This is a genomic window from Streptomyces sp. NPDC048197 (genome assembly GCF_043202395.1).
Lineage (GTDB): Bacteria > Actinomycetota > Actinomycetes > Streptomycetales > Streptomycetaceae > Streptomyces > Streptomyces siderophoricus.
In genome coordinates, this window is the sequence record NZ_JBIDAJ010000013.1 from 56,677 (window position 1) to 113,648 (window position 56,972).

Genomic DNA, 56,972 nt, shown 5'->3' on the forward strand with positions numbered 1-56,972 from the left:
GGACCTCGGTGACGGCCGCTACCGCGTCACGGCCCGCCTCGACATCGGCGACCTCGGCGAGCTCTACGGCCTGGTGGAGCTGGACGACGAGGACGTCGAGACGGTCGGCGGGCTGCTGGCCAAGCTGCTCGGCCGGGTCCCGATCGCCGGCGCCACGGCCGAGGTCGACCTCTCCGAGACGGCCGCCGACCCCGAACTGAAGGGGCTGCGGCTGACCGCCGAATCACCGGCCGGCCGCCGCAACAAGATCGTCACGGTGCTCTGCGAGCCGGTGCGGGCCACGGATGCCGGAGAGCTCTCCGCATAATTCCGGCACATCCGGGAAATGACCCGACGGTAGCCGATGAGATCCGACGGGATAACGCCTCGCTGCGCCCCGCTCCCCATGTGCGGCGTTACTTATCTCCGGTGCAGCAGAAATGTTCTGGAAGCCATTTCCGGTGGGGCTGGATTCTTCGCGGCGGGCCGTGGAAGGATCTTCGGGCGGTCGCCGAAAGGCGGCCGTCCTGCGGGAGAGAAATCGTCCGAGAGATCTTGCCGCGCAGGTTGCCCCGGCACGGGGGACCGGGGCAGCCACCTTCTTCCTCACGTCGCGGGGCCGGCGCATATGCTCGCCGGTATGACCGAAGCCGCACCGCTGGACCCCGAAGACCGCAAGATCATCACGCTCGCGCGCTCGGCGCGGGCCCGTAACGGCGTGCCCGAGGGCGCCGCCGTACGCGACGAGACCGGCCGCACGTACGTCGCCGGCACCGTCGCGCTGGACTCGTTGCAGCTCAGCGCCCTGCAGACGGCCGTGGCGATGGCGGTCGCCAGCGGCGCCACGTCACTTGAGGCGGCAGCCGTGGTCACCGACGCCGAGCGCGCCACGGACGCGGACCGCGCGGCCGTCCGGGACCTCGGCGGCCCCGGGACGCCGGTCCTCGTCGCGGGCCTCGACGGCACCCTGCGCACCACGGTCCCGGCGGGCGAGGCGTAACCCGGGCGCACCGGACCGTGGAGCGTGGGGGAGGGCTCCCGCCATGGCCCCTCCCGGGCGGCCAGGCGATAACGATCGGCAGGGCACAACCATCCGCGGTCCGCGGTCCGTAACCGTCGACGGTCCATCATCATGGGCGGTCCATAACCGTCGGCTATCACCGTACGTCTTGGACGTGTCCGGGCCGGGGCGGCAAGGATCAGGGGTGTCAGCAGCCGTCGCCGGCCCCGTCGCCGGCCCGCGCCCACCAGGAGCCCGCCGTGACCGCCGCAACCGCCCTCCCCGCCCGCACCCTGGGCGGCCTCACCAGCTCCGCCATCGGCTTCGGCGCGATGGTCCTCTCGCCCGGCGTCTACGGCGAGACCGACGAGCAGCGCGGCACCACCGCCCTGCTCTCCGCCCTCGACGAGGGCGCCACCCTGATCGACACCGCGGACGGCTACGGCCCCGACGGCCACAACGAGCAGCTGATCGGCCGGGCGTTGCGCGGCCGCCGCGACGAGGTCGTGCTCGCGACCAAGTTCGGCTTCCGGCTCCCCGAGGGCGTCGCACCGCACCCCTTCCCGGTCAACTACGGCTTCGGCGAACTGGCCGTGAATGCCGACCCCCGGCACGTACGCGGCTACGCCGAGGCATCGCTGCGCAATCTGCGGACCGAGGTCATCGACCTCTACTACCCGCACTACCCGGACCCGCAGGTTCCGTTCGAGGACACCGTCGGTGCCGTCGCCGAGCTGATCGACGCCGGTCTGGTCCGTCACCTGGGCCTGTCCAATGTGACCGCCGACCAGCTGCGGCGCGCGCACGCGGTCCGCCCGGTGGCCGCCGTCCAGGTCCAGTGGTCGATGTGGCAGCCCATCGACGCCGAGCTGCTCGCCACCGCCCGCGAACTGGGCGTGGGCATCGTCGCCTGGAGTCCGTTGGGCAGCGGGTTCCTCACCGGCACCGTCCAGCAGGTCGCCGGGGACGACTTCCGCCGCCATCTGCCGCGCTTCGACGCCGCCAACCTCAAGGCCAACCAGGACCGCTTCGCGCCTATCCGGGGCCTCGCCGAGGACCTCGGCATCTCCTCCGGCCAGCTGGCGCTGTCCTGGCTGCTGCACCAGGACGAGCACGTCGTGCCGATCCCCGGCAGCCGCACCCCGGCGCACATCGCGGAGAACCTCGCCGCCGCCCGGATCGCCCTGTCCGCCGACGCCCTCGCCCGGATCGATGCCGCGCTGAAGGACACCACGTTCGAGGGCACGGCGGCGGTCGTCGACTGAGCGTCCGGCCCGGATGGTCGGAGTGGCGTCCGGGATCGGGGAGAATGGGCGCCATGAGCGTTCGTACAGACTCCTCCGCCGCCCACCGGGCCGGCTTCGCCTGCTTCGTCGGCCGCCCCAATGCGGGCAAGTCGACCCTTACGAACGCTCTCGTGGGTACGAAGGTGGCGATCACCTCCAACCGCCCGCAGACCACCCGGCACACGGTCCGCGGCATCGTGCACCGCCCCGAGGCCCAGCTGGTCCTCGTCGACACCCCGGGCCTGCACAAGCCGCGCACCCTGCTCGGCGAGCGGCTCAACGACGTCGTCCGCACCACCTGGTCCGAGGTCGACGTGATCGGCTTCTGCCTGCCCGCGGACCAGAAGATCGGCCCCGGCGACCGGTACATCGCCGGTGAGCTGGCCGAGATCAAGAAGACCCCCAAGGTCGCCATCGTCACCAAGACCGACCTGGTCGACTCCAAGACGCTGGCCGCCCAGCTGATCGCCATCGACCAGCTCGGCAAGGAACTGGGCATCGAGTGGGCCGAGATCATCCCGGTCTCGGCGGTGGGCGACACCCAGGTCTCCCTGCTCGCCGATCTGCTGGTGCCGCTGCTGCCCGAGGGCCCGGCGCTCTACCCCGAGGGCGACCTCACCGACGAGCCCGAGCAGGTCATGGTGGCCGAGCTGATCCGCGAGGCCGCGCTGGAGGGCGTCCGCGACGAGCTGCCGCACTCCATCGCCGTCGTCGTCGAGGAGATGCTCCCGCGCGCGGACCGCCCCGCCGACAAGCCGCTCCTGGACGTGCACGCCAACGTCTACATCGAGCGCCCCAGCCAGAAGGGCATCATCATCGGCCCCAAGGGCAAGCGCCTGAAGGAGGTCGGCACCAAGTCGCGCAAGCACATCGAGGCACTTCTCGGCACACCGGTCTTCCTCGACCTGCACGTCAAGGTCGCCAAGGACTGGCAGCGCGACCCGAAGCAACTGCGGAAGCTGGGCTTCTAGTTCGCCGCGCGACGCGAGCCGGACCGCCGGCGGGCGCAGGGAATATCCCCCGCCCCGCCCCCTCACCCCACCCCCCGAATCCGCCGTACCAGCAGCGCTCCCAGCAGGCCGATCGCTGCTGCCACGGCGTACAGCGTCCGGTAGCCGCCGAGGTGTACGAGGGGTGCGGCCAGGGCCGGGGCGGCCACCTGGGGCAGGGAGTTGGCGATGTTGATGACGCCGAGGTCCTTGCCGCGATGGGCCGCGGCCGGCAGGACGTCCATCATCAGTGCGAGGTCGACGGACGTGAAGACCCCGAATCCGATGCCGAGCAGCGCCGCGGCGCACAGGGCGCCCGGCCAGGTCTGCCAGACGGCGAGCAGCGCGGTGGCCACCGTCATGATCACCCCGGCGCCCAGGACGAACGGCTGCCGCCGCCCGATCCGGTCGGACCAGATCCCGCCGACGACGACCGTGGTCAGCAGCGTCACGCCGTTCACGGCGGTGAGCACCAGCACCCCGCCGTCCGGGTCGGCCCGCCGCAGCACATCGCGCAGGTAGTACAGCAGGTAGAGCAGCGCCAGCGCGTTGCCCAGGTTGATCAGGAACCGGGTCAGCCAGGCCCAGCCCAGGTCCGGATGGCGCCGCGGGCTGATCCAGAAGCCGGTGACCAGGGCGCGCCAGGACATCTCCGGCCGTCGCTCGGCCGGCAGCACCGCGTCCCGGTGCCCCAGCACGTACGGCAGGGTGCCCAGCACCACGAACCCGGCGCAGGCCAGATAGCCGGCCCCGAGCCCGCCCGCGACGGTCGCCAGGCCGGTACCCGCCACCACCCCCAGGATCTGCGCGGCGCCCAGCCAGCCGCCCACCGCTCCCCGCTGCCGGTGCGGCACCCGGTCGGGCACGGCGGCGGTGATCGCCGCGAACGCCGCGTTGAGCGCGAGCTGTACGGCACCCCAGGCCAGCGCCATCGCCAGGACCGTACGGGCTGCCGCCAGTGCCGCCAGCGCGGCGGCGCCCGCGACAACTCCCGCCACGATCCAGGGAGTTCGCCGCCCGTAACGGGAGGTCGTACGGTCCGACAGCGCGCCGAAGAGGGTATTGGCCACCAGGGAGACGGCGGCCCCCACGCCGGTCACCCAGGCCAGCACGGATTCCTTGGGCATACCGGCGGCCGGTGCCGCCACCTCCGCCGCCTGCCAGGCGAGCAGTATTTGCAGCGGCCCGTACCAGCCCGCCCAGATCGCCCCGTTGGCCAGCGCCAGGGACGCGGTCCACCCGGACCCGACCGGCGCGGACGGCTCGGCCAGCGGATCCGGCGCCGCGACCCGGCTCCGCCACCGGGCCGCTCCGGCACGCCGGCCCACCGGACCGCGCCCGCTCGCCTCCGTCGCCCGGCCCGTCCGGCCCACCCGGCCTCCGCCGTCCGCCCCCGTGGCCCGGCTCACCCGCCCGCCTGCTCCCGGAGCACCTCGCGGAACCAGTGGTACGAGGACTTCGGGGTCCGCGTCAGCGTCGCGTAGTCGACGTGCACGAGCCCGAAGCGCCGCGCGTACCCCTCCGCCCATTCGAAGTTGTCCAGCAAGGACCAGACGAAATATCCCCGGACGTCCACCCCCGCCGCCATGGCGGTGTGCAGGGCCCGCAGATGGCCGTCCAGATAGGCGATCCGCTCCCCGTCCTCGATGCCCTCGTACGAGCAGCCGTTCTCGGTGATCATGATCGGCGGTAGCCGTTTTCCGTACCGTTCGCGGAATCCGACCAGCAATTCGGTCAGTCCCTCCGGAACCACCGCCCACCCGAAATCGGTCCGGGGATATCCCTCGATGTCACGGGGTGCGAAAGGCAGCCCCTCGGGTATGCGGGTTCCGCCGACTTCTGTCGCCTCGCCCTTCGGCCGTCCCACCAGTGACGGCTGGTAGTAATTGATCCCGTACCAGTCCAGCGGCGCGGAGATCACCTTCAGGTCGTCGTCGATATTTCCCGGCAGCAGCTCCGCCACGTCGTCGTCCGGATAGCGGCCCAGCAGGATCGGGTCCGCGAACATCCGGTTCAGCAGCAGGTCGTAGAAATCCGCCGCCGTACGGTCTTCTTCCGCGTCGGAGGCCGCCCAGGTCGGCCCGTGGGAATTCGCGATCCCGATGGACCGGGCGCCCCGGGCCCGCAATGCCTGCACCGCCAGGCCGTGCCCCAGCAGCTGGTGGTGTGCTGCCGGCAACGCGCCGAACAGTAATTCCCGCCCCGGCGCGTGCTGCCCCAGCCCGTAGCCCAGCAGCGTCAGTTCCGCCGGCTCATTGAGCGTGATCCACCGCTCCACCCGGTCCCCGAGCCGCGCCGCCACGGCATCGGCGTACGCGGCGAACCACTGTGCCGTTTCCCGTACGAGCCAGCCCCCGCCGTCCTCCACGACCTGCGGGGTGTCCCAGTGGAAAAGCGTCGGCACCGGCGCGATTCCGGCCGCCAGCAAGGCATCGACCAGCCGGTCGTAGAAATCCAGCCCGGCCGCATTCACCGCCCCTCGCCCGTCCGGCACCACCCGCGGCCAGGCCACCGAAAACCGGTATGCGCCGACCCCGAGTTCCTTGAGCAGCCGCACGTCCTCGGGATAGCGGTGGTAATGATCGGTCGCCACCCGGGCATTCGAGCCGTCCTTGATCCGCCCGCTCTGCGCGGTGAAAACGTCCCATGTCGAGGTGGCGCGCCCCCCTTCGTCCACCGCGCCTTCGATCTGTGCGGCGGACGTCGACACCCCCCACAGAAAATCCTCCGGGAAGCGCGGCAGGGGCCTGGGGAACTCCGGCACGGCAGTCATGCCGGGATCTTCGTAACCGGCGGTAACAGTGTCAAGGGGCAGGGCACGTAAGGGAGTTGGCGGGCAGCCGGCGATGCCTCGCCGGCACCGCAGCGCTGCGTCCCTTGTCGGCGGCCCTGCGCGACCGCCTACGCCCCTTCCTTCATCACCCTCGTGATCAAGGTCCGCTGGTCGTCCGTGAGGCGGGGGTCGGAGAGGTACACCGTGCGGCCGTCGACGGTGATCTGGTAGCTGAAGCCGTCGGGGACGCCGACGGGGGGTTCGGTGCGGGCGGTGGCGAGGGCGCGTTCGGCGAGCGACTGCCACTCGCCGGAGTCGTCGCGCCCCGCGGTGTCGATCTCGGCCCGGCGGTCGATGGCCGCGAAGCCGCCGGTGCGGTGAACGTGAATGCGCATAACGGGCTCCTCCGACGTCCTGCGACGGACTTCTTCCCCGTTTGGGGGGCCATATGGCCACGGTAGTCGGGGGCGGGGGGTGGGCGCCTGCTGGTCGCCGGCGCCCGTACACCGCTCCCGTTCTTTCGGGTAACCGGCACACCCCCGAGGTACGCCGGTCACTTCCCGCCGCGCCGAGATGCGGCCCTCTCGAGTCGTTATGTCGTCACTTCGGCGAGAGGCCGACCTGCGACCAGGCCTTGACCACGGCCTCGTGTTCGTCGCCGGTGCCGAAGCGGGCCTGGGCGGCCTTGATCGTGAGCTTGGCGAAGTCGGCGAACGTGGCGGCCTTGGGCAGTTCGCCGCCGGTCAGGACGTCGTACCAGACCTGGCCGGCCCGCTCCCACGCCTTGCCGCCGAGCTTGCTGGCGAAGAGGTAGAAGGCGTGGTTGGGGATGCCGGAGTTGATGTGGACGCCGCCGTTGTCGTCGGTGGTCTTGACGTAGCCCTCCATGGTGGCCGGCTGCGGGTCCTTGCCCAGGACGTCGTCGTCATAGGCCGTACCGGGCGCCTTCATGGAGCGCAGGGCCTTGCCGGTGACGTTGGGGCCGAGCAGGTCGGCGCCGATCAGCCAGTCGGCCTGGTCGGCGGTCTGGCCGAGGGCGTACTGCTTGATCAGGGAGCCGAAGACGTCGGAGACGGACTCGTTGAGGGCGCCGGACTGGCCGTGGTAGTCGAGGTTGGCGGTGTACTGGGTGACGCCGTGGGTCAGCTCGTGGCCGATGACGTCGACGGGGATGGTGAAGTCCTTGAAGAGGTCGCCGTCGCCGTCGCCGAAGACCATCCGCTCGCCGTCCCAGAAGGCGTTGTCGTACTTCTGGCCGTAGTGGACGGTCGCGTCGAGTGCCAGGCCGGCGCCGTCGATGGACTTGCGGTGGTACGTCTTCAGGTAGAAGTCGAAGGTCGCGCCCAGTCCGGCGTGGGCGCGGTTGACCGAGGCGTCGCGGGAGGGTCCGTCGGACTCGGAGTGGACCTTGGTGCCGGGGAGGTTCTCCCGGTGGCCGGCGTTGTAGATGGTGCGGGTCGGCTTGTCGGCGGAGGCCCGGGCCTCCTGCGGGGCGACGGCCTGAGCGGCCCGGGTCCTGCGGAGGATGCGGTGGGCGCCGTCGTGCTCCAGGGTGCGGCGGGCCGGCTCGAAGTGGGCCGGGTCGTCCGACTGCGCGAGGTTGTCGAGGATGTGCGGCGGGATGATCGTGCAGAAGACGGGGTCGCCGGGGACGGTCGGGCCGGTGGCCTTCGAGGTCCGGTCGTTGCTGGGGTCCGTGTTGAGGTCCATGGACAAACGGTGGCACTGTGTAGTGCGGGTGTCACTGCTTGCGCTGGAGATTCCTGCATATGTGTGGTTCGTCGCATTTATGGCGTAACGTCCGGCCCGGTCCCGCATACTGATACGCGACCGCCACTCAGGGCGTACCTCGGTTAGGGTGCTGAGCATCATGCGTTACGGGCTGCTTCTCCTTAGCTGCCGCGGCGAGGGCCTGTAGTCGAGGCCGACCCCCTCCCCGCGGAGTCCGGTGTTGCCCACCGTCGGCCGTCGAAAGTCTTCGACAGGAGCCCCGCGCAATGACCTCCGAAATCTCCGTCGGTCGCCCCACGCCCATCACCGCCGCGACCGTCACCCAGCGGCCCTCCGGGATGCCGATCCACAAGTACGGCCCGTACGAGGCCGTGGACCTGCCGGACCGGACCTGGCCGGACAACCGGATCACCAAGGCGCCGCGCTGGCTCTCCACCGACCTGCGGGACGGCAACCAGGCGCTGATCGACCCGATGTCGCCGGCCCGCAAGCGCGAGATGTTCGACCTGCTGGTGCGCATGGGCTACAAGGAGATCGAGGTCGGGTTCCCGTCGTCCGGCGAGACCGACTTCAACTTCGTACGGTCGATCATCGAAGAGGGCGCGATCCCCGACGACGTCACGATCTCGGTGCTGACGCAGGCCCGCGAGGACCTGATCGAGCGGACCGTCGAGTCGCTGCGCGGCGCCAAGCGCGCCACCGTCCACCTGTACAACGCGACCGCGCCGACCTTCCGCCGGGTGGTCTTCCGCGGCTCCAAGGACGACATCAAGCAGATCGCCGTGGACGGCACCCGGCTGGTGATGGAGTACGCGGAGAAGATCCTCGGCGACGAGACGGTCTTCGGCTACCAGTACAGCCCGGAGATCTTCACCGACACCGAGCTGGACTTCGCCCTGGAGGTCTGCGAGGCGGTCTGCGACGTCTGGCGTCCCGAGGAGGGCCGCGAGATCATCCTCAACCTGCCCGCCACGGTGGAGCGTTCGACGCCGTCCACGCACGCGGACCGGTTCGAGTGGATGGCCCGCCACCTGACCCGGCGCGAGTACGTCTGCCTGAGCGTCCACCCGCACAACGACCGGGGGACGGCCGTGGCCGCCGCCGAGCTGGCGATCATGGCGGGCGCCGACCGCATCGAGGGCTGCCTGTTCGGGCAGGGCGAGCGGACCGGCAACGTCGACCTGGTGACCCTGGGCATGAACCTCTTCAGCCAGGGCGTCGACCCGCAGATCGACTTCTCGCAGATCGACGAGATCCGCCGGACCAGCGAGTACTGCAACCAGATGGAGGTCCACCCGCGCCACCCCTACGCGGGCGACCTGGTCTACACCGCCTTCTCCGGCTCCCACCAGGACGCCATCAAGAAGGGCTTCGACGCCATGGAGGCCGAGGCGGCCGCCGCCGGCAAGACCGTGGACGACATCGAGTGGGCGGTGCCGTACCTGCCCATCGACCCGAAGGACGTCGGCCGCTCCTACGAGGCCGTCATCCGCGTCAACTCGCAGTCCGGCAAGGGCGGTATCGCCTACGTCCTGAAGAACGACCACAAGCTGGACCTGCCGCGCCGGATGCAGATCGAGTTCTCCCGGATCATCCAGGAGAAGACCGACGCCGAGGGCGGCGAGGTCACGCCGGCCGCCATCTGGTCCGCCTTCCAGGACGAGTACCTGCCCAACCCCGCGAACCCGTGGGGCCGCATCCAGGTCAAGAACGGCCAGACCACGACGGACCGGGACGGCATCGACGCGCTCACCGTCGAGGCGGTCGTGGACGGCCGGGACACCGTGCTGACCGGGTCCGGCAACGGCCCGATCTCCGCGTTCTTCGACGCCCTGCAGGGCATCGGCGTGGACGTACGGCTGCTGGACTACCAGGAGCACACGATGAGCGAGGGCGCCTCCGCGCAGGCCGCCTCGTACATCGAGTGCGCGATCGGTGACAAGGTCCTGTGGGGCATCGGCATCGACGCGAACACCACCCGCGCCTCGCTGAAGGCCGTGGTCTCCGCCGTGAATCGCGCCGGCCGCTGAGCCTCCGCGGCCCTGCGCCCGGCCCCGCGATTTCGGCCATTTCGGCGGCGCGCCAGTGCTTCTGGCGTGCCGCCGAGCCGTAGTTGTCCGATACGAGGTGCTGACGGCGCATCAATGATGTGGCTAACATCACGTCCAACACGGCGACGGTGGCGTGGGGGTCTCTCCTGTGCCGGGACGGCAACGGGGAGTTACGGAGGCTGACGGAATGCACAAGGTGTGTGTGATGGGAGTGCGCACGTCCTGGCGTACCGTCGCCGACGGCGAGTTCTTCTGTCCGGCCTGCGGCGGCGACCGCAACTACCTCCGACGCACCGGCCACCGCCGCCTCACCCTCCTCGGCGTCCCGCTCCTCTCCCGCGGCCACACCGGCCCGGTCCTGGAGTGCTCCGCCTGCCACGGCCGCTTCGGCCTGGACGCCCTCGACCACCCCACCACCGTCCGCTTCTCCGCGATGCTGCGGGACGCCGTCCACACCGTCACGCTCGCGCTGCTGGCCGCCGGCGGGACCTCGTCCCGCGCGGTCCGGGAGACCGCCGTGGACGCCGTCCGGACGGCCGGCTTCCCGGACTGTTCCGAGGACCAGCTGCTGACCCTCCTCGCGGCCCTCGCCGCCGACACCGGGCGGCTCACCGGCACCTACGACGCGGTGACCGGCGGCCACTGCGGCCATGCCGGCCTCGACCCGTGCGGCACCGCGCTGGCGATAGAGCTGCACGAGGCCCTGGAGCCGCTCGCCCCGCATCTCGCGCCCGCCGGGCGGGAGTCGCTGCTCCTCCAGGGCGCCCGGATCGCCCTCGCGGACGGCGCCTACACGCCCGCGGAGCGCGAGGTGCTCACCACGGTCGGCGGGGCGCTGACCCTGGGCCCGGCGGACACCGAGCGGCTGCTCGCCGCGGCGGCCCGCACGCCCTCCTAGGGCCGGGGACCTCCGGCCGTTCCTAACGGGTGCCCTTCGCGGTGATCTTGATCGCGTAGGACTTCGGTGCCGAGACACCGCATCTGCCGTGGTCGTCGCAGAAGGTGGCGAGGGCGGTGAGGGTGGCACGACTGCCCGGACGGGCGCCCGCCTTGAGCTTCAGGCGCATGGGCTTGCTCAGGTACTCGCCCGGCATGAGGTCGGCGTAGCGGAGGAACCGTCCCTTGCGCAGGTCGACGGTGTGCCAGGTGCCGCCCGCCGCGTTGTCGAAGAACTGGACGGTGACCGGCGCGGTGCCGGTGAGCGAGAGGGTGACGGCCGGCAGCGTGCCGTTCGTGGTGTTGCGGACGAGATCGGCGAAGCCGTGCCAGCCGGAGCCGACGGCCACGGTGCGGGGGAGGTCCAGGAGTTCGGTGCTCACCCCCGGTGTTCCGGTCGCGGCGGCGGCCGGGGTGGTCAGCAGGGCGGCGGGGGTCAGCAGGGCCGTGGCGAGGACGGCCGTCAGGGCGCGGCGGAGCTTCATCGGGAAGGTCCCTCTCGATCCGGAGGCGGTTGCCGTTACCGACCGGTGAGGGGACGAGAAGGTTGCGGCCCCCGTCGCCGCCGGGGCGGTGACGGGGGCCGGACGCGCCGGGTGCCAGGGGCGGTTACGCGCCCGCCGCAGCCGGAGCCGACGTCGCGGCCTCGGCCGGCGTCAGACGCACCGGAAGCCCCCGCAGGCCGCCCGAGATGAAGCCGCCCGCGGGCTGCAACTCCTCGGCGGTTACGGCGAGTTGGAGGTCGGGGAAGCGGGCGAAGAGCGCCGGGAGGGCGATCCGGGCCTCCATACGGGCCAGCGGGGCACCGAGGCAGTGGTGCACGCCGTGGCCGAAGGCCAGGTGCTCCTGGACGCCGCGCCGGACGTCGAACGTGTCCGCCCCGGGGCCGTGGAACTCCGGGTCGCGGCCGGCACCGGCGTACCCGGGGAGGATCGCGTCGCCCTTGCGGATGGTGATCCCGTCCGGCAGCTCGATGTCCTCCACCGCGAAGCGCAGCGGCAGGCTCGCGATGCTGGGGGCCCAGCGCAGCGTCTCCTCGATCACGTCGCTCCACGGCACCTGGCCCGACAGCACCAGCTCCCGCTGTTCGGGGTGGGTGAGCAGGGCCGTCACCGCGTTGCCGATGAGGTCGACGGTGGTCTCGTGCCCGGCGCCGATGACCAGCAGCAGGGTGTCCAGGAGCTCCTGCTCGGTCATCCGCTCGCCGTCGTCGTCCCGGGCGGAGACCAGCAGGCTGGTGAGGTCGTCCGCCGGTGCCTCGCGCTTGGCGGTGACCAGGCCGGTCAGCAGGGTGTGCACGGCCGCGGCGGTGGCACCGGCCTGTTCCGGCGTGGCGGTGGTGTCCATGATCGCCTCGACCAGCCGGGCGAGTTCGGCGCGCGGCTCGCCCTCCGGGAAGCCGAAGAGCTCGCAGATGACCTGCATGGGCAGCGGGTGGGTGAACACCTCGCGCAGGTCCACGACCGAGCCGGCCGGGCGGCCGGCGAGATCGTCCAGTAAGGCCTGGGTGATCCGCTCGACGCGCGGCAGCATGGCGTCCGTACGGCGGGCCGTGAACGCCGGCGCGATCAGCTTGCGCAGCCGCCGGTGGTCCGGGCCGTACGCGGTGAACATGTTGGTGACGCCGATCCACGACTGCAGCCAGCTGCTGCGGATCTCCTCGCGCTGCCAGGCCGGCCAGTGCTCGCGGGGGTTCTTGGAGACCCGGTCGTCGGTCAGCAGCGACTTGAGCAGGGCGTGGCCGGTGACCGCCCAGGCCTCGATGCCGCCGGGCAGTTCGATCCGGGCCGCCGGGCCTATCGCGCGGAGGCGGGCTGCCTCCCCGTGGATGTCGCTTCCGACCGGGTCGATGACGTAGGGCTGCTGTCCCTGTTGTGCCATGGAGTGGCTCCTGCCTGGTCGGGGGTGATGGGGGAGAAGCGGGCCGGCAGCGCGACCAGGGCCCGGTGGAAGGCGCCGTGCCGCCACTCCAACTCGCCGGCGGGAACGGCGAGTTCGATGTCGGAGAGCCATGCGGTGAGCCGCTCGATCGCGGTGGTGGCGATCAGCAGTGCGTGCCGCTTCACCGGGCAGGCGTGCGGTCCGGCCGCCCAGGACAGGTGCGAACCGCCGCCCGAGCCCGGCACGTCCAGCGAGGTGGTGTCGAACTGGCTGTTGGCGGCCGCGTACGACACCATCACCAGCTGCCCCCGGCGCACCCAGGTGCCGTGGAAGAAGACGTCGCGGACCGGGAAGTGGGCGGAGTAGTTGGTCAGCGGCGGGTCGTTCCACAGCACCTCGTTGATGGCGTCCTGCGGGGTCAGGGCGCCACCGGTGAGGGTGTTGTAGTAGCGGTCGTCGGAGAGCATCCGCGACAGCGCGTTGCCGATGAGGTTGGCGAGCGGTTCGTTGCCCGCGCCCATCACCAGGATGATGTTGTGGATGAGCTCCTCGTCGGTCAGCCCGTTGGGGTGGTCCATGAACCACGAGGTCAGGTCCGCGCCGCGCTGCGCCTTCTTCGAGCCGACCAGCTCCATGATGTACGCGGTGTACGCCTCGTTGGCGGCCGCCGCCTCCTCGGGCGAGGTGCCCTCGATCATCCCGGCGAGGGCCTCGATGAGCCGGTCGCTGTAGGAGTCGGGCAGCCCGAAGAGGTTGTTGAACATCAGCAGCGGGATCAGCCGCGCGTAGTCGGCGATCAGATCGACCTCACCGCGGGCGCCGAACCGCTGGATCAGGGTGTCCGCGGCGTGGTGCACACGGGCCCGCAGCTCGTGCGGTTCCACCAGCTTGAAGCTGTCGACGATGACGTCCCGGTAGCGGACGTGCGCCGGCCCGTCGCTGTAGAAGACGTTCGGCCGCCAGCCCAGCATCGGCAGGATCGGGGAGTCCGGCGGGACGGTCTGCATCCACTCCCGGGAGTCCTTCGACCAGGTCGAGTCGTCGTGCAGCAGGTCGAGGGCCGCGCGGTAGTCGGTGACCAGCATCGCGGTCACGTCGGGCGCGATCTCGACCGGCGCCAGCGCGCCGTACTGCCGCAGCCGGCCGTAGACGCAGCCCGGGTCGGCGGCGAACTCCGGTCCGTAGAGCTTCACCGGCTCGTGCGCGTCGGGCCGGGCCTGCGGGTACCCCGTGGCCTGCTGCGGCGGGACCGCGGAGTGCGCCGGGCAGCCCGGTGGCGGCGCGGCGCCCTGCTGCGGCGGATACCCCGGGCGCTCGGCTTCGCCCGGGCGGGGGAGACCCCATTCTTCCGGCTGGTGCGGGGAAGTCACGGGTTCGGGTTCTCCTCGGGAGTGTGGGCCAGAACGTGGCCGACGAGCGCGATCAGCGCATCGACGGACTGGTCGCGGTCGCGGGCGTCGCACAGCACCAGCGGTGTCTCGGGGTGCAGGTCGAGTGCCTCGCGGAGCTTCTCGACGGAGTACTGGGGCGCGTCCGGGAAGGTGTTGACCGCGACCGCGTAGCGCAGCCCGGCCTCCTCGACGATGTCCATCACCTCGAAGGAGTCCGCCAGCCGGCGGGTGTCCGCGAGGACCAGGGCGCCCAGCGCACCGCGGGCGATGTCCTGCCACAGGGGCCGGAAGCGCTTCTGCCCGGGCGTGCCGAACAGGTAGAGCACCAGGTCCCCGGGCAGCGTCAGCCGCCCGAAGTCGATCGCGACGGTGGTGGTGGTCTTCTCCCGTACGCCGGCGAGATCGTCGACGATCGCGCCGGACTGGGTCATGACCTCTTCGGTGTGCAGCGGCGGGGTCTCCGACAGCGCCCGGATGAGCGTCGTCTTGCCGACCCCGAACGGACCCGCGACCAGCAGCTTGACCAGGGTCTGGTGCTCGCCGGAGAGGTACATGTTGCCGGTGCCGGTACCCGTACCGGTCGCGCTGCTAGGACTTGAGAGAGCGGAGTCCATCGAGAACCCTCTCCAGAATCTGCCGGTCGAATTGCTCGGCTTCGGGGATGGGGACACGGGCGTGCAGTCGCCCGGCATCGACAAGGTCGGCCACCAGCACCTTCACCACGCTGACGGGCAGGTGAAGGTGGGCGGCGACCTCGGCCAGAGACAGCGCCCCGGGCTGCAGCAGCGTAAGGATGCGGTGCTCTTCCGGGCGTACCTCACTGGTGATCGGCATCCCCACGCTGTGCAGCAGGGTGAGCCGGTCCAACGTGTTGCGGCTGGGGCGGGCGCGTCCGCCGGTGGCCAGGTAGGCCGGGACGAGGCGCCTGCCGCTGCTCTGGCGGGGCGTCATGCCGGGTTACCGAGGTCCCGGGCCGGGCTGTTCATCACCTTGTTGCCCAGCGTCGTCACCTGGATCTGCATGTGGTGTGCGACGACTCCCATGTTCACCTCCGGGTCGGCGAAGACGGCCAGGCAGGTGTTCTCGCCGGCCGGTATCGCGAAGACGAAGCCCTCGTCGGACTCGATGACGGTCTGCCGCAGCCGGGTGTCGTCCTTCTCGGCGAACGCGGCGGTGACGGCGCGCGCGGCGCCCTGCAGTGCGGACATCATCGCGGCGACACCCTCGCCGGCCTCCCGGGTGAGGCCCGGCGAGGCACCCTCGATGAAGCCGTCACCGGAGATCACGGCTGCGTGGATAACATGCGGCAACTCCAAGAGCGGCGCCAGCACCCAGGACTTGTCCTCGGCGACACGGCGGCGGGCGGGGTTGTTCATGACTGGGCGTTCCCTTCGGGACTGCGAGGGGGTTCTGACTGGGCGGCTGCCCGGCCGGATTCGGTGCCCCGCTGGAGGGCGGCCCAGCGGGATCCGGTCTCCTCCGGGGAGCGCGGGGGAATCGGTTCGGTGCGCGGGGCCTGTTCGGCCTCCGACGCGGGCTTGCGGCGGCGCCGGCGCGGCAGTTCGCCCTCGGTGGCCGGCGCGTCGTACGAGGCGTGCACGGCGGGCGCGGCGGGCGCCGCGGGGGCGGCCGGCGCGGCCGGGGCGGGAGCCGGCTGACCGGCGGAGGACGCTGCCGAGGAGGGCGCCGCCCCGGTCGGCAGCGCGGAGGAGGATCGTTCCGTCATCCCGGAACGGTGCGGCAGCGGAGCCATCACGGACATGGGCTGGGCGCTCTCGTCGAGGACGGTGAGGAGGGGGTCACCCGGGATGTACACCACGGCCCGCACACCGCCGTACGGCGACGGCTCGACGTGCACTCCGAAGCCGTACTGGCGCACCAGCTGCCCGGCCGCGGCGAAACCGGACCGCGGCGGGTCGCCGAGCTGGGTCAGCAGCAGATCGCCGTCGCCCGCCAGCAGCTCCATCGCCGCCTTGATCTCGTCGTCGTGCATGCCGACGCCGTAGTCGTCGATGATCACCGAGGCGCCGCGGTTGCCCTGCTGGAGGGTGATGGTGACCGGCAGCTCCCGGTGCGAGTGGTGCAGCGCGTTGGCCAGCAGCTCGGTGACGGTGATCGCGATCGGCTCGACGGCCCGCGCGACCACCGCGACCGGGTCGCGCAGCTGGTTGCTGATCTGGACCCGCTCGTAGCCGCGCAGCCGGGACATGGCGCCCACGACCAGCTCGGCCAGGTACGAGTCCTCGCGGGTCAGGCCCGGCCAGGCACCGCAGACGACGCCGGTGGCCTGCACGCGCCGCAGCGCCTGCTCGTTGAGGAAGTCCGCGTTCAGCAGGTCCTGCGCGATCTCCGGGTCGTCGTAGCGGTGCTGCATCTCCTGCAGCGCCGTCTGCAGCCGGTAGAGCAGCGCCTGGATGGTCGTGGTCGCGCCGCGGAGCGCCGACTGGGCGGCCGCGTCGACCCGCGTGCGCTCCTTGGTGATGGCCTCGCCGACCTGCTCCAGTACGGCGGCCAGCGCCTCGTCGGTCTCCGACCCGGCAAACCGGGCGTCGAGCAGACCGCGCACCGGTACGTGCGGATGGGCCAGCGCCATCGTCAGGTCCGGGAGCCGGGTACCGGCCAGGTGCCGGATCTCGGCCTCGGTGGCGCGCAGCCGGGCCGACAGCTCCGTATTGCTGTGGAGCGTGGCGCTGTTCTGTTCCTCAGCGGCGGTCAGGCGCGCTCTCAGGGCCTTGCGTTGTCCGCTGGCCCGGACCGAGAACGCCGCCAGGACCACGGCGGCGGCCGTACCTGCGCTGAGGCACCACAACAGCGCCTCCGGTATGGATGTCATCGAGATCCTCATGTGGGGTACTGACTGGGTCGGCCGGCCATCACGGCGACGTGCTGCCGATCATCACGGGATGCTACCGGGGAGTTGACGTGCCGTGAGGTGCGATCCCAAGGGGCGACTGAGAAGTACGGAAGGTCACCTTCCGCCCGCGATGACCGGACGATAACGTGATGCGGCCCTGTCATCCAGGGCAGATGGCGGGGCCGCTGTGTGCCTGTTGTGTGCCCTTGGTGAAAGCCGGTCAGGCGGCCCGGAACCGCGCGTTCTTGACGGCCTCTATGAAAGCGGACCAAGCGGTGGTGCTCCTGCCCCGCCGAGCTCAGCTCAGGTCGTACTCGCGCCTCGTCCGCAGCCCGCTGCCGTCGGCCCGACCAGGCGCAGCGACGCCTCCGGCGACCCCAGGGCGGTCCCGGAGCGTCACCGCACGACTGCGAAAAGTGCTGCCGGTCAGCCCCCTCTGCGCATGCGCGAGAATGGGCGCCATGAGTCTGTTCCGCGACGACGGCATCGTGCTGCGCACCCAGAAGCTGGGTGAGGCGGACCGGATCATCACGCTGCTCACCCGCGGCCACGGCCGGGTCCGCGCCGTGGCCCGGGGGGTGCGGCGGACGAAGTCGAAGTTCGGGGCGCGGCTGGAGCCGTTCTCCCACGTGGACGTGCAGTTCTACGCCCGCGGCAGCGAGCTCGTCGGGCGCGGGCTGCCGCTCTGTACGCAGAGCGAGACGATCGCCGCGTACGGCGGCGGCATCGTCACGGACTACGCCCGCTACACCGCCGGTACGGCCATGCTGGAGACCGCCGAGCGGTTCACCGACCACGAGGGCGAGCCGGCGGTCCAGCAGTACCTGCTGCTGGTCGGCGGGCTGCGGACGCTGGCCCGCGGGGAGCACGCGCCGCATCTCGTGCTCGACGCGTTCCTGCTCCGCTCGCTGGCCGTGAACGGTTACGCGCCGAGCTTCGACAGTTGCGCACGGTGCGGGATGCCGGGCCCGAACCGGTTCTTCTCGGTCGCGTCGGGCGGGGTGATATGCGGTGAGTGCCGGGTGCCCGGGAGCGTCGTACCCTCCTCGGAGGCCATCGGGCTCCTGAGCGCGCTGCTGACCGGCGACTGGGAGACCGCGGACGCCTGCGAGGCCCGCCATGCGCGGGAGGGCAGTGGGCTGGTCACGGCCTATTTGCACTGGCATCTGGAGCGGGGGCTGCGTTCCCTGCGGTATGTAGAGCAGTAGGGCAGGCAGGCGCGGTGATGCAGTGGTCACCCGCGCACAACGACAATCCTCGAAGCGACACAGCGACACAGCGACACAGCGATACATAGGAGACGTGGGCCGCATGGCACGACGCGGGATTCTGGGCCGTAACCGACGCGAGTACGTCACGCCCGAGCCGCACCCTTCCGGCGCGCGGCCGCCGAAGATCCCCGGTGAGCTCGTCCCGAACCATGTGGCCGTGGTCATGGACGGCAACGGCCGGTGGGCGAAGGAGCGGGGCCTGCCGCGCACCGAGGGGCACAAGGTCGGCGAGGGCGTCGTACTGGACGTCCTCAAGGGCTGCCTGGAAATGGGCGTGAAGAACCTTTCGCTCTACGCCTTTTCCACCGAGAACTGGAAGCGGTCGCCGGACGAGGTCAAGTTCCTGATGAACTTCAACCGCGATGTCATCCGGCGGCGCCGTGACGAAATGGATGCGCTCGGTATTCGCATCCGGTGGGTCGGCCGGATGCCGAAGCTGTGGAAGTCCGTGGTGCAGGAGCTCCAGATCGCCCAGGAGCAGACCAAGAACAATGACGCGATGACCCTGTATTTCTGCGTGAATTACGGAGGTCGGGCGGAGATCGCGGACGCCGCGGCGGCGATCGCCCGGGACGTACGGGCCGGGAAGCTGGAGCCGTCGAAGGTCAACGAGAAGACCCTCGCGAAGTACATGTACTACCCGGACATGCCGGACGTGGATCTCTTCGTGCGGCCGTCCGGTGAGCAGCGCACCTCGAACTACCTGATCTGGCAGAGCGCGTACGCCGAGATGGTCTTCCAGGACATCCTGTGGCCGGACTTCGACCGGCGGAACCTGTGGGACGCGTGCCTGGAGTACGCCAAGCGGGACCGGCGGTTCGGTGCCGCGCCGGTGGCGGAGGGCGAGTCCGCGACCTGACGGCCTGAGGGCGGGCGGCCCGGCTTCCTGTGCTCCAGGAAGCCGGGCCGTACGCGTACGGGCCGTTCAAGCCCCTGGCTAGAGGCCGTTGCGGCGGTAGGGCACGTACGGCTGGCCGATCGACCTCTCGTGCGCCGCGTCGCCCGAGTAGTACGGGTACGGGATGACGTGCGAGACGGTGCCCTGGGAGCCGTTGTCCTCCAGGGCGATGTACTTGGTGTGGGCCTCGTCGGCCCAGCCACCGAAGAGGACGGTGTGATCGCCGGCGATCAGGGCGTCGCCCGGCTGCAGGTCGTCCTTGGTGATCACGTGGGCGGTGTTGCCGCCCATCAGGCCGTAGGTGTTGAGGCCCGGGGGTTCGAGGCCCCAGGCGGCGGAGACGAAGCCCGAGCAGTCGTCGCGGTAGCCGTTGGTGGTGGCCGACTGGCTGTAGCCGATGCGGTGGTTCACCCGCTCCAGGGCCCGGTCGATGATGTCCTTGCGCTCCTTGGGGAGCCCGGAGGTGTCGGGGGCGTCCTGCACGCCGGCGCCGGTGGTGGTGTGGTGCTTGCCCGGCGACCAGGCGTCCCAGTCGCCCTTGGTCTCCCACTTGCCGTCGCCGTGACCCTGGGAGGGGGCCGGACCGCCGGCGCCACCACCACCGCCGTGGCCGCCGCCGCTGGCACCGCCGCCACCACCGCCACCGCCACCGCCTCCGGAGCCGGACCCGGCGCCGTGCGAGCCGGTCTGCGGTGACTTGGGCGTGTCGTGGTGCTTGCCGTCCTTGATCTTCTTGAGGTCTTCTTCGATCTTCTTCTCGTTGGCCTCGTACTCGGCCTTGACCTGCTTGATCTTGTCGGCGTCCGCCGCGAGCCCGTCGAGCAGCTGGGACTTGGCCGCGGCGAGGCGCCGGCTCACCTCGGCGATCTCCTCGACGTCGGCCTGCACCTGGTAGGCGATGCCGAAGCCGGGAAGGGACGCGAGCGGCGCGGTCGCGAGGTCGATGCTGGCCGCGGTGGCCATGGTGTCCTTGACCTCGCACAGCCGCCGGTGGAGCTCCAGCATCTTCTCGGCGGCCGAGCGCCAGTCCTTCTCGATGGTGTTGAGCTCCGCCATCTCGACACCGAACGTGTCGCCTGCCATCCGTACAACCCCCGTGTCGTCGTGGCTCGTCAGTAGACCTGGGACAGCCGGGTGACGGCCTGGCCCAGCGTGGTGAGATCGTCGGAGATCTTGTTCATCTCCTTGACGCGGCCGTGCGCGACGGCGACGAAGGCGTCCGACGCCGGGCCGTGCCAGGTCAGCTTTCCGAGCGCGGTATTGACCTCCTTGGTCAATCCGTCCAGCTCCTTGCTGAGCTTGGCCAGTTCGGCCGCGATCTTCTGCAGGTCCGCGTCGCCGCCGCCGAACATCTGGGTCAGCACCCAGTGCGCGATCTCGGCGGGCGCCATCATGACGTCCTTGCCGACCTCGACCACGTCGCCGACGAGCTGCTTGCCGTCTTCCCAGAGATCCCCGAGACCCATTACTACCCCCCGTGTGGGCGCGAGCACCGCGCCGATAGCCCACCGAGGCTACCACCAGCGTGTACCTGTCATCCGTGCGCTCTGCCGCCGGGCATACGAAGGGCCGCCCCGATCAACTCGGCGGCGGCCCCGGCGCAGTTGCTGCTCCTGTCGGCTACTTCTCCTCGGCGGTCCGCTCCGCGCACTCGCCGCAGGTACCGAAGATCTCGATCGTGTGCGCCACGTCCCGGAAGCCGTGCTCGGCGGCGATCTGGTCGGCCCACTTCTCCACCGCGGGACCCTCGACCTCGACGGCCTTGCCGCAGCTCCGGCAGACCAGGTGGTGGTGATGGTCGTCGGTGCTGCAGCGGCGGTAGACCGCCTCGCCCTCGCTGGTGCGCAGCACGTCGACCTCGCCGGCGTCGGCGAGCGACTGCAGCGTGCGGTAGACGGTGGTCAGTCCGACCGAGTCGCCCCGGTGCTTGAGCATGTCGTGCAGCTCCTGGGCACTGCGGAACTCGTCCACCTCGTCGAGTGCGGCGGACACCGCGGTCCGCTGCCGCGTCGACCGGCCGCGTACCGGAGATCCCGCGCTCGTCGCCACCGTTGCCTCCCTTAGGACGTCAGGTCTTCCCCCTGCGCATGCGTCCCGCCATTGTGCCAGGTGATGACCGGCGCCCTGGTGGGACGCTTACCGGCGTGCGGCTATCCGGCCACGCTCACATCGTCCGGGGCGGTGCGACCGGCGGGTACCTCCAGGGTGCACCCCGCACCGGGCTGTGCGGCAGCCCTGGCGCGCTTTTTCGCGAGCGGCGTGGCGAGCGCGGTCAGCACGACGAACAGGCCGATGGCGAAGAGCACGATCGTGGCACCGGACGGGACGTCCACGTAGTACGAGGTGGTGGTGCCCGTAAGGGTGACCGCGACACCGATCGCGACGGCCACCGAGAAGGTGACCGCGAAGCTGCGGCTGATCTGCTGGGCGGCCGCGACCGGGATCACCATCAGGGCGCTGACCAGCAGCAGGCCGACCACCCGCATCGCGACGGTGACGGTGACCGCGGCGGTCACCGCGATCAGCAGGTTCAGCAGCCGGACCGGCAGGCCGGTCACCCGCGCGAACTCCTCGTCCTGGCACACCGCGAACAGCTGGCGGCGCAGCCCGACGGTGATCGCCAGGACCAGCGCGGCGAGCACGTAGATCGTCGTCATGTCCTGCGGCGAGACGGTCGTGATCGAGCCGAAGAGGTAGGTGCCGAGGTTGGCGTTGGAGCCGGCGTCGGAGAGGTTCATCAGCATCACACCGCCCGCCATACCGCCGTAGAACAGCATGGCCAGCGCGAGGTCGCCGCGGGTCTTGCCGTACCAGCGGATCAGCTCCATGACGACCGAGCCGGCGACGGCGACGGCGGTGGCGACCCAGACCGGGCTCTGGTTGAGCAGGAAGCCCAGTCCGACGCCGGTGAGCGCGACATGGCCGATTCCGTCGCCCATCAGGGCCTGGCGGCGCTGGACGAGGTAGATGCCGATGGCGGGTGCGGTGACGCCGACGATCAGGGCGGCGATCAGGGCCCGCTGCATGAAGGCGTAGGTCAGGATGTCCATCAGGTGAGCAACCCCGTCCGGATCGGTTCCGCGGCCGCGTCGGCGTGCGGGTGGACATGGTCGTGGCCGGGGAGGGCGTGCTGGCCCACGGCCTCGGGCGGCGGGCCGTCGTGGACGACGCAGCCGTCGCGCAGCACCACCGCGCGGTCGATCAGCGGCTCCAACGGGCCGAGCTCGTGCAGCACGAGCAGGACGGTGGTGCCGCGGGCGACCTGCTCGCGCAGGGCGGCGGCGAGCACTTCCTGGCTGGCGAGGTCGACGCCGGCCATCGGCTCGTCCATGATCAGCAGTTCCGGTTCGCCGGCCAGCGCCCGGGCTATCAGCACCCGCTGGTGCTGGCCGCCGGAGAGCGCGTTGACCGAGTCCTTGGCGCGGTCGGCCATGCCGACCAGCTCCAGTGCGTGGTGGACCGCGGCCCGGTCGGCCTTGCGCAGCACACCCAGCTTCGTACGGGCCAGCCGGCCGGCCGTGACGACCTCGCGGACGGTGGCGGGCACCCCGCCGGCCGCGGTGGTGCGCTGCGGGACGTATCCGATGCGGGCCCAGTTCCTGAAGCGGCGGAACTCCGTGCCGAACAGCGACAGCGAGCCGCCGCTCAGCGGGACCTGGCCGATCACCGACCGGACGGCGGTGGACTTGCCGGAGCCGTTCGCGCCGAGCAGCGCGACGACCTCGCCGGAGCGCACCGTCAGGTCGACGCCGCGCAGCACGGGGCGGGCGCCCAGCGATGCGGTGGCGCCGCGCAGGTCGATGACCGGCTCGGGGAGCGGTTCTTTCACGGTGACCTCCGTGGGGTGCGGGGCGGACTGGTCGGTGCGGTTCGCTTGCTGCTCACTTGCTGCCGAGCGCCTTCTGCAGCGCCGTGAGGTTGGCGCGCTGCACGCCGAAGTAGTCCGTGCCGCGGGACTTGGCGGTGATCCCTTCGAGCGGGTCCAGGACGTCGGTCCGCAGGTGGAGATCGCCGGCCAGGGTCTTGGCGGTGGCCGGATTGGCGATCGTCTCGAAGAAGACCGTGGAGAGGTGGTGGTCGGCGGCGAGGGTGTGCAGGGCCTTCATGCGGTGCGCGCTGGGCTCGGACTCGGGGTCCAGGCCGCTGATGGCCTCCTCGGTCAGGCCGTAGCGCTCGGCGAGGTAGCCGAAGGCCGCGTGGGTGGTGAGGAAGGTGTCCGACGCCCGGTTCTTCAGGCCGTCCTTGAACTCCGCGTCGAGCCCGGTCAGCTTCTTCACCAGGGCGTCGGTGTTCTTCTGGTAGTCGGCCCGGTGCTTCGGGTCGGCCTTGGCGAGGGTCTTGTTGACGCCCTTGGCGACCTCGGCGTACTTCACCGGGTCGAGCCAGATGTGCGGGTCGTTGCCGCCCTCGGAGTCGGAGTGCGAGGCATTGTCGCCGGTGGTGTGGTGGTGGCCGTCGACCTCGGTGCCGTGCTTCTCCAGGGAGGTCAGCGCGGCGGCGTCGGCGATGTGCTTGACGCCGGACTGGGCGACCGCCGCGTCCACCGCGGGCTGCAGGCCCTTGAGGTAGACGACCGCGCCGGACTCGCCGAGCTGGGCGGTCTGCTTGGCGGTGAGCTCCAGGTCGTGCGGCTCGACGCCGGGCTTGGTGAGGTCGGTCACCTCGACGTGCTTCCCGCCGATCTGCGCGGCGAGGAATTCCATGGGATAGAAGGATGCTGTCACCCTCAGCTTGCCGTCGGCCGTCCTGCCACTGGCGGTGGGGGAGCAGGCGGAGAGGGCCAGCAGGCCGAGCCCCGCGGCTCCGGCGACCGCGGCGGTGGTGAGGTGACGGCGTATGTTCATGACACTCATTTTCAACAAACCTGGAAACGATTGTCAATAAACCTCGGGCCGGTGTGAGCGGGCCGACAGTGGCCGGGAACCGATTTGGTCCCGGGGCGGCGCCCGCCGGTACCCTGAACTATTCGCCCGGCCGTCTTGCGACCTGCACCCCCGACGAGACGCGAGGGCGCCGCCCAATTCATCGTTCGTCGTCGTAATGAAGAGAGCACCGTGGCCGCCGACAAGATCGATACCATCGTCAGCCTGAGCAAGCGCCGTGGCTTCGTTTACCCCTGCAGTGAGATCTACGGCGGCTCCCGGGCTGCCTGGGATTACGGTCCGCTGGGCGTCGAGCTCAAGGAGAACATCAAGCGGCAGTGGTGGCGCGCCATGGTCACCTCGCGCGAGGACGTCGTCGGCCTCGACTCGTCGGTGATCCTGGCGCCCGAGGTGTGGCAGGCGTCCGGCCACGTCGCCACCTTCACGGACCCGCTCACCGAGTGCACCTCCTGCCACAAGCGCTTCCGCGCCGACCACCTGGAGGAGGCGTACGAGGCCAAGCACGGCAAGCTGCCCGAGAACGGCCTCGCCGACATCAACTGCCCGCACTGCGGCAACAAGGGCGGCTTCACCGAGCCCAAGCAGTTCTCCGGCCTGCTCTCCACCCACCTCGGCCCGTCCCAGGACACCGCCTCGGTCGCCTACCTGCGCCCCGAGACCGCCCAGGGCATCTTCACCAACTTCGCCCAGGTCCAGCAGACCTCGCGCAAGAAGCCCCCGTTCGGCATCGCGCAGATGGGCAAGTCCTTCCGGAACGAGATCACTCCGGGCAACTTCATCTTCCGCACCCGCGAGTTCGAGCAGATGGAGATGGAGTTCTTCGTCAAGCCGGGCGAGGACGAGCAGTGGCACGAGTACTGGATGGAGCAGCGCTGGAACTGGTACCGCGACCTCGGTATCCAGGAGGAGAACATCCGGTGGTACGAGCACCCCAAGGAGAAGCTCTCCCACTACTCCAAGCGCACCGCTGACATCGAGTACCGCTTCAACTTCGGCGGCACCGAGTTCTCCGAGCTGGAGGGCGTGGCCAACCGCACCGACTACGACCTCGGCGCGCACTCCAAGGCGTCCGGCCAGGACCTGTCGTACTTCGACCAGGAGGCCGGCGAGCGCTGGACCCCGTACGTCATCGAGCCGGCGGCCGGTGTGAACCGCGCGATGCTCGCCTTCATGCTCGACGCCTACGTCGAGGACGAGGCGCCCAACGCCAAGGGCAAGATGGAGAAGCGCACGGTCATGCGCCTCGACCCGCGCCTGGCGCCGGTCAAGGTCGCGGTGCTGCCGCTGTCCCGCAACCCGCAGCTCTCCCCGAAGGCCAAGGGTCTCGCCGCGGACCTGCGGAAGAACTGGAACATCGAGTTCGACGACGCGGGCGCCATCGGCCGCCGCTACCGCCGCCAGGACGAGATCGGCACCCCGTTCTGCGTCACCGTCGACTTCGACACCCTCGACGACAACGCGGTCACCGTCCGCGAGCGCGACACCATGAAGCAGGAGCGCGTCAGCCTGGACCAGATCCAGCCCTACCTGGCGGCGCGCCTGCTGGGCTGCTGAGTCCGGCACCTCGGGTAGCTGCTGAGTCAGCCGCCAGACAGCTGCTGGCTGCTGAGTCGGTCATTGGCTAGATGAACGGGACCGGTCCCCTTGCGGGGGCCGGTCCCGTCATCGTTTTTGCCGTGAGGCGGCCGGGGACGCTCGCCCGCGCGTGCTCGTCCTGGGAATACCCACTCCCGCCCGTACGTTGTGGCCCCGCAGGGGGGCCTCGCGTCCCCTACGGGATCTGTTCGACGGTCCCCTAGTGGGTTCGGTGAACGCCCCGCCGGGTGTTCCGTGGGGCGTGGCGTACGTGCCCGTTGGGCGTCCCGTCTCTCAAGTGCCCGGGCGCTCGACTGCCCGCATCGGCCGGGTCGCGAGCCAGGCGCAGACGGCGGCGAGGGGGAGTTCGGCGGCCAGGGCCATGGCTATTGCGGTGGCCAGCTCCGGGCCGGGGGCGGCGGTGGCGACGTCGATGCAGGCGTCGGCGAGCAGGAGGACGGCCGCGGCGCCGGCGGGGGCGCGGTGGCGCGGATCGGCACGCAGGATGCGGAGGCCGGCGGTGAGCAGTGCGACGGCCTCCAGGGCGTCGAGGGTGACCCAGGCGGTGGCCTCGGCGGGCGGCAGGGTGCCGGCGAGGTAGCCGAGCCAGGGCAGCAGCGCGAGCCCGGCACCCGCGAGGATACGGACCTGCCAGCGACGGGCGCGGCTCAGCAGCAGGCCCCCGCGCACGGCGCCGTTCGCCGTGCAACGTCCTTTGTCGACAGGGGGGTTGAAGGCGATCAGGGCCATGGCGGAGGTCTCTTTCAAGGTCACGAACCCGGCCTTCGGGCTCGTGATCAAGACTCCGGGTTTTGCCGGTCACGGTCAGTAATGCGGCTGTCCGACTTGGGGTGGCACCAGCTGTACCCCTGGTCCGGCAACGGGCTTCATGGCAGGCCGCAGCGGTCGGCGCATAACGTTGGATCATGAAGATTCCGCCCCGGACGCGGCGCGCGCTCACCCGGCTGACCCGCGATACGTACTTCCTCGCCCTCGGGGCGCCGTTGCACCTCCTCATCGGGTTCCTGCTGTTCATGGCCTTCGGTCTCGTATGGGAGATCGTCGAGGGGAACGACAGCAGCGTGCCGGTGGTGCTGGGGCTCACGCTGGTGCTCACCGTGTCGTCCGTGCCCGCGCTGACCGCCGCCCAGCGCTGGCGTTTCCGGCGGTTCCTCGGGATCGACATCCCCGCACCGGGGTGGTGGCGGCGGTGGCAGCGCCGGTTCGGCTACCACTGCCTGGTGGGAGCGCTGCTCGGCGGGCTCGAAGTGCTGGTGCTCAGCCTGCTGTTGGCGGGCCTGGCCGCCGTCACGGTGTACGCGTGGATATGGGCGGCCCCCCTGGGGTGGCGGGTCAGCCACCCCGGCTATTACACGCAGGCCTTCTACGTCACCCTCGCCGGCCTCGCCGCGCTCGCCGCCGTCCCCTCTCTCGCCGCGGTCGTGGTGCGCCTGGAGACGCAGCTCGCACCCGGTCTGCTGGGGCCCGACCGGAACGAGGACCTGGCGCGCCGGGTGATCGACCTGACCGAGAGCCGGGCCGGTGCGGTCGACGCCGCGGATGCCGAACGGCGCCGCATCGAACGGGATTTGCACGACGGCGCCCAGCAGCGCCTGGTGTCGCTGGCCCTGAACCTGGGTCTGGCCAAGGCGACGCTGACCGACCTGCCGCCCGAGGCGCGCGAGGTGATCGACACCGCGCACCGGGAGGCGAAGGAGGCCATCGAGGAGCTCAGCAGTCTGGTGCGCGGTCTGCACCCGGCCGTCCTGGACGAGTTGGGGCTGGACGCCGCGCTGTCCGGGCTCGCCGCCCGGGCGCCGCTGCCCGTACGGCTGCGGGTGGATCTGGCGCAGCGCACCGTGCCGGCCATCGAGGCGGTGGCGTACTTCGTGGTCTCCGAGGCGCTGACGAACGTGGCCAAGCACGCCGCGGAGGCGACCCGGGTGGATGTGACGGTCACCCGGCTGGGCGAGATACTGCGGGTGGTGATCGCCGACGACGGTGCGGGCGGGGCCGATCCGTCCAAGGGGAGTGGTCTCACCGGGCTCGCCCAGCGCGTGCGGTCCGTGGACGGAACATTCCGGATGAGCAGCCCCGTGGGGGGCCCGACCATGATGAGCGTGGAGCTGCCGTGCCCGAAGTGAGGCGTGACATGGGGGATGAGATGGGGCGTGCGGCGGAAGCGATGGTGGCCGGTGCGCAGGGTGCCGGGCCGGGTGCCGTACGGCGTGCCGTGATCGCGGAGGACTCCGTTCTGCTGCGGATCGGGCTGGTCAAGCTCGTGGAGATGGCCGGGTTCGAGGTGGCCGCCGAGGCGGGGGACGCCGAGGGGCTGCTGGCCGCGGTCGCCGAACACCGGCCGGACCTCGCGGTGGTGGATGTGCGGATGCCGCCCGGCTTCACGGACGAGGGGGTGCGCGCCGCCCTGTCGATCCGCGAACGGTGGCCCGGAACCGCGGTGTTGATGCTGTCGCAGTACGTCGAGGAGCGCTACGCGGCCGATCTGCTGGCCTCGAACACCAGCGGTGTGGGCTATCTCCTCAAACAGCGGGTGGCTGATGTCGAGGAGTTCATTGAGGCGCTGCGGCGGGTGGCGGACGGCGGCACCGCGCTGGACCCGCAGGTCGTCGCGCAGTTGCTGGTACGGCGGTCGAGCGATCCGCTGGAGCGGCTGACGGCCCGTGAGCGGGAGGTCCTCACGCTGATGGCCGAGGGCCGGTCCAACGCAGGGATCGCCGCCGGACTGGTGGTGAGCGAGAGCGCGGTCGCCAAACACATCAACAACATCCTCGCCAAGCTGGACCTTCCGAGGGCGGACGCCGACCACCGCCGGGTCTTGGCGGTGCTGCGCTTCCTGGGGGTCGGCGGCTAGGGGGCCCGGCGCCACCCAGGGTACGTTGGCGGTCCTCCAGGGGGCCTTGGCGATTGTTCGGGGCGTATCGATGGTCGTGGCGGCTCGAACCGCGGTTCGCCGGCCGCCGGGGTATTCGATCCGGGCTGCGCTTTCGCGTGCAGATCCGGCTGGGAACGCATTTCCTGTCCCTTCACGTGCATCCATTGCCTCTTTTCCCGCGTCTCACAGGCGAGCGGCTTTCTCCTATGGGCCGCACCGCAGGGGTATTTGGAGTATTCAATTTGAAAACCGGCATTAAGGGCATTCGTCGCGTCTCCGCGGCAGTCGTCACCGCGGGTGCCGTTCTGACGGCCGGGGCGTTCGCCGCTCCGGCGCAGGCCGCCACACTCCCGACGCCCACGATCACCGCCGCGGGCGGGTTCGTGATGAACAACAGCACGGGCAAGTCCCTGTTCACCAAGGCTGCGGACACCCGTCGTTCCACCGGCTCCACCACCAAGATCATGACCGCCCGGGTGGTGCTCGGGCAGTCGAACCTCAACCTGGATTCCAAGGTCACGATCCAGAAGGCGTACAGCGACTACATCGTCGACAACAACTGGGCCTCCTCGGCCCACCTGATCGTCGGCGACAAGGTCTCGGTCCGTCAGCTGCTCTACGGGCTGATGCTGCCGTCCGGCTGCGACGCCGCCTACGCGCTCGCCGACAAGTTCGGCAGCGGCTCGACCCGGGACGCGCGGGTCAAGTCGTTCATCGGCAAGATGAACAGCACGGCCAAGAGCCTCGGCCTGACGAACACGCACTTCGACTCGTTCGACGGCATCGGCCACGGCGCGAACTACTCGACGCCGCGCGATCTGACCAAGCTCGCCAGCAACGCGATGAAGTACTCCACGTTCCGTACGGTCGTGAAGACGAAGTCGACGAAGCAGAAGGTCACGACCAAGAGCGGTGGCTACCGCTACATGGAGTGGACCAACACCAACCCGCTGCTGGGCACTTACGCCGGCACCATCGGCGTCAAGACCGGCTCGGGTCCGGAGGCCAAGTTCTGCCTGGCCTTCGCCGCCACCCGTAACGGCAAGACCGTCATCGGTACCATCCTCGCCTCCTCCTCGGTTCCCAACCGCACGGCGGACGCGAAGAAGCTGCTGGACTACGCCTTCAAGAAGTAGTCCCTACGGCCCGGGTCGATACGGCCCGGGCCGTACCGCTCGGGTCAAGGGGGCCTGTCGGCGGCCGGTCGGCCGTGGGCAGGCCCTCTGCCGTTTCCGCCGGGTCCTCCCTGCCGTCCTGCCGACCTGCCGTCCTGCCGTTTCCGCCGGGGCCTACGTCCGGTCCGCCCGGCCCGTCGGGGCGGGGCGCAGGCCGCGGAGGACCAGATCGCGGACCGCCTCGAAGTCGGCAGTGATCTCCGGGCGGGACCACTCGGCGGCGTAACACGGGTCGTGGAAGCGGCCGGTGGCGTCGAAGACGGCGCGCGCGGTGACGGCGGGGGAGGGGGTCTGGAAGGTGCCCTCGCCGACGCCGTCCTCGATGATCCGGGTCAGCTGGGACTCCAGGTCCGTGACGTGCCGGTCGACCACACCACCGCTCTCGCCGATCAGCGCCATGTACGTCGCGAACAGCTCGGGATCGTCGCCCGCCTTGTGCCGCTTGGCCTCGAAGAGCGCGGTCAGCCAGCGGTCCAGCCGCTCGGCCGCCGGCCCCTCCTCCGTCACGATGCCGGACAGCTGCTGGCTCGTACGGTCCAGCCAGCGTGCCGTGACCGCTTCCCGCAGCGCCGTCTTCGTGCGGAAGTGGCGGTAGACGCTGCCGTGGCTGACGCCCAGGGCGCGCGCCACGTCCACGACCGTGGCCTTCGCCGGGCCGTAGCGGCGCAGCACCTCCTCGGTGGCTTCGAGGATGCGCTCGGGGGTCAACGACTCGGGGGGCATGGCGCGGACGGCCTTTCGGGAGGAGCGGACGGGCGGGTACGGACGACGGTGGGCGGGCGCCGAGGCGGCGCCCGTACCGGATCCGCGGGCGGGGCCGCTGGTGCACCCAGGCGCACCGGGGACCCTGTGCGGTACCTACGGACGGTACCTGGCCGCTCCCGCAAGCCGCCGCCCCGCCGGTGGTCAGTGCTCGCTGTCGAGGTGGGCCATCTGCTCGGCGGGGTACCGGTCGCCGGCCGCGGCACCGGCCGGGACCGCCCGTTCGATCGCGGCGAGGTCCTCCGCGCCCAGCGTCACGTCCAGGGCTCCGAGCGCCTCGGAGAGCCGGTCCCGGCGGCGGGCGCCGACCAGCGGGACGATGTCCTCGCCGCGGGAGAGCACCCAGGCGATGGCTATCTGGGCCACCGAGACGCCCTTCTGCTCGGCGATCTTGCGCAGCGCGTCGACCAGGTCGAGGTTGCGGTCGAGGTTCTCGCCCTGGAAGCGCGGGCTCATCCCGCGGAAGTCGTTGGCGGCGAGCTTGCGGTCCCGGTCGAAGTGGCCGCTGATCAGGCCGCGGGAGAGCACGCCGTAGGCCGTGATGCCGATGCCCAGCTCGCGGGCGGTGGGCAGGATCGCGTCCTCGATGCCGCGGGAGATGAGGGAGTACTCGATCTGGAGGTCGGAGATCGGGGCCACGGCGGCCGCGCGGCGCAGTGTCTCCGCGCCGACCTCGGAGAGGCCGATGTGCCGGACGTGTCCCGCCTCGACGAGCTCGGCGATGGCGCCGACCGTCTCCTCGACCGGGACGTCCGGGTCGAGCCGGGCGATCCGGTAGATGTCGATGTGGTCGGTGCCCAGGCGCGTCAGGGAGTAGGCGGCGAAGTTCTTCACCGCGTTGGGCCGGCCGTCGTAGCCGGTGAAGCCGCCCTCGATGGTGCGCAGGGCGCCGAACTTGACGCTGATCTGCGCGTGTTCACGGGCCGCGGCGGGGGCGGTGCGCAGCGCTTCGTTGATCAGTAGTTCGTTGTGGCCCATGCCGTAGAAGTCGCCGGTGTCGAGCAGGGTGATGCCGGCGTCGAGGGCGGCGTGGACGGTGGCCAGGGATTCCGTGCGGTCGCTGTCGCCGTAGAGGGCGGACATGCCCATGCAGCCGAGGCCGAGGGCGGAGGTCTGCGGGCCGGTGGTGCCCAGGGTGCGGGTCTGCACTGCGTGCTCCTGAATGGATGACGAGGGGAGGGATGGGCGAGGGAGGCGGGCCCGGTCCGCCGTCCGGCGGGGGCCGGTCCGGATCCCTCACGCAAGCAACTATGACATGACGGCTGACAGATTTCAATATTTGTCAGTCGTCGCGATGTGGAACCTGCTCCTCCCTGTGCCCCTCCCGTGCTCTTCCCCGTGCCCCTTCGCCGTTTCCGCAGGTCAGCGCAGTGCGCGCGGCAGTCGGAGGGCGAGCGCCGTGGTGCCCGCCACGATCGCCAGCTGCGTCAGCAGGGCCGCCAGCAGCGCATCGCGGATGCCGACGGACGGCAGCAGCGCGAGGAAGAGCGTGCCGAGGGTGGCCACGCCCAGCGCCAGGCCGGACTGCTGAGTGGTGACCATGACGCCGCCGCCCACGCCCGCCTGCGCCACCGGCAGTTCGCTCAGCACGATGCGCATCAGGACCGGCAGCACCAGCCCCTGGCCGAGGCCGAGCAGCGCCATGCTCGGCGCGAGCCCGGCCACCGAGATGCCCGGCCAGCCCGCGTGCACGGTCAGCGCCAGCGCGATCAGCCCGGCCCCCTGGATCAGCGAGCCGGTGAAGACCACCCGCCGCCCGAACCGCCCCACCAGCCGCGGCCCCGCCAGCGAGGCGATGAAGAAGGTGACGCAGAGCGGCAGCAGGGACAGCCCGGCCGCCAGCGGGCCGTAGTGCAGGCCGGTCTGGAGCGCGACGGCCACCACGAACATGAAGCCGCCGAACCCCACCGAGAACGGGACGATCATGGTGAGGCCGCTGTTCACCGACGGGATGCGCAGGAGGGACGGCGGGACGAGCGGGGTCCGGCCGATGCGTTCGGCCCGACGCTCCACCAGGAAGAACGCGGCGCCGGCGCACGGGAAGACGGCCAGCAGGAGCCACGACCACAGGGGCCAGCCGGCCGCCCGGCCCTCGGTCAGCGGCAGCAGCAGCGTGATCAGCGAGACGGCCAGCAGGGCGGTGCCGGGGACGTCGACCCGGGTCGGGTGCGGCGAGCGGGTCTCGGGGACCGTACGGGCGGCCAGCAGCCAGGCCGCCGCGGCGATCGGGACGTTCACCAGGAAGACCGCGCGCCAGCCGGAGCCCGCCAGGTCCACCGAGACCAGCAGCCCGCCGAGCACCTGGCCGACGGCGCTGGAAACCCCGGCCGTGCCGCCGTACAGGCTGACCGCCTTGGCGCGCCGCTTCCCGGTCGTCGTGGCCTGGATGGTGGCCAGCACCTGGGGCAGCAGCAGTGCCGCGGACGCCCCCTGGGCGACCCGGGCGGCGACCAGCGTCGCGGCGTCCGGGGCGAGCCCGCACGCCAGCGAGGTCAGACCGAAGGTGGCCAGGCCCCACAGGAACAGCCGGCGCCGGCCGATCATGTCCCCGAGCCGCCCGCCCAGTACCAGCAGCGTGGCGTAGGCGACGCCGTAACCGGCCACCACCATCTCCAGCATCGCGGGTCCCGCGTGCAGGTCGTGGTCGATGGTCGGCAGGGCGACATTGACGATGAAGAAGTCGATCATCGGGAGGGCCGCGCCCAGCAGCACGGTCAGCAGACCGAGCGGAGTCAGGGCGGCGGTGGCCGATGCCTGTCGCGGAGTGCCGGAAGGGGTGTCGGCCGGGGTGCCGGCCGGGATGTCGACCGGTGTTTCCACCGGGGGTTCAACAGGGATGGTCTGTGCTCGGGTTTCGCTCACGGATACGACGATCGTGGAGCGCTCAGCCGGGTACCAGAGTGTCCTTATCCTGGTATCACTGCTACCTGGCAACCGCCTGGGCACTGCGGCACGCTGGAGGCATGACCGTCGACGCGACCCTGACGCAGGCTGCCACACCACCCGGTGCCGCCACGACCTCGCCGTCCGGGACGGCCCGCCAAACGGGCGCCGCACCCCCGCGCGACGACGCCGCCCGCCGGGCCGAGCTGGCCGCCTTCCTGCGCAGCCGGCGCGAGCGGATCACCCCGGAGCAGGTCGGTCTGCCGCGCGGTGCCCGCCGCCGCACCCCGGGACTGCGCCGCGAAGAGGTCGCGCACCTCGGGGCGGTCGGCGTCACCTGGTACACCTGGCTCGAACAGGGCCGGGACATCCACGTATCGCCGCAGGTCCTCGACGCGGTGGCCCGTGCGCTGCTGCTCGACCGCGCCGAGCGCAGCCACCTCTTCGCGCTCGCCGGTGCCGTCGACCCCGTGCCGGGCAAGGAGTGCACCGGCGTTCCGCGGGCCCTGCGCCAGGTCCTCGACCAGCTCGCGCCGTTCCCCGCCGTCATCCAGAATTCCCGGTTCGACATCCTCGCCTACAACAGCACCTACGGGCAGCTGTTGTGCGACCTCGACGCGCTGCCGGAGGAGGACCGCAACTGCATGTGGCTGGCGTTCACCCACCCCCAGTGGCGGGCGAGCGTGGTCGACCTGGACGCCACGATGCGGGTGATGGCCGCCAAGTTCCGCGCCTCGATGGCCGAGCATGTGGCCGAGCCGGCCTGGAAGGCGCTGGTCGCCCGGCTGACGGAGGCGTCGCCGGAGTTCCGTGAGATCTGGGCCCAGCACGAGGTCGTCCGCCCGGTCAGTTCCGTCAAGCTCTTCCGCCACCCACGGGTGGGCGTGCTCGAACTGACCGCCACCAGCCTGTGGACGGGCCCCAACCCCGGCCCCAAGCTGGTCTCCTACACGCCCGTGGACGAGACCTCCCGTGAGCGGCTGGAGCAGCTGGAGAAGCTGGCGCTCGTCCCGGCGTGAGGTCGTAGGAGGCAGTGCCACAGCCTCGAAGGACGCACTGCCCAAGGCTCGTACGACGCAGTGCCGCGGCCTCAGGCGCTGCGGCCCGGTGCCCGGGTGGCCGCGGCGCTCCGCTCGTCGTCCTCGAAGAGTTCCGCCGTGTGCCGCGCGGTGGCCTGCGCCCAGCGGCCCGTGGTCAGCGCGCCGAGCAGCAGGACCGCCGCGCCGCAGCCGGCGATGATCCACCAGGCCGGGCGGCCGGCCGCGATGAACTCGTCCGCGGTGGCCGCCGCATGCGCCCCGCTCGCCAATACGGCGCCGATCACCGCGACGCCGAGCGACTGCCCCACCTGGCGGCTGGTGGAGGCCACGGCCGCGGCCACGCCCGCCTGGGCGCGCGGCATCCCGGACACCGCCGTATTGGTGATCGGCGCGTTGACCAGGCCGAACCCGATGCCGAAGAGGACGTAGCCGGGGAACAGCAGCCAGTTCGTCGACTGGGCGTCGAACCCGGCGAAGAGCAGCCCGCTCGCGCCCATCGTCGTCCCGGCCAGCAGCAGCGGCAGCCGGGGGCCGCGGCCCGCGACCAGCCGCCCCGACAGCGGCGCGAAGATCAGCGTCATCCCGGCCATCGGCAGCATGTAGAGCCCGGCGTCCAGTGCGGACAGCTCGCGGATGTTCTGCAGGTAGAGCGTGTTGATGAAGAGGAAGCCGCCGAGCGCGGCGAACGCGCTGACCGCCACGATGGTGGCGCCGCTGAACGGCGCGCTGTGGAAGAACCGCAGATCGATCAGCGGCTCCCGCCGGCGCCGCTCGTAGCCGATCAGTGCCCCCAGCGAGACCAGCGCCACCAGCACGAACGTCAGGATCTCCGCCGACGCCCAGCCGGCGTCCGGCGCCTCGATGATCGCGTACGTCAGCGAGCCGAGCAGCGCGATCACCAGCAGCTGGCCGACCGGGTCGACCCGGCGCGGCTTCGGGGCGCGGGACTCCGGCACGTACCGCAGGGTGAGGAAGAGCGCCAGCGCGCCGATCGGGACGTTGATCCAGAAGATCGAGCGCCAGCCGACGCTCTGCACCAGCAGCCCGCCGATCACCGGCCCGGCCGCCATGCTGATGCCGACGACACCGCCCCACACCCCGATGGCGCGGGCCCGCTCCCGGGGGTCGGTGAAGGTGTTGGTGATGATCGACATCGCGACGGGGTTGAGCATCGAGCCGCCGACCGCCTGCACCATCCGGAAGACGACCAGCCATTCCAGGTCGGGCGCCAGGCTGCACAGCAGCGAGCCGAGCGCGAAGACCACCAGCCCGACCAGGAAGATCCGCCGCCGCCCGAGCCGGTCGGCGGTCGAACCGGCCAGCATCAGCAGCGACGCCAGCACCAGCGTGTAGGCGTCGATCGTCCACTGCATCCCCGAGACCGAGGCGTGCAGTTCGCGCTGCATGGACGGCAGCGCGACGTTGAGGACGGTGTTGTCCAGGCTGACGATCAGCAGGCTCAGACAGCAGATCGCCAGCACGAGCAGACGCCGTCGGCGGCTGAGATCGGGCATCCTTGAACGCTACAACGATCCCGGTGGGTCCGGCCCTGGCGGGGGCGCGGGCACGGTGCGGGACAATGGGAGGCCGCAGCCCGTCGTCCGTGGCGCGTCAGGCCGCGAGGCGCCGGCCCGCCCGCCCGTACCGCCGCCCCGGACACCGGGCACACCCGAAGAGAACCGCCGGAGAAAGTCGAAGGTATCGCTCCATGTCGCTGCTGCAGATCGGTCCGCACACGGTGCAGCCGCCCGTGGTCCTCGCGCCCATGGCCGGGATCACCAATGCCCCGTTCCGGACGCTCTGCCGGGAGTTCTCCGCGGGCAAGGGCCTGTTCGTCAGCGAGATGATCACGACCCGGGCGCTGGTCGAGCGCAACGAGAAGACCATGCAGCTGATCCACTTCGACGCGACGGAGAAGCCGCGCTCGATCCAGCTGTACGGCGTCGACCCGGACACCGTCGGCAAGGCGGCCCGCATGATCGCGGAGGAGGACCTCGCCGACCACATCGACCTGAACTTCGGCTGCCCGGTCCCCAAGGTGACCCGCAAGGGCGGCGGCTCGGCCCTGCCGTACAAGCGCCCGCTGCTCCGCTCCATCCTGCGTGAGGCGGTGGCGAACGCCGGCGGGCTGCCGGTGACCATGAAGATGCGCAAGGGCATCGACGACGACCACATCACCTACCTGGACGCCGGCCGGATCGCCGTCGAGGAGGGGGTGACCGCGATTGCCCTGCACGGCCGCACGGCCGCCCAGCACTACGGCGGCACCGCCGACTGGGACGCCATCGCGCGCCTGAAGGACCACGTCGGCGAGATCCCCGTGCTGGGCAACGGCGACATCTGGTCCGCGGACGACGCGGTCCGGATGATGCGCGAGACCGGCTGCGACGGTGTCGTCGTCGGACGGGGCTGCCTGGGCCGGCCGTGGCTCTTCGGCGATCTCGTGGCCGCCTTCGAGGGGCGCCCCGAGGACTACGCCCGGCCGACGATGAAGCAGGTCGCCGACGTCATGCTGCGGCACGCCACCCTGCTCGGCGAGTGGCTGAACGACGAGGCGCGCGGTGTCATCGACTTCCGCAAGCACGTCGCCTGGTACACCAAGGGCTTCGCGATCGGATCGGAGATGCGCAAGAACCTCGCGGTCTCCTCCTCCCTCAACGAACTCTCGGATCTGCTGGGCGAGTTGGACCTCGACCAGCCCTGGCCGACGGGTGCCGACGGCCCCCGCGGCCGCACCTCCGGCCGCAACCGCGTGGTCCTCCCTGACGGATGGCTGGACGACCCGAACGACTGCGCGGGCGTGAGCGTGGACGCCGAGCTGGACACGTCCGGGGGCTGACGCCCGCTTCCCGGCCCGCCGCCCCTACGGCCGGTACACGCACGCCGCCAGCGGTGCCTGCCGCTTCCAGTCCAGGGACTCGTAGAGCGCCCGGCCCTCGTCGGTGGCGCCCAGGATGCCGACGCGGGCGCCCTCGGCCACGGCGCGGTCGGCGAGGGCGCGCATGACCACGCTGCCGAGCCCGCGGCGACGGTGGGCGGCATGGGTTTCCACCCGGTCGACGATGGCGGCGTCCCCCAGGACGGCCATCTGGCCCTTCGCGGCGAGCGTGCCGGCCGCCTCGTGCACCCGTACGTGGGTGACGCCGGCGCGCTGCTCCACGGAGGTGGCGTAGCCGTCGGGCGTCACCGGATGCGTGGTGCGCAGATCGGTGGCCATCAGGTGGCCGGCGTCCTCCCGGTCGGCGTACCAGCCCGCCGGGAGCCAGCGCTCGACCTCCGCGTCCTCCAGGCACACCTTGAGCCAGGTGTCGGGCACGGTCACCGACGCGGTGGCCGCGCGCACCGCGGCCTCGGTGGCCTCGGGCAGGACGTGCCGCCCGACCTGGCCGGGCGCGCCGACCTCCAGGTACAGGCCCCAGGGCGTGGTGACCGGCTCCGGCGTACCGCGCGATATCGCCCAGCCGGCTCCCCAGTTGCTGACGAGTTCCGAAAGCATCAAGTCCTCCCCGAGCGGCGGTCGTTGGCGGTGACGGTAAGTGGTGCCGCCCGGGTGCGCACATTACGCGATGGGGGGCGTCGAGGCACCTCTTTATGCGGACGGGCCGGCGTCGGGCGCGGCGTGCGGGGATATCGGCGGCGGCCGCGTACCGTTTGAGGCCGAATGCCGGATTTACGGCATGCTGGATGTGAGGGAGCCGCCGTGGCGAGGACACAGTCGTGCTGAGCGGGGACCGGTCGCTCGGAGAGGTGGAGCGGGCGGTCCGGGCCCGGGTCGGGGACCTGCCCGTGCGCTCCGAGCAGATGGCCGCGGTGGCCGGCATCTACCGGGCCGCGGCCGCGGTGCGCCAGCACTTCGAGAACTCCGTACTGCGCGGCGCCGATCTGACCTGGACCGGTTTCGTCGTGCTCTGGGTGGTGTGGATCGGCGGCGAACGCGAGACCCGCAAGGTCGCCGAGGAGGCCGGCATCTCCAAGGGCACGCTCACCGGCGTCGCCCGCACCCTGCAGAACCGCGGCCTGCTGGAGCGCCGGGCGCACCCCACCGACCGGCGGCTCGCACTGCTCTCCCTGACGCCCGAGGGGGAGCGGCTGATGGCCCGGCTCTTCCCGGAGTTCCACGACGAAGAGGTCTTCGTGACCGGGGGGCTGAACGACGACGAGGCGCTGGACCTGGCGGAGCTGCTGCGCCGGATCGTGGCGCAGGTGGAGCACCGCGGCGCGGAACGGCGGCTGGAACTGCTCGACGGCCGCGACCCGCCGCCCCGCCGCAGCGGCCGCCGGCCGAAGGGCACCGGTGCGCTGTGAGGCTCCGTCCACCGGGTCGTATACGACCCCTGACGTCCGGACGGCGTTCCGGCCCGGCCAGGAACTATGGCCTGATAGCGATGTCCGCTCCCGGTAGGCCCTCCCGCAACCCGGCTGCCTGGTGCCGGGTGGCCGAATTGCGTAGCGACCGGACTACCGCGTGCGCGCGGACGACTGTCCGAGGGGACGGTTTTCTTGATCGACCGGTCCCCGGGAGGGTCCAAATGATGGGACCCCAGCACACATGAGCGCGTGATTCTCGCCACCCCTGATAGGGGTTGCGCTCAGATGAGCGAATGGGGCCGGGCTCCACCTCTCGGAGAGGTGGCACCGGGTGCCACCCTTCATGTGTTCGAGTGATGTATTCATTCGTCGCGCTGCGTATCACATATGCCTCACCATGATCACGCTTCGCAGTGATGCATTCAGGTAATGAATCACCTGCCGGGCGGGTGATCACTTTCGATCTGCTGGCTGACGGCCGGTTACGCACGTATGTCGACCAAGTGGACGTACCCATACGCCTTCGATCTGGGTATGTTCCTCGCCGTCAGGGCAGCCCGTCGGCGAGGAGTCAGTGCCGTGCCGGAAACACAAGATCCCCACGTAACCCAGCCTTCGTCCGTGAAGTTCGTCTACGACTTCACCGAGGGCAACAAAGACCTCAAGGACCTCCTCGGTGGCAAGGGTGCGAACCTCGCCGAGATGACCAACCTGGGACTTCCCGTCCCTCCGGGGTTCACGATCACCACCGAGGCCTGCAAGGTCTACCTGGAGAGCGGCACCGAGCCGGCGGCACTCCGTGCCGAGGTCTCCCAGCACCTCGACGCCCTTGAGCAGAAGATGGGGAAGAAGCTCGGCCAGGCCGACGACCCGCTGCTCGTATCGGTGCGTTCCGGGGCGAAGTTCTCCATGCCCGGCATGATGGACACCGTCCTCAACATCGGCCTCTCCGATGCGTCGGTTTCCGGCCTCGCCGCACAGGCCGGTGACGAGCGCTTCGCGTGGGACTCCTACCGCCGCCTGATCCAGATGTTCGGCAAGACCGTGCTGGGCGTCGACGGCGAGCTCTTCGAGGAGGCGCTGGAGGAGGCCAAGCGGGCCAAGGGCGTCCGCGTCGACGTCGAACTGGACGCCGCGGACCTCAAGAGCCTGGTCGCGCACTTCAAGGACGTCGTCGCCAAGGAGACCGGCCGGGACTTCCCGCAGGACCCGCGCGAGCAGATGGACCTCGCCATAAGGGCCGTCTTCGACTCGTGGAACACCGACCGCGCCAAGCTCTACCGCCGCCAGGAGCGCATCCCCGGCGACCTCGGCACGGCCGTCAACGTCTGCTCCATGGTCTTCGGCAACCTCGGCCCGGACTCCGGCACCGGTGTCGCCTTCACCCGCGACCCCGCCTCCGGCCAGCAGGGCGTCTACGGCGACTACCTGCAGAACGCGCAGGGCGAGGACGTCGTCGCCGGTATCCGCAACACGGTCCCGCTCGCGGACCTGGAGCAGATCGACAAGGCGTCGTACGACGAGCTGATGCAGATCATGGAGACGCTCGAAACGCACTACAAGGACCTGTGCGACATCGAGTTCACCATCGAGCGCGGCAAGCTGTGGATGCTGCAGACCCGGGTCGGCAAGCGCACCGCCGGTGCCGCCTTCCGGATCGCCACCCAGCTCGTCGACCAGGGCCTGATCGACGAGGCCGAGGCGCTGCAGCGGGTCAACGGCGCGCAGCTGGCGCAGCTGATGTTCCCCCGCTTCGACCTGGGCGCGAAGTCCGAGACGATCGGCCGCGGTATCGCCGCCTCCCCGGGCGCGGCGGTCGGCAAGGCCGTCTTCGACTCGTACACCGCCGTCAAGTGGTCGCGTTCCGGCGAGAAGGTCATCCTGATCCGCCGCGAGACCAACCCCGACGACCTCAACGGCATGATCGCCGCCGAGGGCATCCTCACCTCCCGCGGCGGCAAGACCTCGCACGCCGCCGTCGTCGCCCGCGGCATGGGCAAGACCTGTGTCTGCGGCGCCGAGGAACTGGAGGTCGACACCAAGGCCCGCAGGATGACGACCCAGGACGGGACCGTCATCGAGGAGGGCGACGTCGTCTCCATCGACGGCTCCACCGGCAAGGTCTACGCCGGTGAGGTGCCGGTCGTGCCGTCCCCGGTCGTGGAGTACTTCGAGGGCCGGATGCACGCCGGCGCCGAGGACGCCGACGAGTTGGTCAAGGCCGTCCACCGGATCATGGCGTACGCGGACCGGGTCCGCCGGCTGCGGGTCCGTGCCAACGCCGACAACGCCGAGGACGCCGCCCGCGCCCGCCGGTTCGGCGCCCAGGGCATCGGCCTGTGCCGCACCGAGCACATGTTCCTCGGTGAGCGCCGCGAGATGGTCGAGCGCCTGATCCTGGCCGACACCGACGCCGACAAGGACGCCGCGCTCGAAGAGCTGCTGCCGCTCCAGAAGGCCGACTTCATCGAGCTGTTCGAGTCGATGGACGGACTGCCGGTGACGGTCCGGCTGCTGGACCCGCCGCTGCACGAGTTCCTGCCCGACATCACCGACCTGTCGGTGCGGGTCGCGCTGGCCGAGGCCCGCCACGAGAAGCACGAGAACGACCTGCGGCTCCTCCAGGCCGTGCACAAGCTGCACGAGCAGAACCCGATGCTGGGTCTGCGCGGTGTGCGCCTCGGCCTGGTCATCCCCGGTCTGTTCGCGATGCAGGTGCGGGCGATCGCCGAGGCGGCCGCCGAGCGCAAGAACGCCAAGGGCGACCCGCGAGCGGAGATCATGATCCCGCTCGTCGGCACCGTCCAGGAGCTGGAGATCGTCCGCGAGGAGGCCGAGCAGGTCATCGCCGAGGTCGAGAAGACCCACGGCGTCGAGCTCAAGCTCACCCTCGGCACGATGATCGAGCTGCCCCGCGCCGCCCTCACGGCCGGTCAGATCGCGGAGTCGGCGGACTTCTTCTCCTTCGGCACCAACGACCTGACGCAGACCGTCTGGGGCTTCTCCCGGGACGACGTCGAGGCCAGCTTCTTCACCGCGTACCTGGAGAAGGGCATCTTCGGCGTCAGCCCGTTCGAGACCATCGACAAGGACGGTGTGGGCTCGCTGGTCCGCAACGCCGCCGCGGCCGGCCGGGCCACCCGCCCGGACCTCAAGCTCGGCGTCTGCGGTGAGCACGGCGGCGACCCGGAGTCCGTCCACTTCTTCCACGAGGTGGGTCTGGACTACGTCTCCTGCTCGCCGTTCCGCATCCCGGTCGCACGACTGGAGGCGGGCCGGGCGGCGGCCGAGTCGAAGGGCAGCGACAGCCGCTGACCCAACAAGGCACCACGGGCGCGGGCGCGTCCGCGGTGCCGTACGAGAACCACCGGAACCGGCGGCGGGGCCACCTCAAAAACCCTCACCAGCCCGGCCGTCGGCTCCGGCACCCCAACGAGGGCGGCACCTGTGCGGAGGTGCCGCCCTCGGTCGTGCGGCGGTGCGGGCCCGCAGCCGCCCTCAGGCGATCTGCCGGGCGGGGGTGGCGTCGCCGCGCCGCTGGTTGAGGCGGGCGGCGAGGAGCGGCAGGAGTTCCTCCCCCTGGGCGACGGAGCCGAACACCGGGAAAACCTTGGTGAGACCGCTCACCCGCAGGGCCTTCAGGAAACTGGGGTCAGGGGCGACGATGCCCACCATGCCGCCGTGGGCCCGGGTCCGCTTCAGGGCGCCGACCAGCACGCCGGTTCCGGTGCTGTCGAGGAAATCCACCCCGCTCACCTCGATGAGCAGCTGGTAGTGCCCGTCGTTGACGAGCTCCACGAGGGCCTCCCGCAACCGCGGGGCCGTATAGACGTCGAACTCGCCGACGACCGTGAGCACGGTCATCACCTCGGAGAGGTGCTCGTGGGTGATCTCCACCAAGCTGCACCGGTTCACGTTCGGCTCCATGCGTCCCCGCGTCCTTCCGCTCGGCGCGATCCCGTGCTCAGCGTACGCCGCCTATGCCCTGCCCCGCGCGGCCAACGACCGTGTCCAGACGATCAGTTGGCGGACGATGCGGTCGGCGCGGCGGCTGCCGTCCGGCAGGAACGGCAGCACCACGAGAGCCGGCACGCTGGCCAGCGTGACCAGCAGGAGGGGAAGGACGAGGAGGGCCGCGGTCAGCGCCCGGAACAGGGCGTTGGCCGTACCTCGCGGGATGAGGGTGGCGAAGGGATTCAACTCTGCCTCCGAAGTGAGGGTGATGCGTCGTCCGCTGGACGCGTTGTCGTCGTGGGGATCAGGATGGCGGCGGGCGGGAGGCCGCCGACGGGTGGCGACGGGATGCGGCGGGGAGCGGGGGAACAGCGATGGGAAGCGATGAGAACCGCGCTCCGGGGCGCCGGCCACGGCCGCTGGCCCCGCCGCGGCTGCCGCCGGGCGCGCTACGGGAGTTCAAGCGCTTCCTGTACCGCCTCTACCTCGCGGCCGGCACCCCTTCCCTGGAGGCGATCGTGGAGGCGATCGGCCAGGACGACGGCCTGCCCGGCTCGCCCTTGAAGGACACCGTCAACCGGATCCTGGGCGGCGCGAAACTGCCCGGTCTGCACGACGCGGAGTCGGTCGCCGCGGTGCTGGCCCGGTCGGGCGGGGCCGAGGACCCGGAGCACGTGGTCGTACGGACCAAACAGCTGTGGATCGCGGCCCAGGAAAACCCTGGCCCGCCCCCGCGCACCGCCGAGGACTGGGGCGCCTTCGCGCTCGGGGTGCACCGTGCGGTCGCCGTCGACGGCAGCGGCGTCGACGATCTCACCCCGTACATCGCGCGCAAACACGACGAGCTGCTCCGCGACCGGCTGCGGCACGCGGCCGAGGGCCGGCAGTCCGTCCTGGCCCTCTTGGTCGGACAGTCCTCGACCGGAAAGTCGCGGGCCGCCTTCGAGGCCGTTCGGAGCGAACTGTCCACCTGGCCGGTGCTGGTGCCGCGGGGCGCGCACGAGCTCGTCGAGTGGGTGGCGACGGACTCCGTCGACGCGCGCACCGTCGTCTGGCTGGGCGAGGCACAGCGGCATCTGACCGAGCCCGCCGGGGAGGAGGCGGCCCGTGCCCTCGCGGAACTCCTCGCCCGGGTCACACCGGTGGCGGTGATCGGCACGATGTGGCCCGAGTACGCCCGGAAGGTGGCCTCGCGCGCGCTGGAGACGGCCGACCGGTACGCCCATGCGCGCGCCCTCCTGGAGACGTACCGGGCCGAGATCCACGTCCCGGACGGTCTGGGGGACGGCCTCGGGCAGGCCCGGAAGATCGCCGTCCGGGACCCCCGGATGCGGGCGGCGGTCGCGGCGGCGCAGTGGTCCGGCGACGGCGCTCGGGCCCGGGTCATCCAGCAACTGACCGGCGGGCCCGAGCTGGTGCGGCGGTACGGGACCGGGCCCGGCAACGCCTTCTCGGAGATCGAGCACGCGGTCGTCACGGCCGCCGTCGACGCCCGCCGCCTCGGTCACGGCAGCGCACTGCCGGGCGAACTGCTCGCCGAGGCCGTGGCCGGCTACCTGCCGACCACCGCCCGCGTCACGCACGACAACGGCTGGTTCGCCACCGCCCTGCGCAGTCTGTGCGCCCAGGAGACCGGCTCGCTGTCCGCCCTGGTGCCGGACCGGGTCGCGCCGGGCCTCGGCGCGGCGGACGGCTACCACCCCGCCGACTACCTGGACCAGAGCATCCGGCTGCGGCGCGCGCACCTGGCCCCGCCCGAGCAGCTGTGGGAGGCCGCGGCGGCCCATGCCCGCACCGTCGACGACCTGTACGCGATGGGGCAGGCGGCGCAGGACCGCCGCCGCCACGACCATGCCGTACGGCTGTACCGGTGCGCCGTGGAGCGGGGCGGCGATGTGGCGCGTCCGGCGCTCGCGCAGCTCCTGGAGGAGGCCGGCGACCGGGCGGGTGCGGAGACGGCCGCGGCGGACAGCGCGCGTGCCTGGGCCGTGCTGGGTGCCGTACGCGAGAACGGCGGGGACAAGGACGGTGCCTGTCACGCCTACGCGCGGGCGGCCGGCGCGGGGGAGCGGCAGGCATGGTCGGCCCTGGTCCGGCTCCGGGAAGCGGCCGGCGGCCGGGAGGACGCCGACGAGACCGCTGCCCGGGCGGCGGAGGCGGGCTGCACCCGGGCGTGGCTGACGCTCGCCCGGCTGCGGGACCACGCCGGGGACACCGCGGGCGCCGGTGCGGCGTACGCCCGGGCGGCCCGCGCGGGCGACCCCTGGGGGCTGCTCGGGCAGGCCCGGCTGGCCGAACGCGCGGGCGACGGCGCCGCGGCGGAGACGGCCTACGGCGAGGCCGGCGCCGCCGGTGTCACCACGGCCCACGTCCATCTGGTGCGGCTGCGCTGGGCCGGCGGGGACGAGGCGGGGGCGGAGCGGGCGGCCGCGCAGGCCGGCGAGCGCCGGGACGCCGAGGGCTGGTGCGTACTGGCCCGGCTCCGCCGGGAGCGGGGCGACACCGAGGGGGCGACGCGGGCCTGGGGGCGGGCGGTCGCCGCCGGGTCGGTCACCGCGCAGGCCCAACTGGCCCGGCTCTGCGAGGAGAACGGCGACCGCGCGGGTGCCGAGCGCGCCGCCCGCAAGGCCGCCTGGCAGGGCGACGCGGAGGCCTGGGTGGCGCTCGCCCGGCTGCGGGCGGAGGCGGGCGATCCGGCGGCGGACCTGGCGGCCGAAGCGGCCGCCGCCGCGGGAGACACCGACGCCTGCACGATGCTCGCGCGGCTCAGGGAGGCGGCGGGCGACCGGCCGGGCGCCGAACGCGCCGCGGACGCCGCCGCCGAGACCGGGGATCCGGAAGCCTGGGCCGCGCTCTCCCGCATCCGTGAGCGGGCCGGCGACCGGGTGGCTTCGGAGGCGGCGGTGGCCAAGGCCAGGGAGGCCGGCGCGACCGGGGCGTGGACCGCCCTGGGCCGGGTACGCGAGCAGGGCGGCGACCTCGAAGGCGCCGAACGGGCCTATCTCACGGCGACCGCCCTGGGAGATGTGGATGCCTGGGGTGCGCTCGCCCAACTCACGGAGGAAAAGGGTGACGTGCGACGCGCGGCGGAGCTCTACGGCACGGCGGTGGACGCCGGGGACACGGAGGCGTGGGAGGGGCTGCTGCGGACCCGGGGATGAGCCGGTGATCCACCCGGACCGCCCTGGTGCGGCCCCGACGGGCAACCGGACGAGGGCGGCACCTGTGCGGAGGTGCCGCCCTCGCTTTCTCCGGACTCCCCCCTCGGGAGCTGCCGCCACCCCGGTCGGCGCGGGAAGGCGGCCTTCGACGGGGCTGCCGAGCGGACGGTTCCTTGCCCATCACCCCCCACGGGATCGAGCAATCCGGGCCGTTCGTGCCGCCGTCGAATTGAGTACAAGCATTCCTCGCGCCCCCCGGGTGGGGCGAGGACTTTCAAGTCTGGCCAAAAGGGCATGGTGACCGCGCGTGTTGGCGTGCATACTCAGGCGTGCCGGGGGCCGACGGAAGAAACCAAGGGTGGGGGTTCGGTGTTACGCGTCCATTTCAGTGGACTCGATCTGGCCCGTGTGCGCATTGCGGCACGCCCGGACGCGCTGTGGGAGACCGTCTTGAGCTTTCACCGGCTGCGTGACCGACGGGACGATTCGGCGTTCGGCAAATGGCGATCGGAAACACGGGGAAAGTTGAATGGCGAAGCGCGTCTGCTGGCGCCGCTGGTGCCCACGCGCGGCTATTTCCCGGATTTCCTGACGCCCGCCGAAGGGCTCCTCGGGCTGTCCGACGCGCTCGCCGCGCTGCGCGAGACACCGGCCGAGCGGCTGCACACCGAGCTGTCCCGGCTCTCCGCCGCCGCCCGTCCGCTCCCGTCGTGGATCCGGGCGATGGCCGACGGCGAGACCCGCGCGCTCGGCCGCCTCGCCACCATCCTGCAGGGCTACTACGAGGCGGCCGTCGCTCCGCACTGGCCGCGCATCCAGGGCCGCATCGAGGCCGACCGGGCCGCCCGGGGCCGGGCACTGCTCGACGGCGGCGCGGACCGGCTGCTCGCCTCGCTGCCGCCGATGATGCGCTGGCGCCCACCCGTCCTGGAGGCCGACTATCCCGTCGACCGCGATCTCCATCTCAACGGCCGCGGTCTGCTCCTGCTGCCCTCGTACTTCTGCCGCCGCACCCCGGTGACCTTCCACAACCCGGACCTGACGCCCGTCCTGGTCTACCCGGTGGAGCACCAGACGCCGAGGCTCACCCCGCACGTACCGCCCGAGCGGTGTCTCGGCCGGCTCGTCGGCAAGACCCGCTCGGCGATACTGCACGGCGTCGGCGTCGGCTGCACCACCAGCGAACTCGCCCGCCGGGCCGACGTTTCGCTGGCCTCCGCCAGCCAGCACGCCACCGTCCTGCGCGACGCCGGCCTGCTGACCACGCTCCGGCAGGGCAACGCGGTGCTGCACACCCTCACCCCGCTGGGCGCGGCCCTGCTGCGCGGCGCCCGGCCGGCGGAGGACGCGGCGTACGAGCGGCTGGCGTGAGTCCGGGACCGTGTACGGGCGGTCGCGGTGCGGCCGGGGCTCCGGACGTGCGGTGGACGTGCCGAGCGGACCGCGTACGCCCGACAAGGACCGGCACCCTCCGGCGACCTGCGGACGCGGGCTACGCCGTCAGTACGGGCGATCCCCCGCGATGGCGACCCGTTCGGCGACCCGGCGCCCGGTCCCGTAGTCGTTCACGGCATAGTGCTGGGTGGCACGGTTGTCCCAGAAGGCGACGTCGCCCGCCTGCCAGCGCCACCGCACCTGGAACTCCGGCACATGCGCCTGCTGGAACAAAAGCCGCAGCATCCGATCGCTCTCCGCCTCCGCCCAGCCCGCGATCCGGGTGGTGAAGGAGGCGTTGACGAACAGCGTCCGCCGCCCGGTCTCCGGGTGGCGGCGCACCACCGGATGCTCGACGGGCGGGAACTCCTCCTGGAATGGCGCCAGTTGGGCCGGGGAGTAGAAGCGGGCGAAGCCCGGGAGATAGTCGTGCACCGCCCGCGCCCCGTCGATGCGGGCCCTGATTTCCGACGGCAAATTGTCGTACGCCGCGGCCATATCGGCCCACAGGGTGTCTCCTCCGGAGGCCGGTACCTCACGAAGCTGCAACACCGCACCGAGCGCCGGACGTTCCCGGAACGTGACGTCCGCGTGCCATACGTTCTCGAACGTAGGAACCGCGCCGGCCGCCTTGTCGAACCGCACCACCTCCTTCGTATCCCCCTGCGCCAGGAGCGGATTGGTCTCCAACTCCCCCCAATTCACGGCGAATTCACGTTGTGACTCGGAAGTCAGGTGTTGCCCGCGGAAGAACAGCACCTTCCACTCCAGCAGCGCCCGGTTCAGCTCCCCCCACAGCGGTGCGGTCAGCGGCCGGGACAGGTCCAGCCCACGGATCTCGGCCCCGAGGACGGCCCCCTGCGGTACGACCTCGAAGCGCTCGTAGGGCCGGTCGGTCCATCCGTCAGGCGTACGACGCAGCATCCGCGAGCCTTCGTAGAGACCGTCGGCGGGGATGCGGTGGGGGCGGAGGGGAGAGGGGGAGGAGAGGGGGGAGGGGCGGGAGAGGGAAGAGTGGCCGGGGGGTGTCATGGGGGCCTCCTTGGAGCGTGGGTGAGGAAAGCAGGGGCGGGGCGCAGGGAAGGGGGGCAGGGGCGGGGCGCAACCGCACGGCGTGGGGGAGAGCGGGAGCCGGAAGGCCGAGCCACGGCGCGGACCGGGACCGTACGGCTCGGGTCGCGGATACCGCGGGTGGCGGACGCCGCGGGTCGTGGACGCCGAAGGCGGCGGTACGGCTGCCTCAGGTGGCGTACGACCGCCTCAGCGGCGGGACGACTCAGGCCGTACGGGGACAACAGGCCGGGGGAGATCCCACCCGGCCGCGGCGGCGCACGAAGCTCAGGCCGCGGGGCGCGCACTCACCGTGGGGGCCGCAGTCGCGCGGCGCCACCGGACGGGGCTTCGGGTGCGTGCTCATGCCACGCACCGTACCCCGTACGCCGGCGACCCATGCCGTCCTCAGTCATCGATGCCGCTGCGCTCCACCCCCGCGACGATGTACCGCTGGAGCAGCAGGAAGACGACCACCAGCGGCACGATCGACACCGCCGCCGCCACGAACAGCTCGTGCAGATTGAGGTTCTGGGCAGTGGTGAACGTGGACAGCGCCACCTGCACCGTCCACGCCTCTTGGTCCTGCCCGATCACCAGCGGCCACAGGAACGCGTTCCAGGCGCCGATGAAGACGATCGTGCCGACCGCGGCGAACACCGGACGGGAGTTGGGGACGACGATGCGCCAGTACGTCCGCCAGTGGCCGAGCCCGTCGACGCGCGCCGCATCCTCCAGTTCCCGGGGGAAGCCCAGGAAGTACTGGCGGAAGATGAAGCAGGCGAAGGCGCTGAACAGCGTCGGGATGATCAGTCCGCGCAGGGTCGAGATCCATCCCAGTGTCGACACCAGCACGAAGCTCGGCACGAAGGTCACGGCCGCCGGCACCATCAGCGTCCCGAGGATCGCGTAGAAGACGGCATTGGCGTGCCGGTACGGAATCCGCGCCAGCCCGTAGCCCGCGAGCGAGGCCAGGACGACCGTACCGACCGTCGTCGACACCGCGATCAGCGTGGAGTTGAGCAGGGCCCGCCCCAGCGGAAGGTTCGGGTCGCGGAAGACCTCGGTCAGGTTCGTCCACCGCAGGTCGTGCGGGAAGAACGTCCACTCGGGCGAGGTGATGTCCTGCTCGCTCGCCAGCCCGTTCCGCACCAGCAGGTAGAACGGGACCAGGAACAGCAGCGCCAGCGCCACCAGCAGCACCACCCGCAGCGCCCGCCCGGCCTTCGTCAGCGCGTCCCGCGTCAGTGGATCTTTCGTGGAGTTCTTCATGAGGTGCTTCGCGGGGTCCCTCGTGGGGTTCCTCGTGAGGTTCTTCGTGGGGTTACGCATCCCCCTCAGTCCTCCCCCTTGCGCCCCAGGCCGAACCAGCGGGCCTGCAGCACCGTCGCCACCGCGATGATCAGCGCCAGGATCACCGCGCCGGCGCTGCCCAGCCCGAGATTCTGGTCCTGCCCCAGCGCCGTGTAATAGAGATAGACCAGCGGCGGCCGGGCGTACGGCGGGTAACCACGGGCATCGCTCAGCAGGTTGTAGAACTCGTCAAAGGCCTGGAACGCATTGATCACCAACAGCAGCACCACGGCCACGGACGTGGCGCGCAATTGCGGAAAGGTGATGTGCCGGAACGTCTGCCAGCCGGGCCGCGCCCCGTCCACCGCCGCCGCCTCGTACAACTGCGGGGAAATCCGCTGCAGCCCGGCCAGGAACAGGATCATGTAGAACCCGGCCTGCAGCCACAGCCGTACGGTCACGATGACCAGCCAATACCAGGGCGGATCCGTGGTCGACAACCAGGCGATCTCCTCGCCGCCTCCTAGCCACCCGAGCACGGTATTCGCCAGCCCGAACCGCACCCCGTTGAAAATCGACAGCTTCCAGATCACCGCCGCGACGACGTACGAGCACGCCGTCGGCAGGAAGAACACCGACCGGAAGAATGCCTGGGCTATCCGCAGCCGGTTGACCATCAGCGCCAGCCCCAGCGACAGCGCATACGTCGCCGGCACGATGAACGCGGTGAACACCACGAACGTCCCCAGGCTGCCCAGGAACGCATCGTCCCCCAGCATCGCGCCGTAATTGCCCAGCCCGACGAAATCCGAACCGCTCGGACTCACCGTGTTGTGCGCATCGAAGAAGCTGAGATAAACGCTCCACGCCAACGGCACGTACGTGAACAACCCGAGCCCGACGACGAACGGCCCGACGAACACCCAGAACCACAGATTGCGCCGCTGCGGGCCGAGGATGCGCCCTGCGCCCACCGTCCGGCCCCTCACTTCCTCTTGGCCCGCTGCAGCTCGGCGTTGACCTTCCGCACCACGCCCTTCAGCTCACTCTCCGGGTTGGCGCCGTCCTTGATGATCCGGCTCAACGCGTCCTGGTAGGCCGTACGGTCCGCCGACGTCCACAACAGCGGCTCCGCACAGCCGTGCTCGGTCGCGAACCGCACCGCGTCCGCGGCCGCTCCCTCCTGCAGCTGCTTGGCCTTCTTCGCCAGCGAGATCCGCGCCGGGATGTGGAATCCGTACGACAACGCGAAATCCTGCTGGAAATCCGTCCGCTCCACCCACAGCCACTTGGCGAACGCCTTCGCCTCCGCCTTCTTCTTGCTGCGCGCACTGACCGCGGACCCATAAGCACCCACCGGAACGGACGGCTTACCCCCGGAGCCGTCCTTCGGAAAGGGCAACACCCCGAAATCGTCCCCCAACGCCTTCTTGATCTGCGGCAGCGCCCACAAACCGGACCACTGCATCGCGGTCAGCCCCTGAATGAAGGCGGACGGATCCGACCAGTCCGTGGGCGCCCCGAGCAGAAGCGACTTATCTGCGTACAACTGCCGGATCTTCCCCAGCACCCGCGCCGCAGCCGGATCGTCGAAGCCGACCTTCCCGTCCTCACCGATCAGACTCAATCCGGCAGCGAAGAGCGGCGTGCCGCTCAGCACCCCCACCCCGCCGTCATTCCCCAGGAAAAGCCCCTTGGACTTCTTCGTCGTGAGCTTCCCGGCCGCGTCCACCAACTCATCGACCGACGCCGGAGGTTCCACCCCCGCCGCCTTCAGCGCACTCTTCCGGTAATAGAGCATCTGCATGTCGATGACCTGCGGAATGCCCCAGACCTTTTCCTGCCAGATCTTCGGCGCCAGCACCGCCTGGTTGAAATCGTCCTTCACCGGCTCGACCTCGGCCGTCAGATCGACGACCTGTCCGCCCTGGATCTGGTCCAGCAGGGGCCCGTTGGCCTCGAACACATCCGGCCCCGAGTCCGTGAGCAACGCGGCCGCCGTCTGCCGGTCGTAATCCCCCGGCCGCCACTGCACACTGACGTGAGCCTTCCGGTACGCCGCCGCATACCGCTTCACGGCCTGCTCGGTGCCCGGCTCCCCGTACTGGTGGTACCACTGACTGAGCCCCGCCCCGGAACTCCCGTCCCCACGCCCGGTGTTGGACCCGCACGCCGTCGCCAACGCCGCCGTCAGCGCGACCCCGCCCCCGGCCGCCAGCACTCTCCGCCGCTCGATCCCCGCCATGACCTGCTGCCCCCTGTCGTCGTCACCGCCGTCGCCCTACCACCGGTGATCGTGGATCACCGCACCGTGCGACCGTCCACTCTGCCGCACGACCGTGACACCCGCATTGCTTCTCCACGAACCGGCCGGATGGCCGAGCAGGAGGCCGAAAGGCCCCGCCCGTGCCTACCTACCTGGCTTGATGTCGGTCAGCGCCCCCACAGCCGCCTCCACCGCCGCTTCCCACACATACGGATACCCCTCCACATACATCTCCTGAGCAAGCCCCGGCCCCACCGCAACATCCGGTATCGACACCCTGACCCCCCTCCCCTCCAGCGCGAGGTGGTACGTCACCCACGAGTCACCGCTCGCATCCGCATCGCTGTTAACGTCCTCTTCCCCCAACCGCAGCCCTCTCCCCACAAGTTCGGCCACCAGCCGGTCCCGATTCGCCCAGATCGTGCGCCGCGCCGCATCGAACGCCGAGAGCTCATCCACCAGATCACCCCAGGCATACGCGACCCCGTTGTGCACAACCTCCCAACTGCCGCCCTTCTCCCCACCCTTCACGACCTCAAGTGGCACCCCAGGCATCACGATGTCCCCCTCATACCCCGGCGGACACTCGAAGGAGAACTGAAGACAGTCAGGCCACTCGTCATCCGCCTCCCCGTCCTCCAGCCCCGCCCACGGCTCGTCACACCCACGCTCCACGAGCTCGGCCACCAGCGCCGCCATATTCGCCCGCGCACATGCCGCGACCTGGTCCTCATCGGCGAGGATGGCCCCTACGTCACACCCCTCGCGGCAAACGTCGTCACTCTCAGTCATCGTCATGCACCCATTCTGACCCGGACCACTGACAACGGGAGTGGACTCCGTGATGACGTCACACGGCCCGGCGACGACATCACATGGCCCTGTGCCGATGTCGCACGGCCCTCACTCGTTGTGGAAGAAGTAGGACCAGGCGGGCGCCTCGGCTCCCGTGCTGTCGACGGCTGATTGTGCGATCGCCACGTACTGGGGCAGCAGGACGGTTTCGAGGTCATTGTGGACTATCTGCTTGGTACGCAGGCCGGTGACCCAGAGGCCGACCATGGTGAGGAAGTCCTCGACACCGCACGCGGCGGGGAGGGCCGCGAGGTGATCCTCGTCAGGTTCGGTCGGGATGCGGAGGACGTGCCCGGTGGGGCCGTCCACGACGAGCTCACCGCCCATCCAAAAGCCGATCTGGAAGAACGGCCCGGTCTCGTCCACGGGCGGGACGTCGTCGGGCCAAAAGACCTCGTCCATGACCTCGAAGCGATAGTCCCCGTACGGATAGAGGCCCATACCGCCCTCCCGCATATCGGGCAGGCCGAATTCGAGCAGGGTGCGGCGGGCCGCTTCGTCCGTGAGGCCCTCGGGAAGTTCCTCTTTCTCCAGTTCGAAGACTTCCTCATCTCCATACAGCTCGATGAGGTCCTTCGGGCTGGGCGGAGGGGCGTCCAGCGGCACAGTGGGGCCAACCGTGGCATAGGGGCCGGACAGGGGCTGGTCATTGCCGGACCCGAAACCGGAGAACTCCTCTCCCGGCCCCGGCTCGATCGCGAAGAGTCCACCCGAGCCGCCGAGTACCACCAGATCACCGACCGGCAGCGGCGGGCTTTCCAACAAGCTGGGGTGCGGTCCGCGACCTGCGGGGACGCCGGTGTGCAGATCGTGGAACGTCAGGGGCCCGGGCCGTCCGTCGGCATCGTTCGACGACTCGGGGTGGGCTCGGAGCGACGGCCATGAGAGGTCGCCCAGATGCCCTTCGGGAATGTCGTCTCCCTGCCAGGGGCCGGCGAGCAACGCGCCGGTCTCGGCATCCCAGATCGCGACGTCCGGCTGCTTGCGTTCACAGAGACCGGCAATGGCCCGACGGCCGTTCCACCGAACCTCGGCAATCCCGGTCACCGACATCGTCCGCGTGTAACTCACGTGATAGCCACCGGGCGGCCGCCACCGTGTCCACGTGGTCTTCCACGGAAGCCGGACCCCCGACTCGGCGACTGCGGAGGCAAATGCGGTGTCCTCCCGGGCAGTGGCCATGAGGTGCATAAGGGCCGCCCATTCCGACTGCCGGGTCGGCACCACTCCGTACGCCCAGAGGTGAATGCCGTCAGCGGCGGCGGAATTGCCCGGCACGCTCCCGCCGGACGCGCAGCACGCCGTATCCATCAAGCTGGTTTGAGGAATGTTGGCGACCAACTCGCCGCGGCGGAGCAGCTCTTCCCACGCATCTGCCTGTACCGCGTGAGCAGCGAGGCCCATTGCCGCGTACCGGCCTTCGGCGCCGGCTCGGGCCCACCCTTCTGCATGCCGGAATTCGTGAGAGACGCGCCGCAGCCAATCGAAGAGGTGCCGATTGACCCGCGCGACCTCTGCGGGGGCTGCCTCCTTCCGCAGTCTCTCCGCCACGCCCTCATCGAGAAAGAACACGCCGTTCCGGCCTTCCTGGATGACATCGGGGCGCTCAATCACCAGCTGGGCGAGCGCCGCTCCGGAAACCGGTTCACCGGTCAGCGCACGCGCCAACTCGGCCCAGACACGGATCGGCACTTCGCGCGGCTCGGCCAGGGCCAGCGCCCGCAAGAGAGGGGATTCCAACCGCTCCGTTGCCGCGTGTGCCGCGTTCTCCGGGAGTCGAAGGACAACAGGGGCCCGGTGGGGAAGCCCATGCGGAGTGGTATGAGCCAGCACAGTCACATTGCCACTGGCCATCGCCAACCCCGCCAGCGCTCTGGAAAACAAGCGTTCGGGCTCGTACGAGCGCCGGGTCCGCCCCGCTCTGTGCGCGTTGGCGATGAGTACCAGGCGCGCCTCGGTGATCTGCCGCAAGGAACTTCGCCAACGGCTCCTGCTCCCCGGCGACAGATCCACTCCGAGAGCGAGCAGGACCTTTTCCTGTATCTCCTCCGCGGTGAGCCCCTGCGCGTCGACGAGCAGACTTCCCTCAACGCGCTGATGGACCTCCCACACAACCGAGGTACCGCCCGCATCAAATGGATCGATCAGAAATGCCGACCGACTACCAGGGCGATGCTCCCGCCACCAGTTTTCGATGAGGGCGACGGACTCGGGGCCGGGATGTGCGGTCAAGGGTTGGGGTGGTGGCGCTTGCGGTAGAGGGCGATTGCTGACTTCGGGGGGAAGTTGGGGACGAAGGTCAGTGCACCATCGGTCTTGGAGATCACGAGGTGACTGCCGCCGAAGGAGCGTGGTTCGGTGGGTGGGAATGTGGCGTAGATGAGGAAGCCGATGTCGAATTCCTCGACGTGCAGGGTTGCCAGGGTGCCATCGTGGCAACGGGGCTTGAAGCTTGTGCTGGCGATTTCCAGTGCTTCTGCGGGAGTTGCGGGAATCTGGCGTGCCGATTCCGACGACGGATCGGTCTCCGGCATGGGTTCTTACTCCTCGTGGGGTTGGGTCGGGCTAAGGGGTGCTGGTACGCGACAAGGGGTGTGGGACGCGAGGACGCGTCGGCGCGTTTCAGGGATTGTGGAAGGCGTAGGCCCAGGCGGGGGCTTCGGCTCCGGTCGGGTCGATGCGCCGGTGGGCGGTGAGGACGTGGTGGGGCAGGAGGTACGCCTCGTCGTCCCCGTCGATCAGTCCCTTGGTGAGGTGGCCGGTGACCCACAGCGCAACCATGGTCAGGAAGTTCTCCAGGGTCTGTGCTGCCGGCAGGGCCGCGAGGTGTTCCTCGTCCGGTTTGGTGGGGATGCGCAGCACGTGGCCGGTGGGTCCGTCGATGACGAGTGGGCCGCCCATCCAGAATCCGATCTGGAAGAACGGTCCGGATTCCGCTGCGGGGGCGATGTCCGAAGGCCAGGGGATCTCGTCGAAGATGGCCATGCGGTGATCGCCGAGCGGGTAGATGCCCATGCCGTTTTCATCGCTCATCGCGGGCAGGCCGAATTCGATGAGGGTGCGGCGCGTTGCTTCGTCCGTCAGCCCGTCGGGCAGCGTGTGTTCCGGGAAGGGGTGGATGTGGTGCGCGCCGTAGATCTCGGCCAGGTCCGCGGGACTGGGCGGAGGAGCGTCGACGGGAGTGACCGCGGAGGTGAGGTCGTAGCTTCCCGTGAAGGGCTCTTGGTTGGCGTAATTGGGGAGGGAGAAGGGTTCTTCCTCCGGGGTCTCTGTTTCTGCGGGCTCGATGGCGAAGAGACCGCCTGAACCACCGAGAATCACCTGATTCCCGATGGTGACGGCTGGGCTGCCCAGAAGGAGGTCATGAATGCAGTCCTCTTCGGACAGCGCCTCCTCAAGATCTTCGACGGATTCCGGGCCGGGAAGGTCATTCTCTGCGGCGGAGGGCCAGGACAGGTTGCCGCGGTGCTCTTCGGGGATGTCTTCGTTCCAGGGGCCGGAGAGGTGTTCACCGGTGGCCGCGTCCCAGATGTCCGCACGTGCCGACTCGGTGTACAGGCCGGCGACGGCGGGACGGCCCTGCCACCGCACTTCGGCCAGACCATCGATACGACCTGGTTCGAGATAGCTCCAGTGGCAGCCGCCCGGTGGACGCCACTGCGTCCACTTCGTTTTCCAGGGCAGGCGCACACCGGATGCGGCTACCGCGGCGGCGAAGGCGTGATCGCCACGGGCAGTGGCCATCAGATGCAGCCACGCCGCCCATTCCTGCTGGCGGGAGGGGACCACACCGTACGACCAGAGGTAGAGCGCGGCACCGGCGGCGGAATTCCCGGGAATATCGCCGGGGAATGCGCAGCGAGCGGCGTCCATCAGTGTTGTCTGCGGAATATTGGCCAGCGCGCCCCCGTCCCGAAGGAGCTCCGCGAAAAGGCCCTGCGGATCCTCCTCGCCGGAGGCTTCACCGGCGGCGACGTCGGCCTGCGCGGCGTGCATGGCGAGGCCCATGGCGGCATAGCGCCCCTCCGGACCGGACTTCGCCCACCCTTCGGTGTGATGGAAATCCGCGGAGTTCCGCAGCAGCCATGCGGTCATGTGCCGGTCGACGCGGCTTTCTTCTTCGTCCGTGGCAACCCGGCGCAACGCCTCCGCCAGTTCTTCGTCGGCGAACGCCACACCATGCTCTCCGGACACCAGGTGGTCGGAGAATTCCTCCAACAGGTCACGGAGAACCGGCTCGGCGGCCGGCTCCGGGCCCAGCGCCGCGGTGAGTTCGGCCCATACGCGCATCGGCACGACGCGCGGACGGGCCAGCGCCAGCGCGCGGAGCGGCACCGGCCAGTCAGCCTCGTCGACACCCTGTCCCTGCTCGGGTCCCTGCAGGTGGAAGACCGTCTTGG

General features: G+C 70.8%; 50 protein-coding genes and 1 pseudogene (2 of these 51 only partly in view). 18 read left to right on the forward strand and 33 right to left on the reverse strand.

What is annotated here, in order from left to right:
* The 4 genes from ACGF4C_RS18960 to era form a co-directional block, all read left to right on the forward strand.
* On the forward strand, positions 1-307 hold the 3' portion of the coding sequence (locus ACGF4C_RS18960) for a hemolysin family protein (protein WP_393567596.1). Its footprint begins 1,010 nt before the window's first position; only the last 307 of its 1,317 coding nucleotides appear in the window; its start codon lies off the left edge, out of view; it ends in the stop codon at positions 305-307.
* A 312-nt stretch (positions 308-619) separates the two neighbouring features.
* Positions 620-979, forward strand: coding sequence for a cytidine deaminase (locus ACGF4C_RS18965; protein WP_037840377.1), 360 nt, complete (start codon positions 620-622; stop codon positions 977-979).
* Between the two features lie 260 nt (positions 980-1,239).
* Positions 1,240-2,244: an aldo/keto reductase gene (locus tag ACGF4C_RS18970; protein WP_393567597.1), complete on the forward strand. Its 1,005-nt coding sequence runs from the start codon at positions 1,240-1,242 to the stop codon at positions 2,242-2,244.
* Between the two features lie 53 nt (positions 2,245-2,297).
* Positions 2,298-3,236, forward strand: a complete 939-nt coding sequence (gene era, locus ACGF4C_RS18975) for a GTPase Era (protein ID WP_030415191.1) — start codon at positions 2,298-2,300, stop codon at positions 3,234-3,236.
* A gap of 62 nt (positions 3,237-3,298) precedes the next feature.
* On the opposite strand, the gene ACGF4C_RS18980 is transcribed toward era, so the two are convergent.
* From ACGF4C_RS18980 to ACGF4C_RS18995, 4 genes are all read right to left on the reverse strand, one after another.
* Positions 3,299-4,582: an MFS transporter gene (locus ACGF4C_RS18980; protein WP_393567752.1), complete on the reverse strand. Its 1,284-nt coding sequence runs from the start codon at positions 4,580-4,582 to the stop codon at positions 3,299-3,301.
* Between the two features lie 77 nt (positions 4,583-4,659).
* On the reverse strand, positions 4,660-6,027 hold the full coding sequence (locus ACGF4C_RS18985) for a GH1 family beta-glucosidase (RefSeq protein WP_393567599.1): 1,368 nt from the start codon (positions 6,025-6,027) through the stop codon (positions 4,660-4,662).
* Between the two features lie 128 nt (positions 6,028-6,155).
* The gene (locus tag ACGF4C_RS18990) at positions 6,156-6,422 is read right to left on the reverse strand and encodes a protealysin inhibitor emfourin (protein ID WP_362144420.1); all 267 of its coding nucleotides are present in this window, start codon (positions 6,420-6,422) and stop codon (positions 6,156-6,158) included.
* 205 nt (positions 6,423-6,627) lie between these two features.
* The gene (locus ACGF4C_RS18995) at positions 6,628-7,737 is read right to left on the reverse strand and encodes a M4 family metallopeptidase (RefSeq protein WP_393567601.1); all 1,110 of its coding nucleotides are present in this window, start codon (positions 7,735-7,737) and stop codon (positions 6,628-6,630) included.
* 287 nt (positions 7,738-8,024) lie between these two features.
* Here ACGF4C_RS18995 and leuA point away from each other — a divergent pair, with 287 nt between their 5' ends.
* The gene (gene leuA / locus ACGF4C_RS19000) at positions 8,025-9,788 is read left to right on the forward strand and encodes a 2-isopropylmalate synthase (protein ID WP_393567603.1); all 1,764 of its coding nucleotides are present in this window, start codon (positions 8,025-8,027) and stop codon (positions 9,786-9,788) included.
* A 208-nt stretch (positions 9,789-9,996) separates the two neighbouring features.
* Positions 9,997-10,707 (forward strand): TerB family tellurite resistance protein, encoded by a 711-nt coding sequence (locus tag ACGF4C_RS19005; protein ID WP_393567605.1) that lies wholly within the window; start codon positions 9,997-9,999, stop codon positions 10,705-10,707.
* Positions 10,708-10,729: 22 nt separating this feature from the next.
* Here ACGF4C_RS19005 and ACGF4C_RS19010 read toward each other — a convergent pair whose 3' ends face one another.
* From ACGF4C_RS19010 to ACGF4C_RS19040, 7 genes are all read right to left on the reverse strand, one after another.
* Positions 10,730-11,230: a hypothetical protein gene (locus ACGF4C_RS19010; protein WP_393567607.1), complete on the reverse strand. Its 501-nt coding sequence runs from the start codon at positions 11,228-11,230 to the stop codon at positions 10,730-10,732.
* 124 nt (positions 11,231-11,354) lie between these two features.
* On the reverse strand, positions 11,355-12,626 hold the full coding sequence (locus ACGF4C_RS19015; RefSeq protein ID WP_393567608.1) for a cytochrome P450: 1,272 nt from the start codon (positions 12,624-12,626) through the stop codon (positions 11,355-11,357).
* A complete protein-coding gene (locus tag ACGF4C_RS19020; protein WP_393567610.1) occupies positions 12,542-13,996 on the reverse strand; it encodes a cytochrome P450 in 1,455 nt (484 codons plus the stop codon). Before ACGF4C_RS19020 ends, ACGF4C_RS19015 begins: the two co-directional genes overlap by 85 nt.
* A complete protein-coding gene (locus ACGF4C_RS19025) occupies positions 13,993-14,571 on the reverse strand; it encodes an ATP/GTP-binding protein (protein ID WP_078866169.1) in 579 nt (192 codons plus the stop codon). The genes ACGF4C_RS19020 and ACGF4C_RS19025 overlap by 4 nt, the downstream gene beginning before the upstream one ends.
* A 34-nt stretch (positions 14,572-14,605) precedes the next feature.
* Entirely contained in the window at positions 14,606-14,968 is a 363-nt protein-coding gene (locus ACGF4C_RS19030; protein WP_393567612.1) for a DUF742 domain-containing protein, read from the reverse strand.
* A complete protein-coding gene (locus ACGF4C_RS19035; RefSeq protein WP_030413707.1) occupies positions 14,965-15,393 on the reverse strand; it encodes a roadblock/LC7 domain-containing protein in 429 nt (142 codons plus the stop codon). The genes ACGF4C_RS19030 and ACGF4C_RS19035 overlap by 4 nt, the downstream gene beginning before the upstream one ends.
* Positions 15,390-16,850, reverse strand: coding sequence for an ATP-binding protein (locus ACGF4C_RS19040; RefSeq protein WP_393567614.1), 1,461 nt, complete (start codon positions 16,848-16,850; stop codon positions 15,390-15,392). Before ACGF4C_RS19040 ends, ACGF4C_RS19035 begins: the two co-directional genes overlap by 4 nt.
* A 482-nt stretch (positions 16,851-17,332) precedes the next feature.
* Between ACGF4C_RS19040 and recO the strand changes: the two genes are divergently transcribed.
* Both recO and ACGF4C_RS19050 read left to right on the forward strand, forming a co-directional pair.
* Positions 17,333-18,079: a DNA repair protein RecO gene (gene recO / locus ACGF4C_RS19045; RefSeq protein ID WP_261951561.1), complete on the forward strand. Its 747-nt coding sequence runs from the start codon at positions 17,333-17,335 to the stop codon at positions 18,077-18,079.
* Positions 18,080-18,182: 103 nt separating this feature from the next.
* Positions 18,183-19,001 (forward strand): isoprenyl transferase, encoded by an 819-nt coding sequence (locus tag ACGF4C_RS19050; protein WP_201809548.1) that lies wholly within the window; start codon positions 18,183-18,185, stop codon positions 18,999-19,001.
* A gap of 78 nt (positions 19,002-19,079) precedes the next feature.
* Here ACGF4C_RS19050 and ACGF4C_RS19055 read toward each other — a convergent pair whose 3' ends face one another.
* The 6 genes from ACGF4C_RS19055 to ACGF4C_RS19080 form a co-directional block, all read right to left on the reverse strand.
* Positions 19,080-20,123 (reverse strand): hypothetical protein, encoded by a 1,044-nt coding sequence (locus ACGF4C_RS19055; protein ID WP_393567616.1) that lies wholly within the window; start codon positions 20,121-20,123, stop codon positions 19,080-19,082.
* Positions 20,124-20,152: 29 nt separating this feature from the next.
* Positions 20,153-20,506 (reverse strand): WXG100 family type VII secretion target, encoded by a 354-nt coding sequence (locus ACGF4C_RS19060; protein ID WP_030413702.1) that lies wholly within the window; start codon positions 20,504-20,506, stop codon positions 20,153-20,155.
* 154 nt (positions 20,507-20,660) lie between these two features.
* Positions 20,661-21,089 (reverse strand): Fur family transcriptional regulator, encoded by a 429-nt coding sequence (locus tag ACGF4C_RS19065; RefSeq protein WP_030413701.1) that lies wholly within the window; start codon positions 21,087-21,089, stop codon positions 20,661-20,663.
* A gap of 101 nt (positions 21,090-21,190) precedes the next feature.
* Positions 21,191-22,090 carry a metal ABC transporter permease gene (locus ACGF4C_RS19070; RefSeq protein ID WP_310729273.1) on the reverse strand — a complete coding sequence of 300 codons (900 nt, stop codon included), beginning with the start codon at positions 22,088-22,090 and terminating at the stop codon, positions 21,191-21,193.
* On the reverse strand, positions 22,090-22,869 hold the full coding sequence (locus ACGF4C_RS19075) for a metal ABC transporter ATP-binding protein (protein ID WP_030808511.1): 780 nt from the start codon (positions 22,867-22,869) through the stop codon (positions 22,090-22,092). The genes ACGF4C_RS19070 and ACGF4C_RS19075 overlap by 1 nt, the downstream gene beginning before the upstream one ends.
* Positions 22,870-22,921: 52 nt before the next feature.
* Positions 22,922-23,884 (reverse strand): metal ABC transporter substrate-binding protein, encoded by a 963-nt coding sequence (locus ACGF4C_RS19080; RefSeq protein WP_393567618.1) that lies wholly within the window; start codon positions 23,882-23,884, stop codon positions 22,922-22,924.
* 210 nt (positions 23,885-24,094) lie between these two features.
* Here ACGF4C_RS19080 and ACGF4C_RS19085 point away from each other — a divergent pair, with 210 nt between their 5' ends.
* Positions 24,095-25,477: a glycine--tRNA ligase gene (locus ACGF4C_RS19085; RefSeq protein ID WP_362144457.1), complete on the forward strand. Its 1,383-nt coding sequence runs from the start codon at positions 24,095-24,097 to the stop codon at positions 25,475-25,477.
* A gap of 315 nt (positions 25,478-25,792) precedes the next feature.
* Here ACGF4C_RS19085 and ACGF4C_RS19090 read toward each other — a convergent pair whose 3' ends face one another.
* Positions 25,793-26,272, reverse strand: coding sequence for a hypothetical protein (locus tag ACGF4C_RS19090; protein WP_393567620.1), 480 nt, complete (start codon positions 26,270-26,272; stop codon positions 25,793-25,795).
* A 152-nt stretch (positions 26,273-26,424) separates the two neighbouring features.
* On the opposite strand from ACGF4C_RS19090, the gene ACGF4C_RS19095 reads away from it, so the two are divergent.
* From ACGF4C_RS19095 to ACGF4C_RS19105, 3 genes are all read left to right on the forward strand, one after another.
* On the forward strand, positions 26,425-27,642 hold the full coding sequence (locus ACGF4C_RS19095) for a sensor histidine kinase (RefSeq protein WP_393567622.1): 1,218 nt from the start codon (positions 26,425-26,427) through the stop codon (positions 27,640-27,642).
* Between the two features lie 41 nt (positions 27,643-27,683).
* Entirely contained in the window at positions 27,684-28,370 is a 687-nt protein-coding gene (locus ACGF4C_RS19100) for a response regulator (RefSeq protein WP_393567755.1), read from the forward strand.
* 263 nt (positions 28,371-28,633) lie between these two features.
* Positions 28,634-29,527, forward strand: a complete 894-nt coding sequence (locus ACGF4C_RS19105) for a D-alanyl-D-alanine carboxypeptidase family protein (protein WP_393567624.1) — start codon at positions 28,634-28,636, stop codon at positions 29,525-29,527.
* Positions 29,528-29,680: 153 nt separating this feature from the next.
* On the opposite strand, the gene ACGF4C_RS19110 is transcribed toward ACGF4C_RS19105, so the two are convergent.
* The 3 genes from ACGF4C_RS19110 to ACGF4C_RS19120 form a co-directional block, all read right to left on the reverse strand.
* The gene (locus ACGF4C_RS19110) at positions 29,681-30,289 is read right to left on the reverse strand and encodes a TetR family transcriptional regulator (protein ID WP_362144468.1); all 609 of its coding nucleotides are present in this window, start codon (positions 30,287-30,289) and stop codon (positions 29,681-29,683) included.
* 183 nt (positions 30,290-30,472) lie between these two features.
* A complete protein-coding gene (locus tag ACGF4C_RS19115; protein ID WP_393567626.1) occupies positions 30,473-31,477 on the reverse strand; it encodes an aldo/keto reductase in 1,005 nt (334 codons plus the stop codon).
* 213 nt (positions 31,478-31,690) lie between these two features.
* The gene (locus tag ACGF4C_RS19120) at positions 31,691-33,190 is read right to left on the reverse strand and encodes an MFS transporter (RefSeq protein ID WP_393567628.1); all 1,500 of its coding nucleotides are present in this window, start codon (positions 33,188-33,190) and stop codon (positions 31,691-31,693) included.
* Positions 33,191-33,291: 101 nt separating this feature from the next.
* Between ACGF4C_RS19120 and ACGF4C_RS19125 the strand changes: the two genes are divergently transcribed.
* Positions 33,292-34,230 (forward strand): helix-turn-helix transcriptional regulator, encoded by a 939-nt coding sequence (locus ACGF4C_RS19125; protein ID WP_393567630.1) that lies wholly within the window; start codon positions 33,292-33,294, stop codon positions 34,228-34,230.
* A 71-nt stretch (positions 34,231-34,301) separates the two neighbouring features.
* On the opposite strand, the gene ACGF4C_RS19130 is transcribed toward ACGF4C_RS19125, so the two are convergent.
* Positions 34,302-35,765 (reverse strand): MFS transporter, encoded by a 1,464-nt coding sequence (locus ACGF4C_RS19130; RefSeq protein WP_393567632.1) that lies wholly within the window; start codon positions 35,763-35,765, stop codon positions 34,302-34,304.
* 194 nt (positions 35,766-35,959) lie between these two features.
* Here ACGF4C_RS19130 and dusB point away from each other — a divergent pair, with 194 nt between their 5' ends.
* Positions 35,960-37,090 carry a tRNA dihydrouridine synthase DusB gene (gene dusB / locus ACGF4C_RS19135; protein ID WP_362144480.1) on the forward strand — a complete coding sequence of 377 codons (1,131 nt, stop codon included), beginning with the start codon at positions 35,960-35,962 and terminating at the stop codon, positions 37,088-37,090.
* A 24-nt stretch (positions 37,091-37,114) separates the two neighbouring features.
* Here dusB and ACGF4C_RS19140 read toward each other — a convergent pair whose 3' ends face one another.
* The gene (locus ACGF4C_RS19140; RefSeq protein WP_393567635.1) at positions 37,115-37,747 is read right to left on the reverse strand and encodes a GNAT family N-acetyltransferase; all 633 of its coding nucleotides are present in this window, start codon (positions 37,745-37,747) and stop codon (positions 37,115-37,117) included.
* Positions 37,748-37,971: 224 nt separating this feature from the next.
* Here ACGF4C_RS19140 and ACGF4C_RS19145 point away from each other — a divergent pair, with 224 nt between their 5' ends.
* Both ACGF4C_RS19145 and ppdK read left to right on the forward strand, forming a co-directional pair.
* Positions 37,972-38,556, forward strand: a complete 585-nt coding sequence (locus tag ACGF4C_RS19145) for a MarR family winged helix-turn-helix transcriptional regulator (protein WP_393567757.1) — start codon at positions 37,972-37,974, stop codon at positions 38,554-38,556.
* A gap of 624 nt (positions 38,557-39,180) precedes the next feature.
* Positions 39,181-41,874 (forward strand): pyruvate, phosphate dikinase, encoded by a 2,694-nt coding sequence (gene ppdK, locus ACGF4C_RS19150; protein WP_393567637.1) that lies wholly within the window; start codon positions 39,181-39,183, stop codon positions 41,872-41,874.
* Positions 41,875-42,144: 270 nt separating this feature from the next.
* On the opposite strand, the pseudogene ACGF4C_RS19155 reads toward ppdK, so the two are convergent.
* Both ACGF4C_RS19155 and ACGF4C_RS19160 read right to left on the reverse strand, forming a co-directional pair.
* Positions 42,145-42,423 (reverse strand): annotated as a pseudogene (locus tag ACGF4C_RS19155) (STAS domain-containing protein); the annotation flags it as partial.
* A 114-nt stretch (positions 42,424-42,537) separates the two neighbouring features.
* Complete coding sequence (locus tag ACGF4C_RS19160) at positions 42,538-42,759, reverse strand: hypothetical protein (RefSeq protein WP_393567639.1); 222 nt, start codon at positions 42,757-42,759, stop codon at positions 42,538-42,540.
* Positions 42,760-42,887: 128 nt separating this feature from the next.
* On the opposite strand from ACGF4C_RS19160, the gene ACGF4C_RS19165 reads away from it, so the two are divergent.
* Together ACGF4C_RS19165 and ACGF4C_RS19170 are read left to right on the forward strand one after the other, a co-directional pair.
* On the forward strand, positions 42,888-45,674 hold the full coding sequence (locus tag ACGF4C_RS19165; RefSeq protein WP_393567641.1) for a hypothetical protein: 2,787 nt from the start codon (positions 42,888-42,890) through the stop codon (positions 45,672-45,674).
* A gap of 525 nt (positions 45,675-46,199) precedes the next feature.
* Positions 46,200-47,045 carry an ArsR/SmtB family transcription factor gene (locus ACGF4C_RS19170; protein WP_393567643.1) on the forward strand — a complete coding sequence of 282 codons (846 nt, stop codon included), beginning with the start codon at positions 46,200-46,202 and terminating at the stop codon, positions 47,043-47,045.
* Positions 47,046-47,174: 129 nt separating this feature from the next.
* Here ACGF4C_RS19170 and ACGF4C_RS19175 read toward each other — a convergent pair whose 3' ends face one another.
* The 8 genes from ACGF4C_RS19175 to ACGF4C_RS19210 form a co-directional block, all read right to left on the reverse strand.
* Positions 47,175-48,140 (reverse strand): TauD/TfdA dioxygenase family protein, encoded by a 966-nt coding sequence (locus ACGF4C_RS19175; RefSeq protein ID WP_393567644.1) that lies wholly within the window; start codon positions 48,138-48,140, stop codon positions 47,175-47,177.
* Positions 48,141-48,566: 426 nt separating this feature from the next.
* Positions 48,567-49,430, reverse strand: a complete 864-nt coding sequence (locus ACGF4C_RS19180; protein ID WP_393567646.1) for a carbohydrate ABC transporter permease — start codon at positions 49,428-49,430, stop codon at positions 48,567-48,569.
* A gap of 65 nt (positions 49,431-49,495) precedes the next feature.
* On the reverse strand, positions 49,496-50,425 hold the full coding sequence (locus ACGF4C_RS19185; protein ID WP_393567647.1) for a carbohydrate ABC transporter permease: 930 nt from the start codon (positions 50,423-50,425) through the stop codon (positions 49,496-49,498).
* 11 nt (positions 50,426-50,436) lie between these two features.
* Entirely contained in the window at positions 50,437-51,696 is a 1,260-nt protein-coding gene (locus ACGF4C_RS19190; RefSeq protein ID WP_393567649.1) for an ABC transporter substrate-binding protein, read from the reverse strand.
* 165 nt (positions 51,697-51,861) lie between these two features.
* Positions 51,862-52,515: a hypothetical protein gene (locus ACGF4C_RS19195; protein ID WP_393567651.1), complete on the reverse strand. Its 654-nt coding sequence runs from the start codon at positions 52,513-52,515 to the stop codon at positions 51,862-51,864.
* Positions 52,516-52,620: 105 nt separating this feature from the next.
* Complete coding sequence (locus ACGF4C_RS19200) at positions 52,621-54,804, reverse strand: SUKH-4 family immunity protein (protein WP_393567653.1); 2,184 nt, start codon at positions 54,802-54,804, stop codon at positions 52,621-52,623.
* Positions 54,801-55,106, reverse strand: coding sequence for a hypothetical protein (locus ACGF4C_RS19205; RefSeq protein WP_393567655.1), 306 nt, complete (start codon positions 55,104-55,106; stop codon positions 54,801-54,803). Before ACGF4C_RS19205 ends, ACGF4C_RS19200 begins: the two co-directional genes overlap by 4 nt.
* An 88-nt stretch (positions 55,107-55,194) precedes the next feature.
* On the reverse strand, positions 55,195-56,972 hold the 3' portion of the coding sequence (locus ACGF4C_RS19210; protein WP_393567657.1) for an SUKH-4 family immunity protein. It continues 412 nt past the right edge of the window; the window shows 1,778 of its 2,190 coding nt (coding positions 413-2,190); its start codon lies off the right edge, out of view; its stop codon occupies positions 55,195-55,197.

Excerpts from the sequence above, each read along its gene's own strand:
- ACGF4C_RS18965 (WP_037840377.1), top strand. The coding sequence starts at position 620 with ATGACCGAAGCCGCACCGCTGGACCCCGAAGACCGCAAGATCATCACG.
- era (WP_030415191.1), top strand. The coding sequence starts at position 2,298 with ATGAGCGTTCGTACAGACTCCTCCGCCGCCCACCGGGCCGGCTTCGCC.
- ACGF4C_RS18985 (WP_393567599.1), bottom strand. The coding sequence starts at position 6,027 with ATGACTGCCGTGCCGGAGTTCCCCAGGCCCCTGCCGCGCTTCCCGGAG.
- ACGF4C_RS18990 (WP_362144420.1), bottom strand. The coding sequence starts at position 6,422 with ATGCGCATTCACGTTCACCGCACCGGCGGCTTCGCGGCCATCGACCGC.
- ACGF4C_RS18995 (WP_393567601.1), bottom strand. The coding sequence starts at position 7,737 with ATGGACCTCAACACGGACCCCAGCAACGACCGGACCTCGAAGGCCACC.
- leuA (WP_393567603.1), top strand. The coding sequence starts at position 8,025 with ATGACCTCCGAAATCTCCGTCGGTCGCCCCACGCCCATCACCGCCGCG.
- ACGF4C_RS19005 (WP_393567605.1), top strand. The coding sequence starts at position 9,997 with ATGCACAAGGTGTGTGTGATGGGAGTGCGCACGTCCTGGCGTACCGTC.
- ACGF4C_RS19010 (WP_393567607.1), bottom strand. The coding sequence starts at position 11,230 with ATGAAGCTCCGCCGCGCCCTGACGGCCGTCCTCGCCACGGCCCTGCTG.
- ACGF4C_RS19015 (WP_393567608.1), bottom strand. The coding sequence starts at position 12,626 with ATGGCACAACAGGGACAGCAGCCCTACGTCATCGACCCGGTCGGAAGC.
- ACGF4C_RS19025 (WP_078866169.1), bottom strand. The coding sequence starts at position 14,571 with ATGTACCTCTCCGGCGAGCACCAGACCCTGGTCAAGCTGCTGGTCGCG.
- ACGF4C_RS19030 (WP_393567612.1), bottom strand. The coding sequence starts at position 14,968 with ATGACGCCCCGCCAGAGCAGCGGCAGGCGCCTCGTCCCGGCCTACCTG.
- ACGF4C_RS19035 (WP_030413707.1), bottom strand. The coding sequence starts at position 15,393 with ATGAACAACCCCGCCCGCCGCCGTGTCGCCGAGGACAAGTCCTGGGTG.
- ACGF4C_RS19040 (WP_393567614.1), bottom strand. The coding sequence starts at position 16,850 with ATGACATCCATACCGGAGGCGCTGTTGTGGTGCCTCAGCGCAGGTACG.
- recO (WP_261951561.1), top strand. The coding sequence starts at position 17,333 with ATGAGTCTGTTCCGCGACGACGGCATCGTGCTGCGCACCCAGAAGCTG.
- ACGF4C_RS19050 (WP_201809548.1), top strand. The coding sequence starts at position 18,183 with ATGGCACGACGCGGGATTCTGGGCCGTAACCGACGCGAGTACGTCACG.
- ACGF4C_RS19055 (WP_393567616.1), bottom strand. The coding sequence starts at position 20,123 with ATGGCAGGCGACACGTTCGGTGTCGAGATGGCGGAGCTCAACACCATC.
- ACGF4C_RS19060 (WP_030413702.1), bottom strand. The coding sequence starts at position 20,506 with ATGGGTCTCGGGGATCTCTGGGAAGACGGCAAGCAGCTCGTCGGCGAC.
- ACGF4C_RS19070 (WP_310729273.1), bottom strand. The coding sequence starts at position 22,090 with ATGGACATCCTGACCTACGCCTTCATGCAGCGGGCCCTGATCGCCGCC.
- ACGF4C_RS19080 (WP_393567618.1), bottom strand. The coding sequence starts at position 23,884 with ATGAACATACGCCGTCACCTCACCACCGCCGCGGTCGCCGGAGCCGCG.
- ACGF4C_RS19095 (WP_393567622.1), top strand. The coding sequence starts at position 26,425 with ATGAAGATTCCGCCCCGGACGCGGCGCGCGCTCACCCGGCTGACCCGC.
- ACGF4C_RS19100 (WP_393567755.1), top strand. The coding sequence starts at position 27,684 with ATGGTGGCCGGTGCGCAGGGTGCCGGGCCGGGTGCCGTACGGCGTGCC.
- ACGF4C_RS19110 (WP_362144468.1), bottom strand. The coding sequence starts at position 30,289 with ATGCCCCCCGAGTCGTTGACCCCCGAGCGCATCCTCGAAGCCACCGAG.
- ACGF4C_RS19125 (WP_393567630.1), top strand. The coding sequence starts at position 33,292 with ATGACCGTCGACGCGACCCTGACGCAGGCTGCCACACCACCCGGTGCC.
- ACGF4C_RS19130 (WP_393567632.1), bottom strand. The coding sequence starts at position 35,765 with ATGCCCGATCTCAGCCGCCGACGGCGTCTGCTCGTGCTGGCGATCTGC.
- dusB (WP_362144480.1), top strand. The coding sequence starts at position 35,960 with ATGTCGCTGCTGCAGATCGGTCCGCACACGGTGCAGCCGCCCGTGGTC.
- ACGF4C_RS19140 (WP_393567635.1), bottom strand. The coding sequence starts at position 37,747 with ATGCTTTCGGAACTCGTCAGCAACTGGGGAGCCGGCTGGGCGATATCG.
- ACGF4C_RS19165 (WP_393567641.1), top strand. The coding sequence starts at position 42,888 with ATGGGAAGCGATGAGAACCGCGCTCCGGGGCGCCGGCCACGGCCGCTG.
- ACGF4C_RS19175 (WP_393567644.1), bottom strand. The coding sequence starts at position 48,140 with ATGACACCCCCCGGCCACTCTTCCCTCTCCCGCCCCTCCCCCCTCTCC.
- ACGF4C_RS19180 (WP_393567646.1), bottom strand. The coding sequence starts at position 49,430 with ATGAAGAACTCCACGAAAGATCCACTGACGCGGGACGCGCTGACGAAG.
- ACGF4C_RS19190 (WP_393567649.1), bottom strand. The coding sequence starts at position 51,696 with ATGGCGGGGATCGAGCGGCGGAGAGTGCTGGCGGCCGGGGGCGGGGTC.
- ACGF4C_RS19195 (WP_393567651.1), bottom strand. The coding sequence starts at position 52,515 with ATGACGATGACTGAGAGTGACGACGTTTGCCGCGAGGGGTGTGACGTA.
- ACGF4C_RS19205 (WP_393567655.1), bottom strand. The coding sequence starts at position 55,106 with ATGCCGGAGACCGATCCGTCGTCGGAATCGGCACGCCAGATTCCCGCA.